The organism is Hoeflea sp. CAU 1731, assembly GCF_039888615.1.
GTDB lineage: Bacteria > Pseudomonadota > Alphaproteobacteria > Rhizobiales > Rhizobiaceae > Flavimaribacter.
Genome location: NZ_JBDQQS010000020.1, coordinates 1 through 57,401 on the forward strand (window position 1 = coordinate 1; position 57,401 = coordinate 57,401).

The following is a 57,401-nucleotide window of genomic DNA, read 5'->3' on the forward strand; positions in this document are numbered from 1 at the left end:
ATGATCTGGGCTTCTTCGACAACAAGGAGGACCGTGTCGAACCGGCACAAAACCCATTCGCACCGGAGAAAGTGTAAACCATCTCTCCGGTATCAAATGTAAACCATGTGACAAGAATGGACCTTGAAATAATGGTCGGAGCGGCGGGATTCGAACCCACGACCCCTTGACCCCCAGTCAAGTGCGCTACCGGGCTGCGCTACGCTCCGAGCCGCGGAAAGCCTTATATAGTCCAGACATCTGGCGCAACCCAAAAACACCAACAGGAACCAAATTCTGCCAGCCAGCGGTCTCTCCTCCCTCTTTCGTGGAACAAAAAACTCGTGCCTGCATTCTTGAGCCCAGGACTGCAAACCTCAATAGGAAAGGAAACACGGCATGGCTGTCAAGAACCTGGAAGACCTGTTCGAACACACGCTTCAGGATGTGTATTTCGCGGAGAATTTCATTCACAAGAAGCTGCCGACGATGATCGAGAAGAGTACCAACGCGACACTCGGAAAGCTGTTCAAGGACCACCGCGCGGAAACCGCGGGACAGATCGAACGGCTGAAAACGGTGTTCGAACTCATCGGCAAGAAGCCCTCGTCCGAGGAATGCCCGGCCATCGAAGGCATCGTCAAGGAAGCCGAGGAACTGATCGAGGAAATCAAGGACCCGGAAACGCTGGACGCCGCGCTGATCGCCGCCGCACAGGCGGTCGAACACTATGAGATCACGCGCTACGCCACCCTCCTGACTTGGGCCAAGCTTCTCGACTATGAAGACGCGATCAATCCGCTGCGCGACAATATCGAAGAAGAAAAGAGCGCCGACGCCAAGCTTACCCGGCTTGCCGAAGACAAGCTCAACAAGAAGGCCGCCTGACCCGGTCATATGAACAGCGCCGTCCGGCGATACGCCGGGCTGCGCTACCGGAACCGGATCCGATCCCCTCTTCCGGTTCCGGTCACCCAGCCGGCCGCAGATCCAGACATGCACCGATCATTCTTAGAGCATTGCGCATGAACGTCTCGTCGTCGATCGGCTGAAGCGCGGCCGGGCGTTGGGCGGGATCGACACGCGACCTGAGCATGGCGGATATCTGGTCGATCGCGAATGCAGCCGCCTCTTCGGCGTCGGCAACGCCGATCTCCTCTCGACGGGCAAGCACGAGTTTCAGCAGCGCACGGCGGGAATTGCCCTGTATTTCTGCATAGTGCGCGGCCAGTTCGGGATAGTCTGCGACAACTGCAGACACGGCGGCCTTCGCTGCTGGATCCTCTCTCGCGGCGTTCAGGGTTATCTCCATATAGCCGCGGAACAGGTCAAGCACGGTGGCCCCTCGCCATATCTCGGGATCCGAGGCTTTGGCGTTGAGCGCCTCGTAGGCGTCTGTCATTCGGTCGAAAAGCGCCAGGAACAGCGCTTTCTTGTCCTTGAAATGATGATAGACGGCGCCCACCGAAAATCCGGCCTTTGCGGCGATATCAGCGATCGATGTCGCTTCGGTGCCTTTCTCGAAAATCAGGGCTTCCGCCGCGTCCAGCAGCGCCGACTGCGTGCGTTCGCTGCGCGATTGCTGCCCTGCACGACGCCAGTGAAGTTCCGATATCCAGCGATTTTCGGTCATGACCACACCAAAACAGAATTCATGTTCGGTTTTATTGACAGCGAATGCGCGCCATGTCAAAACCGAATGGAAGTTCGCTTTCTACTCGATTCAAGGATCCCTGCAATGAAAAATACGGCACTGATCACCGGCGCATCCAGCGGCATTGGCGAGGAAATGGCCTGGCTGCATGCAAGCCGCGGCGGAGACCTCATTCTTGTCGCCCGTCGTGCGGACAAACTGAACGTCTTGAAGGAAGAACTCGAATCCCGGCATGGCGCGCAAGTGCTCGTTCTGGCCGAGGATCTCAATGACGAGTCCGCCCCGCAACGCATATTCGACAGGGTGACGGCCGAAAACATCGAACTTTCCTTTCTGGTCAACAATGCGGGGTTTGGCCATCGCGGCAAGTTCCATGAGCTCGACTGGGAAGACAATCGCTCCATGATACAGGTCAATGTCGTGGCGCTTGCGGCGCTGACCCGGTTTTTCCTGCCTGGCTTCGTCGCGCGCAATTCCGGACGCATTCTGAATGTCGCATCCACCGCGGCCCTGACGCCAGGCCCCCTGCAGGCGACCTATTTCGCGACCAAGGCCTTCGTCATGTATCTGGGCAACGCCATCGCCGAGGAAATCAGCGACACGTCCGTAACCGTGACGACCCTTTTGCCGGGTGCGACCGCAAGCGAGTTCGCGAAAACGGCCGGGATGGACAGGACATCTCTGTTCAACCAGACAACGCCGGCGGCCGACGTCGCGCTGACCGGTTACGAGGCCATGCTGCGCAGCGAACTCAACGTCTTTGCCGGCGTGACGCGCAAGCGCAAGATCATGATATGGATCGCGCCGCTTCTGCCCAGGCGCTACGTCCTCAAGAGTGTCCGCGAAATGCAAGAGGCGCAGCCGGCCTGAGCGCCGGCAGCCACAGCAAATATCCGCGGCCAAAATTGCGACAGCAATCTCACTATATTTAAGACGCATACCATAGGTGATCATACCAGGCATCAAATCGCCCCAGAATTGCGGAACCCTTCAGTCGTACGGAAGTTTCAAGTGCGTATAACCGAAAGGGTGATCCAATGAGAAATGTCGCAACAATTACTTTCGCGTCACTGCTGCTAGGACTGGCGGCTTGCTCGGACTCCGGCGAGACGGAGACGAGTTCAACCGAACTGCCCACAACAAGCGAGTCGACCTCAGCCATGGAAACGACCGAACCGGCGGCCGGCGCGTCCGACAGCACTGTGACGGGATCGATTTCCTCCGACGCCGCAATGGCCTCGAACGTTCCAGACGTCGCCGTGGACGCGTGTCTCGATGCAGTTCAGATGGAGGCCTCCACCAACGAAACCGATGTTGTCGGGGCTGAATATTCGGAAGCGAATTCCATCGTGACGGTCGGCGTTGGCTCTGAAAAGACGCCGTGGCGTTGCCTTGTCTCGAATGAAGGTCAGGTTGCGGAAGTAACCCGGGAGACCAACTGATACCGGCCGCAAGACCGATCAACCTGCGCCCGCCGGAGCCACCGGCGGGCGCACTTTTTTTGTTGGGATGATCAGACCGCTGCGAGAGCCTGCGCGATCACGGGCCGGAAGCGGCTCGCCACTTTCGCAAAGCCGGCGCTTGTTCCGTGTATTTCGTCGTTCCAGTCGGACACGTCCGGCATGGCGCCGCGACAATCCACAAGCCAGACCTGGGTCTGGCTCGAATCTCCGGCAAATTCCGCAAGCATTTCGTAAAGCCGGTCGATGAGATAGGCGCAGACGCCCCTGCGCAATGCGGGATGCATGATTCCACGAGCGTCCAGCGGCGCGCCAAGCCATTCATTGTTGTCCGCATAGGCCGGATTTCGCGGATCGCTGATTCCCCAAGGATAGGGGAAAACATAGTCATAACCGTGAATGAAGATCGGCAATCTGCTGAAACCAGGCTCCTTGCGGACGTTCTCGATCACCGTCGAATAGGCTCCCCTCAGAAAATCCAGCTTGTCGCGCAGCAGCGAGTGGTTGATATGGCCTTCCACGTCGTCCGGATCTCCGTTGAAGGGCGTCAGGATGTTCAGAAGCACTGCCTCGCCAGTAACCGTATCCTCGCCGATAATATCGTTGCCCGCCGCCGAGAAGATAAACCCCTTCACCACCTGCTTCTGTTGGCGCAGCGCAAGCATGTATTCCGTCCGGCCGGGTTGCTGCGGCCCGAAGACCATGTTCTGCGCCGTATCTCCTGCGGCGCCGACGGACCATACCAGATAGTCGTCGTAGAGCTGGTCGATGATCTCCTTTATAAGCAGCGGGAACTGGCCCCAGCTGTCGCATTCGGAAACCAGAACCGGCAGCGACGACCCCAGGGCCTTTCGGGTGCGGAAATGCGCCTGACGACGGTAACGCGCAAGGCCATTGCCCATCTGCATGGCGTTTTCGAGTTCCACGTCTTCCGCGGACATCTCGACCATCTCCGGGTCGGGCTCTACAACAATGCTGAAGGCGCCCTCTCCGCGCCTGACCGTGGAATAGCGAAGGAGCTCTTCGTCACTGACATCGGGATTGCGCGCTATCCGCAGGTAGTCGTCGTAGCTGATCTTGGGCATCGTCCACTCCGCCATTGCCGCCGGCTTGCCTGCGCTACGCCCGTTCACAGACCAGCCGTGTTCTTCGTTCTGATACGAGCGTATTGAAGAAGTATAATCCGATTTTTTCAGACTTATGTGTGATTTTACACGTAATCCTTGAAGGACCCGAGAGTGCAAGTCGTACAAAACGCCATTTTACTCAGCGTCAATATTGTAATAAATTGAAACATGACTTGAGTATCTCGACACTTTTTCGCCCCAAACCCTGCCTAACCGCAAGCCATCAGTAACGGCCGGGTGCGATCCCGCGCCTTCGTCCAACCACCGATTGCGGCCAGCAGGTTAGTATCCCCCACAATGAAGAAACATCGTTTTACCGGCGTCAGGGCCGCCGGTCTCGTCGTCGCGGCGCTTTGCGCGATCTCCACCGCCACACCAATGGTCCCGGCCGTTGCGAATGACGGCGCGTCGTCAGTCTTTCCGATCGCATTCAAGCCAAACCGGGTTCAGTTCAATACGCTGAAAGGCTACAACAAATCTCAGGTCTCGATCGCCAACAAGATCGCGGGCGGCTTCGCCAACGCGGGGTATGGCCGACAGCATCAGATCGCCGCCGTCTCTGTCGCCATTCGCGAATCCACGCTGAACCCGAAGGCGGTCAATCGGGGTTGTGGATGCTACGGTCTGTTTCAGCTCAATAAAAGGGGCGGCCTCGGCCGCGGCCACAGCGTCGGCACGCTGACCTCCGCTGACAGCAACATCGCTCTTATCATCGGTGAAGCCAACCGTTTTCCGCAGTTTCGCAACGCAAGGACAGTCGACCAGGCGGTCAACGCCTTCGTGCGCTACGTCACTCGGCCTGCGAACAAATCCAGCGTTGTCGGCAGGACCGTCAAGACCGCCAGAATGGTGGAGAAACACGCCCAGTAGATACGGAAAAGGCGCCGGACTTCTTGTCATCCGGCGCCGCTGGGGGCTATTCAACATTTTCCGTACTTCAGCTGATGTGCAGACCACGCATCATCAGCGGGTTGGGCCGCCTTTCGCCGCGTCGTTGGCTGTAGGCGTCCTTGCAAGATGCGAAGCTGCGTTTGAACCACCTCGCGCGATGATCGCGTGCGATCAGGGCGGCTTCGACGTGGTCTGCGCTGCGATTGCTCTTGAAGATATTCATCTGTCATCTCCCGTTTGATTGCTCGACAACCTGAATATGGGGGACCGCAGATGAACAGCGCCTGTCCGGAACATTAATTGCGTGACAGAAACAGCTAAATTTATGGTTGTATTTTTGATAATCTCGCAGGTTGAGAATTCGCACCTAAAGACAAACTATTCCGCTGCGGCCATCACCTCGATTTCAACCTTGAATTCCTCTCGCGTGAAGCCGCTGACGATGATCAGCGTTGAAGCCGGCGGAGGCTCAATCCCGGCCACATAGGCGTCGCGCGCCTGCATGTAACCCTGCATCCATGCGCGGTCGGTGACATAAGCTGTGATATGCAAAATGCAGCTTCGATCCATCCCTGCCTCGGCCAGAATGGCGTCGATATTTGCAAAGCATATCTCAGCCTGTGATCGCACATCGTCCGGAACGGCGCCATCGTCGCTCAGTCCAAGTTGCCCCGATGTTCGCACGATGCGACTGCCCGGCGGCGCCTCCACGCCGTGCGAGTAGTGCGCGAAAGGAGGAGCAATCTGTTTTGGCGTCAATGCTTTCATGGTCTTCAATCCCCGTTTCCGCCACTTAATGCAGCAACAATGAACAATAATTGCGCATGGTGAGTTGTTTTTGCACAGTAATTGATCTCAAAAATCTATTGAGTATATTTTAATCAAAAATTCGTTGACAATCCATATGCACATGCCAAGTCTGGCGTCAGATCGATACACCAACATGGAGAGTTTTCATGAAAACCGTATTCCTCGCGGCCGGCATCGCGGCGCTTACAGCATCGACTTCGGCTTTCGCGCTTGAAAAGGTCGCATTCGGAACGAACTGGCTGGCCCAGGCAGAGCACGGCGGCTTCTACCAGTCCGTCGCTGACGGCACCTATGAGGCATGCGGCCTGGAAGTCGAAATCGTTCCTGGCGGACCCCAGGTCAACAACCGGGCGTTGATGCTTGCCGGTAAGCTGCAGTTTCATATGGGCGGCGACATGCTGCAAGCATTCTCCGCCGTGGAGCAGAACATTCCGGTGGTCGCCGTCGCCGCAATCTTCCAGAAGCATCCGCAGGTTATCCTTGCGCATCCCGGCGAAGCCGAGAAATGGGAAGATCTGAAAAATCTGACGCTGCTGATCGGCGACAATGGGTTCCAGAGCTACTATCAGTGGATGATCGCGGCCTATGGCTTCACCGCAGAACAGCGCGAGCCGTACACGTTCAACCCGGCGCCTTTCATCGCCGATCCGAAGAAGGGCATGCAGGGCTATCTTTCGTCGGAACCCTACGTCGTTGAGAAGGAAGCCGGATTTACGCCGGGTGTGTTCCTGATCGCCGACGCCGGCTACTCGACCTACGCCACGACGATCGAAACCATGGCCGACACGATCAAGAACAAGCCGGAACTGGTCAAGTGTTTCGTCGACGGCTCGATCAAGGGCTGGTACACCTACCTCTATGGCGACCGCTCCGGCGCTGACGAGTTGATCAAGGCCGATAATCCGGAAATGACCGATGACAAGATCGCCTACGCCGTCGAAAAGATGAAAGAATACGGCATCGTCGACAGTGGCGACTCTCTGGAAATGGGCATCGGCGTCATCACTCCCGAGAAGGTCCAGGACTTCTATGACAAAATGGTTGAAGTCGGCGTCGTTGGCGGAGACATCGACTGGGAAGCGACGTTTGACGCCCAGTTTGTTGGCGTCGGCGTCGGCATGGACCTCAAGAAAGACTGACATTAGACTTACTCACATAAACTCTGGCCTCAACGGGCGGATCAAATCCGCCCGTTGTCCACTGGACAGAAATTATGGAAATTCAGGTTTCAGCGACCGACCACACCGCGTCGCGCGACAAGCTCCTCACACTTCATAAGGTCGATAAGGTTTTCGGGCGCGACATTGTCGCGCTCCAGAACCTGTCGCTTGATATCTGCGAGGGTGATTTCGTCAGTCTGCTCGGCCCCTCGGGCTGTGGAAAGTCGACGGCGCTCAGACTGATAGCGGGTCTGATGCAACCGACGAACGGCTTCATCCGTTGGGAAGACAGACGCCAGGGCGAATCCCTGAGCGTCGTGTTCCAGGAACCGACGCTGATGCCTTGGGCGACCGTCGAAAAGAATGTCTGGCTGCCGATGCGGCTCAAGGGTGTTTCTTTCGCGAGGGTCAGGGACGACATTCGCGAAGCCCTGGAGCTTGTCGGTCTTGCGGGCTTCGAACACGCCTATCCCCGCGAACTCTCCGGCGGCATGAAGATGCGCGTGTCCATTGCGCGCGCCATGGTGACCAAGCCAAAACTCGTGCTGATGGACGAACCCTTCGCCGCTCTCGACGAGATCACGCGTTTCAAGCTCAACAATGACCTGCTGCAGATGAAGGCGAAGATTGACTGTACGGTCGTCTTCGTTACGCATTCGGTATTCGAGAGCGTGTTCCTGTCCGACCGGATTGTCATCATGGCGGCGCGTCCCGGCCGGGTCATGCAGGAACTCAAGGTGGACAAGCCCTACCCGCGGGAAGAGGAATTCAGGACTTCCAACGACTACGCCGCCTATTGCCGCGCTGCGTCTCAGGCGCTGAAAGAAGCCCAGGAAGGAACCCGGCAATGAGCGACCTCGCCCAAGATCCCGCAGCCTCCTTCGTCGACGAGGAAGAACGCGCAAGCGCGCGCAAAGAATTGCGCAATCGCATAGGCAAATGGATACTCCCGGTCGTCGTCTTCGCGATTGGAATTCTCGCCTGGGAATGGACCATCAGGATCAACGAGATCCCGCACTACATTCTCCCCGGGCCAGGTCTCGTCTTCCAGACTCTCATTCAGGACAGGGCGATCCTGTTCGACGCCCTGATGGTCACGCTGCAGATCACACTGCTCGCCTTGCTGGTCGCCGTCATCGGCGGCGCCGGGCTCGCGATTCTATTCAATCAATCGCGCCTCGTGGAGATGTCGTTCTATCCATACGCCGTCGTTCTGCAGGTGACCCCAGTCGTAGCGATTGCGCCTCTGATCTTCATCTATGTCGAAAGCAAGCTCGTCGGCCTGCTGATCTGCGCATGGATCGTCGCGTTCTTTCCGGTGCTGTCGAATACGACACTGGGTCTCAGGAGCGCCGATCACAATCTGCGCGACCTTTTCAGCATTTACGGAGCCAGTCGCTGGCAGCGGCTGCTTTATTTACAGCTTCCTTCCTCCCTGCCCTATTTTCTTGGCGGCCTGCGGATTGCCGGCGGTCTGGCGTTGATCGGCGCAGTAGTCGCTGAGTTCGTTGCTGGCGCCGGCGGCATCGGCTCCGGGCTCGCCTTCCGTATTCTGGAGGCGGGCTACCGGCTAAACATGCCACGGATGTTCGCCGCACTGATCTTGATCGCCGGAACCGGCGTTCTGATCTATTCGGTTCTCAGCCTGGTGAGCCATCTCCTGCTGCGGAAATGGCATGAAAGCGCAATCAAGCGGGAAAGTTGAGATGGATTTCAGGACACTGCCCACTGGCGGCCCCTTTACGCTGACGAACTGCGTCGCGCCATCCGAGTTCAGCGGCGCCGATGGCGACTTTGTCCCGGTAGACCTCGCAATTGCCGACGGAAAGATCGGCGACGGGACGACCGGTCCGGAAATCGACATGGGCGGGTCGATCGTCCTGCCGGCTTTTACCGACATGCATACGCATCTCGACAAGGGGCATATCTGGCGCCGCGCAAGCAATCCCGACGGGACATTCATGGGGGCGCTGACGACTGTGGGCGCCGACAGAGAAGCGAACTGGTCGGCAGAGGACGTCCGCGCACGAATGGATTTCGCGCTGCGCTGCGCCTATGCCCACGGGACGCGCGCGGTTCGCACCCACATCGACAGCCTCGCGCCCCAGGACGCGATCTCCTGGCCGGTTTTCCGCGAGGTCAGAGAAGAATGGAAGGACCGAATCGAGCTTCAGGCAAGCTGCCTGCTCACCATCGAGGCGGTCGAGCCGGACAGCCCGTTCGTTGAGACGGCCGATCGGGTTGTGGACAGCGGCGGCGTGCTGGGCACGGTCACATTCCCTGTTCCCGTTCTCAAAGAGCGCCTGGAATTCTTCTTCCGAACCGCCGCCGACCGCAATCTGGCCGTCGATTTCCATGTCGACGAAACGGGTGATCCGGCCGTGCGGACGCTGCGCTCTATTGCGGAGACGGCAATCGAGATGAAGTTCGACGCTCCGATCGTCGTCGGACACTGCTGTTCGCTGGCTGTTCAGGAGGAAGACTACGCCGACCGGACCATGGACCTGATGGCCGAGGCCGGCATCGCTGTCGTGTCGCTTCCGATGTGCAATATGTATCTGCAGTCGCGCGAGCGCGGACGAACACCGCGCTGGCGCGGCGTTACGCTGGTGCACGAAATGAAATCCCGCGGAATTCCGGTTGCCTTCGCCTCCGACAATACGCGCGATCCGTTCTACGCCTATGGCGACCTGGACATGATGGAGGTGCTGCGCGAAGCAACCCGCATCGCCCAGCTCGACCATTCCGATCCGGACTGGATCCGCTCTTTCAGCGCCACGCCGTGCGATGTATGCGGGTTCTCGAGCCAAACGCTCAATCCTGGCGATCCGGCCGATCTTGTGATCTGCAATGCGAGAGACTGGACAGAGCTCTTCGCCCGCCCCCAGTCTGACCGCATTGTCGTGCGCAACGGAAAACCGATCGACAGAACATTGCCCGATTACCGGGAGCTCGACCACCTCATGGAGGATTCATGACGCCGAACGTAGCCGCAGCAAAGGAGAAGCTCTTCCATCTGGAAATCGACGACAACCCGGTGACGATCAAGAACAAGAGCCGGGATTTCTTCTGGTATTCCCCTGTCCTGAAAACACGGCTCGACCGTGTCGTTGGCGATTTCGTCGTCTCGCCGCGCAACGAGGCCGAAGTCATCGAGGTTCTCAAGGTCTGCTACGAACATGACTGCCCGGTAACAACGCGCGGCGCCGGAACCGGCAATTATGGCCAAGCGATGCCCTTCTCCGGCGGTTGCGTCATGCACATGAAGAATATGACCAGTGTCAAGGAAGTGCAGCCGGGCCGCGTGATCGTGGAGCCGGGCTGCCTGCTCAAGGACCTGGACGCCGCCTGCATCGCAGACTCGTGTCAGGAAATCCGAATGTTTTCATCGACCTGGGCGACCGCCACCATCGGCGGATTCATCGCCGGCGGATCCGGCGGCGTCGGTTCGGTGCGCTGGGGATCGCTGCGCGATCTCGGCAACATCATCCGACTGCGCGTGGTTACGATGGAGGAAGAGCCACATGTTCATGAATTCACCGGCGAGGAACTCGCCCGCGTCTCCCACGCCTATGGCACCAACGGCATCATCACCGAGCTCGAAATGCCGCTTGCTCCGGCCTATGAATGGGTCGACGTCGCCGTCGCTTTCGACGACTTCATGGACGCCGCAAAATACGCCGACGACCTCGCCAACGAGGACGGCGTATTGCTGAAACTGGCGACGCCCATCGAAGCGCCAATCCCCTACGATTACTTCCAACGCTTTAAGCCCTACATGCGGCGCGAGCAGAACCTCATCATGCTGATGGTCGCTCCTCAGTCGATAGACGCATTCGAAACCTTCACCAAACGCGTCCAGAGCGCAGAGATCATCTACCGCTCGGACGACAATGACTGGGCGCGTAATCCTGGTCATATTTTCGAGTACGCCTGGAACCATACGACCCTGCGCGGTCTCAAATTCGATCCGACCATCACCTATCTGCAGGTCCGCTACGGCTTTCCCGATCACCTGGAAAAGGTTGCGGAAATCAGGAAGATCTTCGGCGACGAGGTGCCGCAGCATCTTGAAGCCATTCGCGGCGACGGCAAGATCCATTTCGCCGGACTGCCCATCGTGCGCTTCACCACCGAGGAGCGTCTGGACGAGATCATCCGCATTCACGAAGACCTGGGCTGCATGATCTTCAATCCGCATCGCTACACGCTCGAGGAAGGCGGCCGGCAGATGACCGATGCCCGCCAGCTCGACTTCAAGCGCGAAGCCGATCCGAAGGGCTTGCTCAATCCGGGAAAGATGATCGCCTGGGACAAGCCCGACTGGAGCTACGAGACGATGTACGACTATTCCGGAATGCGGAAGGCCGGCTGAATGCGCGCACTGGTCTTGTTCGCACACCCCGTGCCCGAAAGCTTCTCGTCCTCGCTGCACACCACAGTAGTTGAAACACTGTCGGCGCGTGGATGGGAAATCGATGATTGCGACTTGAACGCCGAAGGCTTTTCACCGGTTCTGACCACCGAAGAGCGGCGCAACTACCATGAAGAAGACATCAACACCGGTCCGGTGGCCGACTATGTCGAACGGCTACAGGCGGCGGAAGCGCTCGTGCTCGTCTTTCCCGTCTGGAACTTCGGTTACCCCGCCATTCTCAAGGGATTCTTCGACCGGGTGTTCCTGCCCGGGATTTCCTTCAAGCTCGTGAACGAGAAGGTGGCGCCCAATCTGACCAATATTCGCAAGCTTGCGGCCGTCACCACCTATGGCGGCAGCAGGATGCGCGCCTTCCTTTCCGGCGACCCGCCGCGAAAGGTCGTAACCCGGCCATTGCGCTTTGTCATGCACCCGCAAGTCAAGACGCGTTATCTTGCTCTCTATGACATGAACCGCGCCGACGAGAAGAAGCGGGCCGGCTTCGTGGAGCGCGTGAAGACCGAAATGGAGCGGTTTTAGTTCGATGAACGCACTGGTGGTCTATTGCCACCCGCACGAGGGTAGTTTCACGTCCGCCGTGCGCGATGTCGTGACCGGCCATCTCCGGACGATCGGCGCAGAATTGCGGGTGATCGACCTTTATGGGGAAGACTTCCAGCCGGTGCTGTCTGAAAGCGAGTGGTCCAGCTACGAAGCAACGCAAGGCAGAAGCGAGGATATCGCTCGGCACGCCGAAGCGCTCGCATGGTGCGACACGCTCATCTTTGTCTATCCGACGTGGTGGTACGGACATCCTGCCATGCTAAAGGGCTGGATGGAGCGAATTCTGCTTCCCGGGGTAGCTTTCGAAATGCCGGATGGCGGAGACATCAAGCCTCTGCTGCGCAACGTTCGGCGGCTCGGCGTCTACACGACCTGCGGCGCTTCATGGTGGCTGACATTTATCATCGGGGCGCCGGGCCGGAAGACGATATTGCGCGGTATCGGCCTGCTCTGCCATCCACGCGCCTGCAAATCTTTCGCAGCCCATTACAGCATGGACAGGTCGACTTCAGAAAGCCGCGCACGGCATCTTGAGAAAGTTGAAAAAGCAATTGCAAAACTGACGGCAAACCGGAGAGGCCAGGCATGAAAGATCAGCACCTTTGGGCCGCCTACAAGACAACCGAATACAGGTACATCGATCCTCAAAAAACGATCGCGATTCTGCCGACGGCGGCGATCGAGCAGCATGGTCCGCACCTTCCTGTCGGCGTCGACATGATGATCAACCAGGGCATGCTGGAGACGATGAGCGAACGCGCTCCGGAAGCGCTCGACATCCGCATTCTGCCGGTTCAGGCGGTCGGTAAATCGAACGAGCATCTGCACGCGCCTGGAACGCTGACTCTGCCAGCTGAGCTTGTGATTGGCATGTGGACCGAGATAGGCCTCTCCGTTGCGCGGGCCGGCGTGCGCAAGATGGTGATCGTCAATTCCCACGGCGGCAATCTCGACATCATCGGCATCGTCGCGCGCGAATTGCGTGTGCGCGCCGGCATGCTGGTCCCAAAGTGCCAGTGGGGCGGCCTGGGTCATCCGGAAGGCATGTATTCGGACCACGAGCGCGCCTACGGTATTCACGGCGGCGACGTCGAAACATCGCTGATGCTCCATTTCCAGCCCGACCTCGTCGACATGACGAAGGCGGAAAACTTTCGCTCGACGGCCGAAGACATATCGTCCGATGACCGGCTGATGCCGACAGGCCCGACCTCCTATGGATGGATCGCATCGGACCTGAGTTCCGCTGGCGTCGTCGGCGACGCGTCGGCCGCCACCGCCGAAAAGGGCAAGGCCACCGCCATACACCAGGCAGACGGCTTCATCGAATATCTCAAGGAAATCGAACGGTTCGACATCAACCGTTTTCCGCTTTCCTCTGAAAACAATCAGTGACGCAGCCACGGTAACGCCCTGTTCATCTGAACGGGACAAAATCGCCATATGTGATAGTCTTGCGGGACTTTCGGGAGTGAGCCGACGCAATGCTGAATCTTCTGGTCGATTTTCTTTCGGGTATCATCCGCATTCTGGCGGCGGCCTGTATCGTCGCCGGCACAGTCTACGGCTATGCGCAGGCGCCGGTCATGCAGGTGGAGCCTTGGGTCGGCGGCCTGATCGGCTTCTCCGCCGGCTTCCTGGCTGCATCGCTGGGGGGCGGTCTCCTCGCCTGCCTTATCCTTATTGAAAACCATCTTCGCGTACTGGCGGACGCCCAGCGCCGCATCGACAGGGCAAAGCCGGCCTCAAGGGCGCGCCGCGTGGAGGAAAAGCCGGCTGAAAAACCGGAGCCGGATCCGGAGCCTGAATCTGAGCCCAAGACGATGGACTACGCCGCCTATCGCAAACAATACGCTTTCCAGCCACGGCTGCCGGACGAGGCGGCGTCAGATGCGGCAAAGGCGGAATCCGGGAAAACCGGGAAAACTGACACGGAATAGGGATCGCCCGTCTGGTCGCGCATTTCATCTTGCGCGGCGCATGACGCAACTCCGGCCCTACCGCGCCTGATCCAATATGCGCTTGCATTCCAACAATTCGTAGAGCGTTTCCTGCAGCAACGCCTTGTCATCCGCCGCGAGATCGGGCTCGCCGTTGCTCTCGCCTTCCTTGCCGCCGCCGAAGCCGAACAGTCTCTTGCCCTTCGGAACCTTGGCCTGGCCAACCAGCCGGTCATCCTCGAAGCCCGTATCCTCGCGCATCTTCGGCGTTTGTTCGGGTTCGGTCGCCTGCGTCTTATCAAAGGCTGACAGAGCTTCAGCGGCAGTAACCTCTCCAGCGCCGATGGAAATCGCAAAGCGAGATCCGTTCTGCTTGAGCAGTTTCTGCACGCCCTTGATTGTGAAGCCCTGATCATAGAGGAGATGGCGGATGCCCTTCAGAAGCTCCACGTCGTCCGGCCGATAGTATCGACGACCGCCGCCGCGTTTCATGGGCTTTATCTGGTTGAAACGGGTCTCCCAAAAACGGAGAACATGCTGCGGCAGATCCAGTTCGTCAGCGACTTCGCTGATAGTTCGGAAAGCGTCAGGGCTCTTGTCCATTTCACCGACCTCCTGTTGGGTCACAGTCGCCGGTCGGAGCATTGCGGAAAGCGAAATGACGCCCGGAGCGCAGGCCGACTCGGCTTGCGCTGATTGCATCGCTAAATTGTGGATTTTTCAAGTAAAAAGAACGTACTCGGCTGCGGGCCCTAGCCCTATCCGCTCTTCTTGCGTTTCAGGTGCGCATCGAGAACGCGCTGCTTGAGCACGTTGGATGCCTTGAAAGTCATGACCCGTCGCGGCGAAATCGGCACTTCCTCGCCCGTCTTCGGATTGCGACCGATCCGCTCGTTTTTGTCCCGAATCTGGAACGTGGCGAAGGAAGAGAGCTTGACGCTTTCGCCCCTGACGATGGCGTTGCAGATCTCGTCGATTACCATTTCGACGAGAGACGCGGATTCTGTACGCGACAGTCCAACCTTTCGGAACACTGCTTCCGCAAGATCCGCCCTGGTGACCGTTTTCCCGCTCATTTATGTTTCGCCGTCCCCGAATTCTTATCAAATAGTTATTTTGCAGCGCTTAGACACTATTGACGTATTCTAGACCGGTCAAGCCGTGATTTTTCCCGCCAGCAACCAAAAAAGGTTGCAAAACATCAAATTACGGTGGTCGCCTACCAGCGAACCAACACGGCCCCCCAGGTGAATCCGCCGCCCATCGCTTCTAGGAGCACGACGTCGCCCTGCTTGATCCGACCCGCGTCCAGCGCATCGCAAAGCGCTAGCGGAATGGACGCCGCGGACGTGTTTCCATAGCTATCGACGGTTATGACGACCTTGCCGGGGTCGATACCGAGCTTGCGCGCAGACGCGTCGATAATTCGCTTGTTGGCCTGATGCGGCACGAACCAGTCGATATCGTCTGCGTTCATGCCTGTTGCGTCGAAGACGGATTCGATCACATCGGTTATCATTCCGACAGCATGTTTGAAGACTTCACGCCCCTGCATCCGCAGATGCCCGACCGTCTGTGTCGAGGATGGACCGCCATCGACATAGAGCTTGTTCTTGTGACATCCGTCGGACCGCAACTTGCTTGCAAGCACGCCCCTGTCGTCAAGCGTTCCGGCGGATTCGACCGCCTCTACGACCAGGGCCCCTGCGCCGTCTCCGAACAACACGCAGGTTGTGCGATCCGTCCAGTCGAGAAGCCGCGAGAACGTTTCGGCGCCGATCACGAGCGCGCGTTTGGCGAGCCCGGTGCGCAGATAGGCGTCGGCTGTCGTCAAGGCAAAAACGAAGCCAGAGCACACGGCCTGGACGTCGAAGGCTGCGCCCTGCGTAATCCCGAGGCGATGCTGAATATCGACGGCTGCGGCCGGGAAGGTATTGTCAGGCGTCGACGTCGCCACAATGATCAGGTCGATGTCCTGCGGCTCGAAACCGGCGTTTTCCAAAGCGGCTCGCGCTGCGCCGGCGCCCAGAGAACAGGTCGTCTCGCCCTCGCCTGCAACATAACGCTGGCGGATGCCCGTGCGCTGGACAATCCATTCGTCCGACGTCTCAACGAGGCTTTCCAGATCCTTGTTGGTCACTGTCTTTTTGGGAAGGCACGACCCGTAACCCCGCACTACTGTTCGGATCATCGTTACCCCTGACTCACTGCCGCCTGCACGCTGCCAATCGTCTGTTTCGCGTGGTAGAGTTTTAGATCGTTTTCGATCTTCGATATCAGATCGTTTCGCGCCATATCGTGCGCAACATCGACAGCGGCGGCGAACCCGTCCGCGTCCGTCCCGCCGTGACTCTTGATGACGATGCCGTTCAAGCCCAGAAAGACGCCGCCATTGACCCGGCGCGGGTCCATCTTCTCTCGAAGCCTGTCGAAGGCGCTTTTCGCCAGAATATAGCCGAGACGGGCAAGGATTGTGCGGCCCATGGCGGCGCGCAGATATTCTGCGATCTGCCGCGCCGTGCCTTCCGCGGTCTTCAGAGCAATATTGCCAGCAAAGCCCTCGGTGACGACGACATCGACCGTTCCCTTGCCAAGATCGTCGCCTTCGACGAAACCGTGATAATTCATGCCCGGAAGCTCGCTCGCCTTTAGGATGCGGCCCGCTTCCTTTACCTCTTCCAACCCCTTGACCTCCTCGACGCCGACGTTGAGCAGCCCTACGGACGGCCGGTCGATCTCGAAGAGCGCGCGCGCCATGGCGGCGCCCATCATCGAATAGTCGGTCAGTTGCTGGGCGTCCGCGCCCACCGTCGCGCCGACGTCGAGCACGATGCTCTCGCCGCGCAGGGTTGGCCAGATGGCCGCGATTGCGGGACGTTCGATATTTGCCATGGTTCTGAGGCAAAACCGCGACATCGCCATAAGCGCGCCGGTGTTTCCCGCAGACACGCAGACATTCGCCTCGCCGTTCTTGACTGCCTCAATGCTGCGCCACATGGAGGAACGCCAACGACCCTGGCGCAACGCCTTGCTGGGCTTGTCATCCATGCGCACAGAAATATCGCAGTGATGAAACGTGCTCGCCGCCGCCAGCTTCGGATGTTCGGCGATCAGAGCCGCGCACTTGTCCTCCTCACCGTAGAGAAGGAATTTCAGTTCGGGATGCCGGTCCAGTGACTTCGCCAGACCCGGTATGGCTACCTCCGGCCCGAAATCACCGCCCATCACGTCCACGGAAATGGTGATCAAACTAGATTTTCCCTCTTATTCTTTTTCTGGTTGCGGCAATCCAGTTCTGACGCCATATCCGGACAATATTGGGGTCTTGATACGCATGATCTGTTACTGAAGCTTTTCACAGGGCGCCATAAATAGACTCTTTCCAAGTTGATACAACCGGTTTGTCGTGTTTTTCCGGCATTTCCGCCGCCTGTCGCGGGGAAATTACACTGAGACCAAACGCTCTACTGTTTCGTTCCGCTCCAGCCCTTTAATCCAGCAAAGGGAGAAGCTTTCTCACTCTCATCGGGGGCGTCATGAGAAGGAGGCATGAAAGCCGCGCCCTCTTTACGCGGATAAGGATTGATTGCCAACACTATAAACTCCTCGCATATGGCGGCGATGTCTATGCTGTCGCCAGTGAAAGTCTCAGGTATGTCCGGCCCTTCCGCATCGACCACCATCTCTCCCGTCTCATCCATGTCCACGCGGGCGAGCCTTGAGCCCTCCGGCACGAACAGCGCCTCCACCTCTTCGTCTACGGTCTCATGCACCGGCTCCAGCGTCACGATGCAATTCTGAATCAGCGACGCCTTCACCCGGCCCTTCACGCGCACGCCGTCGCGCTTCCAGCGCGACAGGTCGAAGTCACCTTCGACCAATTCCACCGCCGGAATGTTCCAGCGCCGCGCCAGCGCCTCACGCTGACGTTCATCGGCCTCGACGTGAACCCTCACCGGATTTTTGGAGATATGGCCGACATTGACCAGCCAAGAGAATGTTTCGGACTTCTTCTCAGACATTTGCGACCGTTTCCTGTTACACCGATTCAGCCGGGCGCTGCAGAATATCCCCGGACAGGATGCCCGCCTCCTCGCGACCGGAGAACTCTTCGTCGAGACGCAGCACCGCTTTCGCGAGCGCGCTCATGTCTGCGCCCGCCGCCGCGGCGCCGTCCGCGAGACCGGGATGAATATTGCGCCTTAACGCCTCAGCCAGCGCGGCGGCGTCTCCTGCATCGAGAGCCGCGCGATAGGCTTCCGCGCGTCCGTAGAACATGCGGGCGAGCTTCTTCATGCGTTTCGGCACGCTGTTGTCGCCAACGCCAAGTTCCCGGATCGAATGGTCAACCTCGGCGAAGAAGCTGTCGACAACATCCTGCGCAAGCTCCTGAACGGGCGCCGACGCCTGACCCGTGCGGCGCAGAAAGAGAATCATCATTATGCTGATCATCTCGTAGCGACCCATCACGGTATCCGGGACATTCATGTGAATGTAGTAGGACGGTTCGCGCGCTGCTGCGGTCAGTTGACCGTAAATTGAACGAATGATTTCCCGATTTTTCCGGTTTCTGCTAAAATAGCCGAATATCATGTGTTTGCCTTTTCGCGCCATAATTTCGGCGCTGGATTGCTGCAAAGCATGAGGCGCGTTCATATTGGCCTGTTGCATCGCTTGCGATCGTGGTTTACCGAAGCATTCGGGAAAAGCAACTCAGCCAGACTGTCAGATGGAGATGCTGTTGACACGGCGTGTTTTCAACCGAACGAAAAAATATTTTTACTGCACGACCGTCGCCGTCGGACTTTCGGCCGTGGCCGTTTCGGGCTGCTCGATGACCGAAGAACTGACGCATGGTTACGTTCTGGAGCAACAGACGCTGGAACTCGTCCCTCCCGGCTCCAGCAAGGAGCAGGTTCTTCTGTCGCTGGGCACCCCGACCGTTGAGGGCGACTACGGCGGCGAGGCCTACTACTATATCTCACAGAAGAAGGTCAAACGGGCCGAATTCCTCAAGCCACGGCTGGTGGACCAGTCTATTCTCGCTGTTTATTTCAACGAGGAAGACGGGACCGTGACCCGGCTTGCCAACTATACGCTTGAAGACGGCAAAGTTTTCGACACGATCAGCCGCACGACGCCGACGGGCGGTAAGGAAGAAACCTTCCTGACGCGCGTCCTGTCTTCTGTCAGCGGCGGCGGCAAGGAGGCCGCGACAAGAGGGCTGTTCGGCGGATAAGACCAACAGCATTTCTCAACAGTCGGTTCGGCGATCGCCGGACCGTTAGACCAAACAAAACCCGCGGCTCTTTTGAACCGCGGGTTTTTCGTTGATGCGAAGTGGTTGCGTTCGATCACATGCCCGAATGGGCGAGGATCGCAAGCAGCAGCAGAGCCATTATGTTGGTGATCTTGATCGCCGGATTGACGGCGGGACCGGCGGTGTCCTTGTAGGGGTCGCCAACAGTATCACCCGTCACCGACGCCTTGTGGGCCTCACTGCCCTTCTCGTGCCTGACGCCGTCGGCGTCGACGAAGCCGTCCTCGAAGGACTTCTTGGCGTTGTCCCAGGCGCCGCCGCCGGACGTCATCGAGATAGCGACGAACAGGCCGTTGACGATCACACCGAGAAGCGAAGCGCCGAGTGCGGCGAAGGCGGAAGCTTTCGAGCCCGAAATCAGCAATACGCCAAAATAGACCACGAGCGGCGCAAGCACCGGCAGCAGCGAAGGTACGATCATTTCCTTGATTGCCGCCTTGGTCAGTATGTCGACCGCGCGCGCATAGTCGGGCCGTTCGGTGCCTTCGAGGATGCCAGGCTTTTCTCGGAACTGACGACGCACTTCCTGCACCACGGTGCCGCCGGCGCGACCCACCGCCGTCATGGCGATGCCGCCGAACAGATACGGAATCATACCACCGAATATCAGACCGGCCACAACATAAGGATTGGACAGGCTGAAGGAGATAGTACCGACATCCGCGAAGTACGGGAACGACTCTGAATTATTCACGAAGAATTCGAGGTCGTTCGAATAGGCTGCGAACAGCACCAGCGCGCCAAGTCCGGCTGAACCGATGGCATAGCCCTTGGTCACGGCTTTCGTCGTGTTTCCGACCGCATCGAGCGCGTCCGTCGATTTGCGGACTTCAGACGGCAACCCCGCCATTTCCGCGATACCACCGGCATTGTCCGTCACCGGACCGAAAGCGTCGAGCGCAACGATCATGCCGGCGATGCCGAGCATGGCGGTGACCGCGATGCCGGTGCCGAAAAGCCCGCCAAGCTGATAGGTGGCGATGATGCCGGCGATAATCACGATGGCCGGAAGCGCCGTCGCTTCCAGCGAGACCGCGAGGCCCTGGATAACGTTCGTGCCATGACCGGTGACCGAGGCTTGCGAGATCGAATTCACAGGACGCTTGTTCGTTCCGGTATAATATTCGGTGATCCAGACAATCAGACCGGTCACGATGAGGCCCACGATACCGCAGACGAAAAGATCGAACCCGGTGAACGCTGCATCGCCAACCTGACCCCAGCCGATGGTGAGTTGGGTTGCGATAGCAAGTCCAACGATCGATAGGACGCCCGTGACAAACAGCCCCTTGTAAAGAGCTCCCATGATCGAACCGTTCGATCCCAGACGAACGAAGAAAACGCCGACGATCGACGTAATGATACAAGTCCCGCAGATGGCGAGCGGATATATCATGATGTCAGCGAGCACCGTCGTGCCGGTGAAGAAGATCGCGCCGAGCACCATGGTCGCCACCACCGAAACCGCATAGGTTTCGAAGAGGTCGGCGGCCATACCCGCGCAGTCTCCGACATTGTCGCCGACATTGTCGGCGATCGTGGCCGGATTGCGTGGGTCGTCTTCCGGAATTCCAGCTTCGACCTTGCCGACGAGATCGCCGCCGACATCAGCGCCCTTTGTGAAGATGCCGCCGCCGAGACGCGCGAAGATCGAAATCAGGGACGCGCCGAAACCAAGCGCCACCAGCGCATCGATCACCGTGCGGTCGCCAATCGCGAATCCTGCAATGTAGGTCAGATAATAATAGTAGATCGCCACGCCCAGCAGGGCGAGACCAGCTACGAGCATGCCCGTGATGGCGCCCGACTTGAAGGCGATATCAAGACCTTCAGCAAGGCTGTTGGACGCCGCCTGCGCCGTGCGAACATTGGCGCGGACCGAGACATGCATGCCGATGAAGCCCGCGGCTCCGGACAGAACGGCGCCGATCAGGAAGCCAATCGCCGCGTATCCCGACAGCAGGATCCACACTATGATGAAGACGACGACCCCCACGATCGCAATCGTTGTATACTGACGGGCGAGATAGGCTTGCGCGCCTTCCCTGATTGCGCCGGCAATTTCCTGCATGCGCGCGTTGCCTTGATCCGCAGCCAAAACCGACCGCGTCGCCCAAATGGCGAATACGATCGAAAGCAGGCCACAGGCGATGACGGCCAATAATAGTGTCAATGCCAATTCCTCCAGTTTGCCGGCTCACACTCCCTCCGGCAGTTGAAACAGACGGCCGACAATTGGTCGCGGCCGCTCTATCGGGCGGATGTTTGGCGACAGCGCGGGCGGTCGTCAAGCTTTCAGTGGAGAATCTCTCGTGCTTTCCGACGAAAGACACATATATCAGCCCGCAATCTCGCGGTTTTTTCGATCGCTTCTAACCTGCCAGGCCAGCAGTAGCAGGCAGAGAAGCGCCGCTGGCCACAGGACCTGGCTGATTGCATCCCAGCCGAAGGAGTTCAGGACGCGGCCCGACATCAGCGAGGCGAATGCGACAGTTCCGAAAAGAATGACGTCATGGACGCCTTGCACCTTGTTCTTCTCCGCAGGCCGGTATGTGGTGCTGACCATGGTCGTTGCACCAATGAAGCCGAAGTTCCAGCCGACACCCAGCAGGACGAGCGCGCCCCAGAAATTCCAGAGTTCGATGCCCATGCCCGCGATGACGGCGCAGGCAATCAGGATCACGAGGCCGCTGGCGATGATCGGCGCATATCCGAAGCGGGCGATAAGCTTTCCGGTGAAGAAGCTTGGCGCGAACATGGCGAGCACATGCCACTGGATGCCAAGCGCCGCCATGTCCGTCGAGAACCCGCAACCGACCATGGCGAGAGGCGCGCCGGTCATCATGAAGGACATCAGCGCATAGGAGCAGACGCCGCAGGCGAGCGCCGTCAGGAACTTTTGCTGGAGCAGGATCTGCATAAGCGGTCGCTCAGGGGTCTCCGAGCGGTGTTCGAGCAGGACCGGATTCTCCTTGATCCGAAGCATTGAGAGGATAACGACGCCAATCGCTGCAAGTCCCAAAATGGAAGCATAGGCGCCTGCAAACATTACCGGAGCGAAGAAATCGCGGGTGAAAATCACCAGTTGCGGCCCGATGACGGCGGAAATCACGCCGCCCATGAGAACCCAGGAAATCGCCTGCCCCTTGAAATTGTCCGGCGCATTGTCGGTCGCAGCAAATCGGTACTGCTGGATGAAGGAGTTGCCCATCCCGATAATCAGGAGACCGAAGGCGAACATCCAGAAACTGGACTGAAACAGCGCAATAGTGGCGACAGCGCCGCCAAGGCCGTTGAGACAGGCCCCGCCCATGAAACCCAGCCGACGCCCGATCAACCGCATCAGCCAAGCCGCCGGCAGTGCGCCGACCGCCACACCAAGTGTAAAGCCGGTGACCGGAGCGGTCGCCAGCGACTTGTCTTCGCCCAGCATATAGTCGCCGGCCAGACCTCCGAGCGATACGGCGATGGGCGCGCCAGCGCCGAGAAAGGCGTTCGAGGCGGCGAGAATCAGTGCATTGCGTTTTGCCAGAGCTAGATCGACGCTCGACCCCGGCACGGTATGATTGACATTCATGAATGTTTCCCGGCCGCCGTATGTCGGTTCAGCGCGCCTTGCTCATAATCAATGGTCCGCCGCAAACGGCAAATTTACCGGGCGATGAATATATCAGCGATTGGTAATAGGCAATCGCGCCGTGGTGCGGTCTGGCTTCACTTACCCGCGCATGCGTTCGCCCCGCGGGTCAAAAGGCGGCTCGGTCAGGATCCGGGCGGGGCGGCGCTTGCCAAGTATCTCGATCTCGAACACGCCTTCGTCCTCGTTCCCGGCCATCGCGGCGGGCACATAGCCCTGTGCAAGAGACATGTCGACATAGTGACCATAGCCGCCCGAGGTGACCCAGCCTACGACGCGCCATTCCCCGTCCCTTTGGGGATGGATTTTCGGCATCTCAGCGCCAGACGCATCGAATCGGGGCGCGCCATAGCCGTGCGGCGGACTGACCAGACCATGATCGACGTCGCCGACCCTGGCCCAGACGGGTTCGTCGCCCATCACATCCGTGTCGTCCGCCTGGATTGCAAAACTGACGCGTCGCGCCTTCGGGCCGTTTTCGTGTTCTTCCGCCGCCCTGCTCAAGCCAATAAAGTCGTTCTTTGACAGTTTCACAAAGCGCTCCATCGCGCCTTCATACGGGCCATAGATCGGCCTGAGTTCTGCGAACCATGTCGGGAAATTCTTCTCCAACCGCATGGACAACAACGCCCGCATGCCGAAATCGGAGATGTCGAATTTCGCGCCGGCGCCCTTGATCGCCAGGTAAACCGTCCGTTCATAGGCCGGTTCCATCCAGATCTCATAGCCGAGATCGCCGGTATAGCTGATCCGGTTGACCTTACAGGGACAGCCTGCGACGTCCATTTCGCGATAATCCATAAATCGAAACGATTCGTTCGAGACATTGATGTCGGCCAGTTTTTCAAGCACGGCGCGCGACTGAGGTCCGGCGATGGACAGACCGACAAGTTCCTGCCCGAAGCGCCGCAGACGCACGGTTCCGTCAGAAGGCAGATGGCGCTCGAACCAGCGCATGTGATAAATTTGCGCGGCCGTGGATCCCCAGACCATGAAACGTTCGTCGCCGGCGTTGACGATCGTGAAGTCCCCGATCAACTTGCCTTCATGATTGAGCATCGGCGTCAGCACGATGCGGCCGGGCTTCGGCATCGTGTTGGTCATCAGCCTGGACAGCCACCCGCCCGCCCCCGGGCCCGATACTTCGTATTTGGCGAAATTGGCGATCTCCGTGACGCCGACGCGTTCCCTGACAGCGCGCACCTCGTTTCCGACGTGGGCGAAATCATTGGACCGATGGAAGGACAGGTCGTCTTTTGCTTCCGCGGCGCTCGGCGCAAACCATAGAGGCGTTTCCAGACCCCAGCTGTCTCCCATGACTGCGTGGTTGTCCCGCACCATGATATCGTATAGCGGCGTCGTCTGCTGCGGTCTCGCCGCCGGCAGCTCCTCGTTGGGAAAACGGATCGAGAATCTTCGGGAATAGTTTTCCCGGACCTTGGCGTTGGTGTAGCGCAGCGACGTGAAATCCCCGAATCGGGCGACATCCATGCCGAAAATGTCGTGGCCCGGATCGCCGTCGGTCATCCAGTTCGCCAAAGCAAGACCGACGCCGCCGCCCTGCGAGAAGCCGGCCATCACGGCGCAGGCGCACCAGAAATTCGTCAGCCCCTGAACCGGCCCGACAAGCGGATTGCCATCCGGCGCGAACGTGAATGGTCCATTGACTATCTGCTTTATCCCCGCCCTTCCAAAGGCCGGGAAATGCTGGAACCCAACCTCCAGAGACGGTGTGATACGATCAAGATCCGGCTGCAGCAATTCGTGCCCGAAATCCCATGGCGTCTCCTTCGCAGACCATGGCACGCAGGCCTTCTCGTAGGTGCCGAGCAGCAGACCCTCGCGCTCCTGCCTGGTGTAGATCTCACCCTTGAAGTCGATAACCCCGACGAGTTCACGGCCTGAAGCCTCGTTGAATTCACGGACTTCCGGCATCGATTCTGTCAGCAGATACATATGCTCCATGGCGAGCAATGGCAGTTCGAGGCCGACCATGCGTCCGACCTCGCGCGCCCACAGGCCGCCAGCATTGACAACATGTTCCGCCCTGACGGTTCCCTTTTCCGTCGCCACGGTCCAGGTCCCATCCGGGCTCTGGGAGAGATCGGTCACGCGGTTGCGCAATTCTATCTTCGCGCCAAGTTTGCGCGCCGCCATGGCGTAGGCATGCGTCGTTCCGGACGGATCGAGATGGCCTTCCACCGGATCCCACAAAGCGCCGACAAAACGGCTTTCATCCATCAGCGGGAACATCGCCTTGGCCTCGGAAGGCGTGATAATCTCGGTATCCATCCCGAGCGCCCTGCCCGTCGCCTGCGTATAGCGCAGGAAATTCAGTCGTTCCTCGCTGTCGGCCAACATCACGCCGCCAGTCAGGTGGAGCCCGCAGGACTGGCCAGACAACTCCTCCAATTCGCTGTAGAGGGAGACGGTATAGGCCTGCAGGCGCGCGACGTTCGGATCACCGTTGAGCGTATGAAAGCCGCCGGCTGCGTGCCACGATGAACCCGACGTCAGTTCCGACCGCTCGACCAGAAGCACATCCTTCCAGCCGGCCTTCGCCAGATGGTAAAGCACCGAACACCCGACGACCCCGCCGCCTATCACCACCGCGCTTGCATGTTCCTGCATCAAATCCGCCCTCTGTTCCGCAATCAGGTGAAGCCAGTCTAATGGTTGTAGCGCCAATGGACTAGCGGCAGGATACACACTAACAATCAAAGTGGACCAGTCAGATTAGGTTGTGCAATGGGCAAGACTCCTACAGGGTTGAACGAAAGCATTCCGCGCGATGCGACGTCAGGCAGGCGCCGGCGGTTTTCCGTGCCGCTGAAGGCGACCATCCTCCTCGTCTTCGTTCTGACCACAGTGCCGGTGCTCCTCGCCATCATCGAGATCGACCAGCGCACCGGCAGCAAAGTCGTACGCACTCACGCGGCGGAGATGGTGGAACGCTTCCGGAACGAGACAATTCGTGAGATCGTGACCGAGTTCAACGCCCTCAAGGTGCTGATTTCGACCGCAGCCGAACTCGGCCGTCAAGCGCCTGACGTCTTCGAAGACGACCGCGCGCTCCGGTATCTCTTCAGCCTGCTACAACACGGCGAAACAATGCTGAACGTCTATGTCGGGCTTGAGGACGGGTCCTTCCGACAAGCACGGCGGATCCATGATCCGAACATGGATATCCACGGCGCCCGCCCGCCCGCAGGCACGGAATATGCCTATCGCCTGCTGGATCCCGATCTCGGACCATCGACACTCGACCGCTACATCTTCCTCGACAATGAACAGAATTTTCTTGGCGAGGTCTCGGCGGAAAGCGGCTACGACCCACGCCAGCGCGCCTGGTACAAAGTGGCGGTGGATGCCGGTGCGAAGACGATTACGGATCCGGAATTGTTCTGGGCCTTCGGACTGGTCGGTTTCACGGTGGCCGAACCCTACGAGGTCGACGGCAAGCTCGCCGGTGTGGTCGCGGCGGATGTGACTCTCGACAGCTTTTCGTCCTATCTCGCCCAGAAGCCAGTGAGTCCGAACAGCCTCAGCTACCTGCTGGACGACCACGGGATGGTCCTGGCAGCCTCGGACGGCGCCACGACCTATGGTAGCGACAACGATCAGGTGTCCCTGCCGCATGTCGCGGACGTCGAGAACCGGCTCGTCTCGCTGGCCTATTCGCAGCGGCCCGAGACTGCTGGCGCGGAAGTCTACAGGTTCAGCCACGAGGAAAGTGACTACATTGTCGGACTGTCTTCCCTGGAAGAGGATCTGGACAAGCCCTGGCGTCTGATGGTGCTGACGCCACTGAGCGATTTCACAGCCGAGTTTACGCGCAACAGCCAGCGGATGCTGGTCATCGGCCTCGTGGCCATTGCCGTTCAGCTGACGATCATCTACGTGATCGCCGGCCTGATCGCCTCGCCGCTGCAGCGGCTGACCCGCAAGGTGGCGCGGATCCAGTCGTTGGAAAGCAGCGTCGACCTTCCGATGAAGCGGTCACGGATCCGCGAGGTGGACGTGCTGTCCCAGGCCATCGACACGCTCGATACCGTGGTCCAGGCCTTTGCCCGCTTTGTACCTGTAGGCCTGGTGCGCGAGTTGCTGAAATCGGACCGCCAGCTGGAACTAGGCGGGCAGAGCCGGTTTCTGACGATTCTCTTCTGCGATGTCGAGGCGTTCTCTACCCTCGCCGAACGGATCGCTGCGCGCGACCTGCTGGCCCGGGTCTCTGTGCTTCTGGGAGATATCACGAAAAGGGTTCACGACCAGAAGGGAACGATCGACAAGTTCATGGGCGACGGCGTGATGGCCTTTTGGGGCGCCCCGGTGGCGCTTGACGACCATGCCTGGCGCGGCTGTGTTGCGGCGCTGGCAATCCAGCGCGATCTCGAACGGCTAAACGCTGAATGGCGCGGCAACGATGCGCCCGAGATGCGGCTCAGGGTCGGCATCCATTCCGACGTGGTGCTGGTCGGCAATATCGGCTCGAAGGATCGGATGAGCTACACTGTCCTGGGCGACGGTGTGAACATCGCGTCGCGACTGGAAGGCTGCAACAAGATGTACGGCACGCTCGTCTGTATCAGCCACGACACGTTTAGCGAGGCGGGCGACCGGATTTGCGTGCGTCCTATCGACGAAGTGCAGGTCAAGGGTCGGCGGGCCACGATCACCATTTACGAACTGCTCGGGGCCTATGGCGCAGGCGAGATCTTCGAGCCCGACACAGAGACGCAGGAAATCGCACGGATCACCCGCACCGCCTTTGATGCGCTCGTCGGCGGCGACCGGCCCGCTGCGCTAGCCGCCTATCGCGAGGTGCTGGCGATCCGCCCGGACGATCCTGTGGCAAAGCTGCACGTCAGCCGGCTGGAAGCGGACGAAGCTCTTCCGCGCGCGCAGGTCAAAATGATGGAGAGCCATGATGGCAAGTTCTCCTGAAGTTTCCGCCACCGACAAATTTCGCCCGAGTGATTACTCGGCGGCGCTGGTCTACTGCCTCCTGCAACACGGAACCTGGGCGCACGGTGCGCGAGTGCTCGATGTCGGCTGCGGCAGCGGCGTTCTCCTTGCGGCGGCCGGCTCGGCCGGAGCGGTTCATCTTTGCGGAGTCGATATCGAGGCCGACGCCGTCGCCGCGACGAGCGCGCTACTGGACAGGCTCGGCCACTCGGGCGCGCGCGAAGTCCACCTCGGCGAAATGTTCGAGCCAGTCGCGGGACTCCGCTTTGACCTTGTACTGGCCAATCTACCCCACTTTCCCATGGATGGGGCGCCGGTCGACGGACGACATATGTCGTGGAGCAACGGCGGCGCAGACGGGCGCAGACTGATAGATCGCTTCCTCGACGGCCTTGCCGCGCATCTGGAGCCAGACGGACATGCGCTGGTCATGCACAACGATTTCATCGGTCTCGACCGTACGCGGGAGTTGGCCGGGCAGCACGGACTGGCAGTCGAGATCGCCGACAAGATCATGGTTCCGATTCCGGACGCCAAGCTTGCCGTAATGTCCGATGACGTCCTGGAGCGCGAGACGGGGCTGTCGATTCGCCGCTTTGGCGACTATACATTCGGCGCGATCTCGGTCCTGGTGATCAAACATGCGACAAAGGGGAAGGAGCCGTCATGATCGGTGCGCTACGGGGCACTTTGGCAGTGCTTGTACTCGTCCTTCTGGCGGCGCTCTCACCTGCGCGCGCCGAAACACCGGACGAGGCGCTGGACGACCTGCTTGCCAAGGTCCGGTCCGAGATGCCCGAGGCCTGCGACAAGGAGGACGCCGACACACTGGTCCGCATCCTGTGTACGGGCACGATGCGGGTTGGGGTCCGCTGGAACTATCCGATGTTCTCGACCCTGGTCGGAGAAACCGACGAGCGGATCGGCTACGACACCGCCGTGGCCAGCGCCATTGCGGCGCGGCTGGGGGTGAAGACGGAATGGATCCATGTCCGCGCGGCCACCCGGATCTCGACCCTGGCCGAGGGCGGAGCCGATGTCGTCATCGCCACCATGGGGCATACCAAGCAACGCGACGGGCAGACCCGGTACATCCGCCCGCACTACTACAGCTCGGAGACCATCGTCGTGGGTGCGCGCGAACTGGACATCTCCAGCTGGGACGAAATCAAAGGCTGGCGCGTCTGCAGCACGATCGGCAACCACGCGAACAGCTATCTCGTCACCCAGGACGTCCGACTGATGTTGTTCGAGAGCGCCGTCCGCCTGCCGGAGGCGCTCGAAGACGGGACCTGCAGGCTCGCCTCCCAGGACGACAGCTTTTTCGCTTCCTTTATCGCCGTGCCGGAGTTCGGGGACCGGTTCGAGCGCAAGTTCGGCTTCCACGCGGTGCCTTGGGGCATGGCGGTGGCGCAAACCGGCAGCGACGAATTCGCCACCGCGCTGGAGCTCATCAGCGCGATCATGCATCGCGATGGCGAATTCCTCAAAATCGGCATCGAGAACAGCGTCTTCACAGGGTTTCTCGAAGAGCAGCACGACAAGTGGCAAACACCGGCCTGCGTTGATTCCTCGGCCGTCACCGATGCGAGCTGTGTCCTGCCTGCACTCGACAACACTCCGTTGCCGACCCGCTTCGCGGACGAGGTGAACGCGACCGTGGACTGGATAAAAGCCAATCTCGGCCTCGCCCTGGAACTGCCGATGCTGACCAGCGTACCGGCCTTCGAACTCTTCACCGCCGGAATCGTCAATTCCTTGATCCTGGTGATGGGCGCACTCGGTGCGACGCTTGGTTTCTCCCTCGTTTTCGGGTTCTTCGCGATGATTCCCCTGCGGGTGTCTCGTTTCGTGACCTGGGGCATCGTCACGACGATCCAGTCCTCGCCCGTTATCCTGACGCTGGTGGTCGCAGGAACGGTGGCAACTACAATCTTCACCTATTCGCCCGCCGTGGCGCTCGGCTCGGCCATCGTTGCGCTCGGGCTCATGAACGGGGCCAACGCGGGCCAGGCGATCGGCGAGGCCGCAGAGAGCCTGCAGCGGGACGGCCGGTACGGATCCGGTTTCAATGGAGCTCTCTACGGGGCTGCGGTCAGGCGGTCGTTAACGCAGATCCTGTCCTTCCTGACCAACGCTGCAAAAGGCACGCCAATCGCGAGCTTCACCGGCGCCCCGGAATTGCTGAGCGCACTGACCGACATCACCTCCTTTTCCGCGGGCCGCGGGACCATGTACACGATGGTGCTGATATTCTACATCGCCGTCGTCTTCCTCGTCGTCTGGGCCTGCGAACGGGTCCGGACCCAACTGAACAAGCGGGAGGAGGCGCAGGCATGACCAGTCTGACCGATCTTCTCGCAAGCAACTATCCCCGGGACCTGGCGACCGGGATGGTCGTCAATTTCCAGATCGCAGCCATCGCGCTGGGGCTGGGTCTCGCACTCGGGGCGCCCTTCGTTCTCCTGCTGCTCGGAGGCAAGCTGACGCGCCGGCTGGCGAGCCCGCTGATCGGGCTGATGCGGGCGGCTCCGACCTTCGTGGTGATGTTCTTCCTTCTCAACATCATTCCCCGTCCCTTCCTCTTCTTCGGGACCGAAGTGTATTTGCCCCCTTCGCTGATCGTCGCCCTGTCGCTGACGCCCTATGCAGCAGCCTATGTCGCTGACAACGGCCGCGCCGCGCTTTTAGGGTTGCGTGCCGGATCGCAGACCGAGGCGCTGTTGTTCCTGCCGAATCTGATCCGGGCCTTCACCGTTCTGGTCATGTCATCGAGCGCGGGCGTCGCAATCGGTGTGAACGAAGGCGTCGCCGTCGTTCTGCGCGAGGCCGAGCGCTTGCCGACACTGGGCGAGCAGATGCTGTGTTTCGCCTTCGGTGTCTTCGCCTTCGGCGCTGTGTTCCAGATCGGCTTTGCCATTGTCCGCGTGATGATGCACCACCTGTCCCGGCGCAAGGACGCCGACGCGATACGTGCTGTTGAATAGCCGCTAACGCGAATTAACAGGCCAATGTATTTCAGGTCACACGCAAATGCCTTGTCGCTAAAGCAGCGAGTCATGGATCAGATGCATATCCTGCCTCATTGCAGTAGTTCTAGCATTCCGTCCTGTTGAACAGATCGCAGATACTCCCAACTGCCTGCCTTGGCAGATCATGGAACCGAACATATTTTTGTCGGACGGGATAAGGATTATCTCTCGGCAGAGCCAATTTTCGCGACCATCACCGCTAATCGGAGACCTTTTTTGGGGGTCGCAATTTCTTCGCCAGACGATCGAGAACGGCGTTGACCATCTTCGGTTCGTCTTCGTCGAAGAATGCGCCGGCGACATCGACATATTCCGTCACGATGACGGCGACAGGCACGTCGCGTCGATTGACAAGCTCGTATGTCCCGGCCCTGAGGATCGCGCGAAGAGTGGAGTCGATCCGCGACAGCGGCCAGTCTTCAAGAAGCGCCGAACGGATCAGGGGATCAAGTTGTTTCTGCTGCTCGACCACGCCCGAGACAATGGCGCGAAACCATGCGGCGTCGGCCTCGCGATACTGGTCGCCGTCGATCTCCTTGCCCAGCCGGTGAAGTTCGTATTCCCTGACCACCTCAAGGACGCCGGTTCCGCCAACATCCATCTGGTACAGAGCCTGGACTGCAGAAAGACGCGCGGCGCCGCGTTTGTTGGCCGGCCGAAAAGGCCGGTTTCGTCCGTCTTCGGTCACGCGCCGAGCCTTCTCTTGATATCGATCATCGTCAAAGCCGCCCTGGCCGCAAAGCCGCCCTTGTCTTTCTCGCCGACGCCGTCGTGCTGACTGGCGCGTTTCCACGCCTGCTCCCAGTTCTCGACTGTGAGTATGCCGTTGCCGATCGCCAGCGATTCGCTGACAGCAAGATCCATCAGAGCCCGGCTGGACTCGTTCGAGACGATGTCGAAATGGTAGGTTTCGCCGCGGATGACGGTTCCCAAGGCGACGAAGCCGTCATACGCCTTGCCGCCCTCGTCCGCACCGTCCAGAGCCATGGCGATCACGGCTGGAATTTCCAGCGCGCCCGGAACGGTCATGATATCATAGGTCGCATTCGCTTCCTTGAGAGCGGCGGTTGCGCCTTCCAGCAGCGTGTCGGCGAGATCATCATAGAATCGGGCTTCGACGATCAGAAGATGCGGGTTTGATTTCGCGCCCATGGGTTCTGTCCTTTGGAAAAGTGTGCCGCGGTAATTACAGCAACGCGGCCCGGAGGCAAGCACAATCCGACCAATCGAATCACAATTGCATCGTGGCTGAAATCAATCGGCAGCCGTACGGAATCCGATCAGGCGGTCAGCGTATCGCGCCATCTGGTCAATTTCGAGATTAACCGTGTCTCCGGCGCTGCGCTCCGACCACGTGGTCACTTCTAGCGAATGCCGAATCAAAAGCACATCGAATATCTCCGCCTCGACGCTGTTGACGGTAAGGGACGTTCCGTCGAGCGCGACCGAGCCTTTGGGCGCTATGTATTTCGCCAGATGCGATGGCGCGCGCAGCCGAAAACGGCGGGCCTCGCCCTCATCGGCGATCGAAACAATGTCCGCCTGCCCGTCGACATGGCCCGAAACAAGATGCCCGCCGAGTTCGTCGCCCATGCGCAGCGACCGTTCGAGATTGATCCTTGCACCCTCTTTCCAGCCGCCGATAGTCGTCAACCGAAGCGCCTCTTCCCAGGCTTCGACCTCAAACCATTTCGCATTGTCTTGCGGCCCGGGAAGCCCGGTAACAGTAAGACAGACGCCGGCGCAGGCAATCGATGCGCCCATATCGATCGTCGCCGGATCATATTGTGTGGCGATGCGAAGCCGCACGCCTTCATCCATCTCCGAAATCTTGTCGATCCTGCCGATATCTGTAACGATCCCGGTGAACACGATCATACCCTCTCGTAAATTCGGCACACGTCCCGGCCGTAGGAAAGCGTGTCCGCAAGCCTGAAACCATCCGGACTGACGTCAGCGTCAAGCGGCGCATCCACCCCGTCCGGGCCGATTTCGTCCGGACCGGTGTAGAGTACGATACGATCGACGAGCCCCGCTTTCAAAAAGGATTGCGCAACACGCGCGCCACCCTCGACCATTACAGTAAAATAGCCCCGCCCGGCCAGATCATCGAGCAGTTCTGCGAGAGCAACGCCGCCATCGGCCATTTCACACGCCATCAATTGGCATCCGGCGTCCGACAGGGCGCGATAATCGACAGAGTCCGGCGACGCTGTGGTGGCCACGATCACCGGCGTGGTGGCGGCGGATTGCACCAGCCTGGACGAAAGAGGCAACCGCAGGTGACTGTCGAGTACGAGCCTGAGGGGAGAACGGGACTCCAGCCCCGGCAGCCTGCATGTCAGTTCGGGATCGTCTGCAAGCGCGGTCTCGACGCCGATCAGGATGACATCGCTGACGGCGCGCAAAATATGGGTCGCCGCACGGCTCTCTTCCCCGGTGATGGCAACCTGCCCCGCCCCTTTCCTGCCGATTTTGCCATCGGCGGAAAGCGCCATCTTCAGAGTCACATGCGCGCGATTCTTGTTGCGTTGCATGAGGTATCCCGCCATCGCGAAGTCGGCGTCCGCCTTGAGAACGTCCGTCAGCACTTCTACGCCGGCGTCTCTCAGGATCGCGTAGCCCTTGCCGGAAACCCTGTGGTCGGGATCGGTGGTGGCGGCCACAACCCTCTTTATGCCGGCTGCGACCAGCGCGTTGGCGCAGGGCGGCGTGCTACCATGGTGGGCGCATGGCTCCAGCGTGACGTATGCGGTGGCGCCTCGCGCCAGTTCTCCCGCTTCTGCAAGCGCCTCGGTTTCGGCGTGCGGCCGACCACCAATCGCCGTCACGCCCCTGCCGACGATTACCGGGCCGGCTTCCGTATCGCGGACGATCAGCGTGGCGACCGACGGGTTTGTGCCGGTGCGACCAAGATGCCGGAACGAATAGCGGATCGCAGCCGCCATCATTCGACGGTCAAAATCGCTTGCCTCTGACGATGCGACTGACATTTTCATGAACTTCTTTTAAACGTCCGGATCGACTTCGCCGTCGATCTTGGCGGTCAGTTCATTGATGACGTTTTCGAAATCCTTCGGATCGCTGAAATCCCGATAGACGGACGCGTATCGCACAAAGGCGACGTCGTCGATCGCCCGCAACGCCTCGATAACCATCAGTCCAATCTTGTCGGACGGAATGTCGGTTTCACCTGAGCTTTCAAGGCGCCGCACGATGCCAGAAACAGCCCGCTCAACCCGGTCTCGCTCGACCGGGCGTTTTCTCAACGCAATCTCGAAGGAGCGTATCAGCTTGTCCCGGTCGAACGGCACTCGCCTTCCCGTTTTCTTGATGACCTGCAGGTCGCGAAGTTGCACGCGTTCGAAGGTGGTGAAACGACCACCGCAATCCGGGCACACCCTGCGCCTGCGAATGGCGGTCCCGTCTTCCGCGGGCCGCGAGTCCTTGACCTGGGTGTCTTCCGAGCCGCAAAAGGGACAGCGCATGGCCTAGACCGCGATCTGGTTGGATTGAAATATTTGAACGAGGCTATTCCGCTTGCCTGCAGAGCGAAACGCGCTTCTTTGCGCATCCCAGGCACAACCATGGCTCAACGCAGTCTGGAGCCGGAGCCGCCCGGTCCGTTCGCAGATTTTTCCAATCATCTTGCTCTATGCTTTGCCTGTAAGCCTTCGTGCTCGCTCGACGACCCCGCCGGCGAATCTGCGAACGTACTTAACAGAACTGCTCCATGCATGGAAATAGGCGCCGGGAAAGCTGCCCGCAGCGTCGGACCAGACGCCGGCGACCGTAAACTCCCCGCGATGGCGATTAATGTCGAACAGGCGATAAAGCAGAACGCAAATCAGAGTGCAGAACAGAATTGCAAAGATGGTGTCGCTGGTGAAGTGCCGTCCAAGCATGATCCGCAGCATGGCCGCAACGCCCGCCGCCGCGATGATAAGCCAGGACAGCGGTTTCCAGGCGAAGACCCTGTCGCTCTTTCCCATGAGGATTATGAGAACAGCTGCAAACGTGGCCGCCGCCGATCCTTCGCCGGAGACGAACGAACAATTCTGCATACACTGGTCGCTTATCGAAAAGGCGGACGAGAAATTCGCGTTGCCGCCGAATTCCAGCACCTGTTGCGGTCGCGCCCTGCCCCAATATTCCTTCAGGATCCCGTTGACCAGGAGCCCCGGTCCGAGCAGGAAGGACGAGCAGACAAAGGCCCAGACGTTTCTGTGAACTTTCAGCCGTCCGGGCTCATAGAAGCTCGTGAGATACATCAGCAGACTGAAGATAATGCCGGCTGTGATAATCCAGATGAAGGCGGAGCGAAGAAAGCGGACATAGGGATTCCAAGTCAGGAAAAACCGTCCGCTGTCATTAGTAAACAGCGAGCTGATCCAGATGTCGATTCCAGGCAAACCGACGAACAGGACAGTCGTGAACAGGCAGACGGAGAGCAAGACAGCCAGTGTTTTCCAGAACTCCAGCTCGCTGTTCATCCCCACCAGTTCCCGTGCATTATCCGAATGAAGCGACGCCCGCGACCGTCAGAGGTCCTGATAGATCGGGAAACGGTCCGTCAGGGCAATGACCTTTTGCTTGACGGCCTGTTCAACGGATGCGTTGCCTTCTTCCGAGTTCGCCGTGCGCAGTCCGTCCATCACCTCGAGAATCAGCATGCCGATTTCACGGAATTCGGCAGGTCCGAACCCACGGGTCGTGCCGGCTGGCGTTCCGAGCCGTATACCGGACGTGATCGTCGGCTTTTCCGGATCGTTTGGCACACCGTTCTTGTTGCAGGTGATGAAGGCTCGGCCGAGCGCCTGTTCGGACGCCTTGCCGGTCAGGTTCTTCGGTCGCAGATCAACAAGCATCAGATGCGTGTCGGTTCCGCCCGAAACGATGTCGAGGCCGCCCTCGACCAGCGTTGACGCCAGCACCTTGGCGTTTTCAACGACCTGTCTCGCATAGTTGGAAAATTCCGGCGTCAAAGCCTCGCCGAAAGCGACCGCCTTGGCGGCGATAACATGCATCAACGGGCCGCCCTGCAGGCCAGGGAAAACCGCTGAATTGATTTTCTTTGCGATGTCCTCGTCATTTGTCAGCACGAGGCCGCCGCGCGGTCCGCGAAGGGTCTTGTGGGTGGTCGAGGTTGCGACATGGGCGTGCGGAAACGGGCTGGGATGAACACCGCCGGCGACAAGGCCCGCGAAATGCGCCATGTCGACCCAGAACCACGCGCCGACACTGTCGGCGATGGCCCGGAAACGCGCAAAGTCGATTTTACGGGAATAGGCTGAGCCACCGGCGATAATGATCGCTGGACGGTGTTCGCGCGCCAGCGCTTCAACCTGGTCGAAATCGATCAGGCCTGTCTCCGGCTTGACGCCGTACTGGACGGCGTTGAACCACTTTCCGGACATATTGGGACGCGCGCCGTGCGTCAGGTGTCCGCCGGCGTCCAGACTCAAGCCGAGGATCGTGTCGCCCGGCTTCGCCAGAGCCATCATGACCGCCTGGTTCGCCTGACTGCCGGAATTCGGCTGGACATTGGCGAAAGCGCAGTCGAACAGCTTGGTAACCCGCTCGATTGCAAGGTTTTCCGCGATGTCGACATATTGGCAGCCGCCATAGTAACGCCTGCCCGGATACCCTTCCGCGTATTTGTTGGTCATCACCGAACCCTGCGCCTCCAGCACGGCGCGGGAGACGATGTTCTCGGAAGCAATCAATTCGATTTCGTGACGCTGACGATCGAGTTCATCCTCGATCGCCCCGAACAGAGCCGGATCAGCCTCCTGCAGGGTCCGCGTGAAAAACGTGTCGGTGGAAGTTGCCGGAGATCTGGCTACGTCTGACATTCGGAAGTTTTCCTTCAGCTGTTCGGTTCGATCTTGCTGATTCAGCAGGTCCGCGCGGGCCGGATATCCGGCCATCGCTTGCGCTCGTCTGGCGACTCAATAATGCGATGCGGCAAAATACTCAAGAACGACGGCGCAATCCTGTGCCGCAAGCGAATTGCAGCGACGGATTTTGCGACATGGGAAATGTTTTCGATGCTTCTGACCCGGAGCTCGAATGGCGCGAGACTCTATAAAGAAGCCCGCTCCTACTGGAGAGCAAGTTCTTCCACGCCGTCACGGTGGTAGATATCGTCGCGGAACTGGACGACGCCATCGGACGTCGACCAGGCGGTGATGTAGGTGAAATATACCGGAACCGGATTGGCAAGCGCAATTTCCGTGCTCTCGCCGGTAGCGATGACCGTTTCCATTGTCTGGCGATCCCAACCCGCGGTGTTTTCCAGCAGCCAAGTCGTCAGGTCCCGAACGTTCTGGACGCGAACACATCCAGAAGACTCGAAACGCATCAATTGGCCGAATTTCGACTGCTGCGGCGTGTCGTGCATGTAAACGGCATGCGGATTGTGGAAATTGATCTTGGTCGACGCCATTGCGTTGATCTTGCCGGGATCCTGCCGAAACATCAGCTTGGGCGCCTCATCGACGTTCCAGTCGATCGTCTGCGGGGAAACCTCGTTTCCGCGATAGTCGAAGAGCCGGATGTTGTTGCGGGTCAGATAGGTCGGATCCTCCCGCATCAGCGGCATGATATCTTTCTCGATGATCGAACGCGGCGCTGTCCAGTACGGGTTGAGAATAATCTCGTGTATCTTGGAGTTCAGGATCGGCGTCTGGCGACTGATCTTGCCTACGATGGCTGTATGGCGCTGCACCACGCGGTTGCCTTCGACCGCCTCGATCTGGGCCGCGGGAATATTGACGACCACGTAACGATCTCCAAGAAAACCGGACATCGACTTCAACCGAACCAGATTGGTTTCAAGCTGGCCAAGACGGATATTGGCGGGAACGTTCAGCGCCGCGAAGCTGTATTGACCGAGAACGCCGTCCGCAGGCAAGCCGTGACGCGCCTGGAAGCGCTTGACGGCTCCCTCGACATAGGTGTCGAAGGCGTTGGAGGCTCCTGCTGCGCGCGGCAGATCGCCGGAAATGAAAAGACGTTGACGCAACACCGACACCGCAGGATCGTTGTCGCCAAGCTGAAGCTTGCTCGAGGCGGGCACCGTCGGCCAACCACCCTGCATCACGATATTGTTGTAGGTGCGAATTGCGTCTTCGACGTAAAGCACCGTCTCGGGGCTCAACATAGGCACGCGCGAACTGACTTCCTGGCCGCCGCGAGACCCTTGCGCGTCGAACTGGTCGTCCCACGAACCGCGCTGGGGCGCATTGATAATGCTCTGGATCGCGGACTGCGACAGTGTCTGGGCGGACGCGCCGGAGGCTGCCAGCCCGAGTCCAGTCATCGCCGCGCCTCTGATGAAAGCGCGTCGCGACAGATGTTTACCGATCTTCATTTTCGACATTTGCATTTACCGTCCGGCGAAGAAAACTGTCATCCAACGTTCATAACAGCCATATGCTTAACAAAACGCGATCATTGGCGCTACCATCCGCCTGCGCTCTTCACGATATTGCGAGTGCGCGGCTATGGATCACAGGATCGCGGCGCCAACCAGAAGCAACGATCGGGTCTCGAGTTTCACAGCAATATGGCCAATTCAAGGACTACTACTAACCGATCTCCTGCAAGGTCGCAAATCCGGTCAGGCCGAATATGTTTGCTCCCCCGTGATCAATTTGTCAGATAGGTCGATGCCACTCATTTTGCCAGGAGGCCACCGTGAAATTTCACCTGAGGGACGAGGATCGGCCTACCGAGCGCCGTGCGCCGGTGACCCCGCAGCATGCGCAGACACTGATCGAGGCCGGATGGGAAGTCGACATTGAAAACAGCGCCAAGCGGATCTTCTCCGATGCTGACTATGCTGCGGCCGGTTGTCATATCAAGCCCGCCGGAAGCTGGATCGATGCGCCCTGCGATACGGTGATCCTCGGCCTGAAGGAATTGCCTCCCCTTCCAGAAACATTGCCTCACCGGATGATCCACTTCGCCCATATCTACAAGGATCAGCATGGCTGGCGGGACGAACTGCGCCGCTTCGCGCGCGGAGGCGGCCGACTTTATGACCTGGAGTTTCTGGTTGATTCGGAAGGCCGCAGGAAAGCCGCTTTCGGATACTGGGCTGGCTGGGTCGGAGCCGCCCTTGCGCTTTGGCGTCACATCGCGCGCGATCATGGCGTCGCTGGCCCTTTGCAAGGCTTGAGCAACTTCGAAAACAGAGACGCGCTGCGCTCGGAAATAGAAACGCTTGCGCAAGGTGGAAAGCGCCTTCCCCGCGCGATCGTCATCGGGGCGAAGGGTCGTTCCGGACAGGGCGCGGTCGATGCGCTCAGCATCGCCTGCGACGAGATTACCGAGTGGGACAAGGAAGAGACCGCCGATCTCGACCGGAAGGCACTGACCAATCATGACATTCTGGTGAATTGTGTGCTGGTGTCCGGCCCCGGATTGCTGCTGCTTACTTCGGAAGACGTTGAAGGGCCAGACCAGAAAATCAGAACGATTTCAGATGTATCGTGCGACCCCTTAAGCGACTACAACCCGCTGCCCATCTACCGCGAGCCGACAAGCTGGGAGCGACCGTTCATCACGGTTGGCAGGAACGGCGACGGGGAAGAAATTGAACTGACTGCTGTCGACAACTTGCCGTCTTTGCTGCCGAAAGAAGCCTCCGAGGACTTCTCCCGGCAACTGCTTCCCTCTCTTCTTGCCTTCGACCACGGTCAGGAATGGCGGGCGGCGCTCGATCTTTTCGAAAGCAAGATCAGGGAACTGGAGACGATCGGATAACCGGGTAAGCAGTATTGCCATTGGTAGCAGCATCACCTTAAGGACTTCATCAATCTTTAAAATACTGGAACCGGAGAGTGACGATGACGAAATTTCGCAACGAATCAGACAGTCTCGGAACGGTTCAGGTGCCCGCCGACAGGCTTTGGGGCGCCCAGACCCAGCGATCGCTGCACTATTTCAGCATTGGCGACGACATCATGCCCGATGACATGATCACCGCCTATGCGACGTTGAAACGGGCAGCGGCGACCGTCAATCACCGTGGCGGCAGGCTGGAAAAACAGCAATGCGATCTCATCGTGCAGGTGTGTGATGAAATTGTTGCCGGCGAACATCGCACCGAGTTTCCGCTTCACGTCTGGATGACCGGCAGCGGCACCCAGTTCAACATGAATGTAAACGAGGTCATTTCCAATCGCGCCTGCCAGATTGCAGGCACGGAAGTTGGCGGTAAATCCCCGGTTCACCCCAACGACCACGTCAATATGGGCCAGTCGACGAACGATTCATTTCCAACCGCGATGTGCATCGCCGCCGCCGAAGGTTCCGTCAAGCGGCTCCTGCCGGCCGTTCGCGCGCTGCGGGATTCGCTGGACGCCAAGGCGAAGGCGTGGGATGACATCGTCAAGATCGGCCGCACCCACATGCAGGACGCGACACCGTTGACGCTTGGCCAGGAGTTTTCCGGCTATGTCGGGATGCTGGACGACGCTGCCCGGCATGTGGAGCAGTCGCTCGAGAGTGTGTACCGACTGGCGCTTGGCGGCACCGCGGTCGGCACGGGAATCAACACAGCGGCCGGTTTCGACGTAGAAACCGCAGGCGAGATCGCGTTTCTTACCGGTCTGCCCTTTGTGACCGCACCCAACAAGTTCGCGGTGCAGGGTTCGCATGACGCGCTGGTGCATCTACATGGCGCGCTGAAGGTGCTCGCCACAGCGCTATTCAAGATCGCCAACGATATTCGTCTTCTGTCCTGCGGACCGCGCTGTGGATTTCAGGAACTGATCATTCCCGAAAACGAACCGGGTTCTTCAATCATGCCTGGCAAGGTCAATCCGACGCAGTGCGAAGCGCTAGCCATGCTGGCGGCGCAGGTGATGGGCAACGATGTTGCGGTGACAATCGGGGGCGGCGCAGGATACCTGGAAATGAACGTCTACAAACCGCTGATCATATTCAACCTGTCGAAGTCCATTCGGTTGATGACTGATGGCTGCGACAATTTTCGTCAGTTCCTGGTTGAGGGTATGGAGCCCAACCGCAAACAGATCAACGCCTATGTCGAGCGCTCGCTGATGCTTGTCACTGCTCTCAGCCCCGTCATCGGCTACGACAAGGCCTCGAAGGTGGCGCATCACGCGCATCACCACGACCTGTCGCTGCGCGAGGCGGCGCTTGCTCTCGGCTTTGTCGATGCGGCGGAATTCGACCGTATCGTCGACCCGGCCGCCATGGTGCGACCGGCCAAGGCCGAATAGGTCTCCGCCTACAGCCGGTAGAGGATCTGGTCGTTCCAGAAACGATCCAGACGTTGCAACGCCTTGTTCATTGTCTGGAATTCTTCGGCGCTGATGCCTCCGACCTGTTCGATTGAACCGATATGGCGGTCATAAAGGGCGGCCACGACGTCGGCGACTTCCCTGCCCTTGTCAGTCAGACTGATGCGGACGGAACGACGATCGACGCGCGAACGGCTGTGATTAACGAAATCGAGATCGACCAGCTTTTTCAGATTGTATGAAACGTTCGATCCGAGATAATAGCCGCGGCTACGCAGTTCGCCGGCCGTCAATTCCGAATTGCCGATATTGAACAGCAGAAGCGCCTGAATGGCGTTGATGTCATTGCGGCCATTGCGGTCGAACTCGTCCTTGATTACGTCGAGCAACCGGCGATGCAGGCGCTCAACGAGCTGAAGGGATTCCATGTAAAGCGAACGCAAAGCATCGCGTTCGGCCTTCGGCGGAGACTGCTCCGCGCGCTGTCTGTTTTCCATTGTCATGCCTCACTGTTATTTGCCGGTTGTTTTTTCCGGCTTGAGGCAACACTATCGAATACGTCTAAAATTCACCTTAAAATGCAGCATTAACGGGAGGTTACCTGAACGAATGCAAATTGAGGGTGAATCAAATATTACTTCCGCCCATTTCGCTGCGCGGATTGAAGTAGATGATAAGCCGCAAAATCACATAGGTAATGACGACCACGCAGTGGATGGCGAGCAGGTACCAATAGTTTCCGTAAAGGGACGAAAACCCGCCATACATCAGAGACTCCGCCGCCGCCGCCACGATCCATACGACCGGTCCCCAGGACACCAGCATCCACAGACCGATGCCGGCGACTGGCCACAGTACGGCGAGGATGGCCACCGCGGCTTTCCAGTGCGATGGCAGAACGTCGAACCGCCATGCGCCGCCGCCATAGACGCCTATAAGCAGCGACCAGTACCACAGGCCGGCCCCAAGACAGTAAAAGGCCACGATCCTCTGGAAGATATCGAAAGCTGTTTCGGCCGCAGTGGGACGCGGCGGCATCGGCTCCTGGACATCGGTCATGCTTAGGGCACTCCCTCAAGGTCGCCGGTTTCCAATGGCGTGAAATAGGCGTCCACCATGTTTTTTGTAACCTTGTCGAGACTGTCTGGATCCCATTGCGGCGCCGCATCCTTGTCGATGATGACGGCGCGTATGCCCTCGTAGAAATCATGTCCCTGCAACATCCGCACGAGGATCCGATACTCCATACGCATGCATTTCGCCAGACTGCGTCCGCGGCCTTCGGCCAGCTGTCGGAACGTCACGGCCATGCTCACCGGACATTTGGAAGATATCTTTTCCAAACAGACAGTAGCAACCGGATCGGACTCCGTCCGAGATTGGAGATTGTCCATAACATCCGTAAGCGTGTTGCCCGCAAAAATATGCCTGATATGTTTGTGATCGTGGCTGGCCGGCGCCGCCTTCGCAGGATCGCACAGATCTGACAGAACCTTCTTCGGATTTCCGGTCTCCACAAGCGCGCGTAGAATTTCATCCAGATCAACAGACTGGGCGGTATGGGTGGCGACCCCGCATTTGAGCGCATCGCCGGATTTGACGCGGTCGCCCGTCAACGCAAGATAGAGGCCAAAATTTTCCTCCAGGCGCGGCAGGAAATGACTTCCGCCAACATCCGGGAAAAAGCCGATGCCAACTTCCGGCATGGCGAAAACCGCATTCTCGGTCATGACGCGATATTGGCCATGGACCGATATGCCGACGCCGCCGCCCATGACGATGCCGTCTATCAGAGACACGATTGGCTTGGGATAGGCGCCCAGCCATGCATTGAGACGATACTCGTCAGCAAAGAAGCCATAAGGCGGATCGCTCGCCACGCCGCGCGCATAAACCTCCAGCAGATCTCCACCGGCGCTGAAGGCACGACCTCTGGCCGTGATCACGATGACCTGGACCTGCTTATCTGCCTGCCATTCGCCGAGCGCGGCTGACATGGCTTTGATCATGAGATGGCTAAGCGCGTTCAGCGCCTTTTCACGAACAAGCGTGATGACGCCAGCCCGTCCGCTGATTTCAAACTCGATCTGGCCGGCTATGTTGAACTGCATTGCAGGCCCTCCACGTCAGAAATTACCCTTCGTCTATGCAAAGCCTTGCGCATGCCGTCAATGGCCGCAATGGAAATGTTGTCGCATGGTTCCGGTTATGGGTTTGGCGCAACAGCAACGACATGATAAGGAAGCGGCAAGGCAAATACTGGACATCAGCGGAGCACACATGAACCGCCAATTCTCCCGGAACACTCTCGGCCGCGGCGTTGACGACATTACCGGCAGCCGGCGCATGCGCCGCAACAGAAAGGCTGACTGGACCCGTCGGCTGGTGCAGGAAAACCGGCTCACCGCCGACGACCTGATCCTGCCGATCTTTGTCGTCGTCGGCGAAAACCGCAGCGAACCGATCGAAGCGATGCCTGGTCTGTTCCGGTTATCGCCGGATCTTGCGGCGCGCAAAGCGGAAAGAGCGGCCGAACTCGGCATCCCGGCTATCGCCACCTTCCCGGCCATCGACGCCGAACTGAAGGACAATTCCGGTTCGCATATCCTGAATCCGGACAACGTCATCAATCAGGCGTCGGCGGCTATAAAGAAGGCGGTTCCCGAAATCGGAGTAATCACCGATGTCGCTCTCGACCCGTTCACCGACCATGGCCATGACGGCGTCCTGCGGGACGGCGAGATCCTGAACGACGAAACCGTCGCGCAATTAACGGAAGCCGCGCTCCTGCAAGTGGAAGCCGGCGCCGATATCATCGCACCTTCCGACATGATGGACGGCCGCATCGGCGCGATCCGCGAGGCGCTGGACCGAAACGGTCACCAGAATGTCGGCATCATGTCCTACGCGACGAAATTCGCGTCCTCATTCTACGGGCCCTATCGCGAGGCGATCGGCACACAAGGCCTTCTGAAGGGCGACAAGCGCACCTACTATGTCGATCCAGCCAATAGCGACGAGGCTGTGCGCGAGGCGGCGCTCGACGTCGAGGAAGGCGCGGACATGATCATGGTCAAGCCGGGCCTGCCCTATCTCGACATCATCTTTCGACTGAAGCAGACTTTCGAAATGCCGACCTTCGCCTATCAGGTGTCAGGCGAATATTCGATGATCAAGGCCGCCGCGCAAAACGGCTGGATCGACGGCGAAAAGGTGATGATGGAAAGTCTGCTCGCCTTCAAGCGCGCCGGTTGCGACGGAATACTCAGCTATTTTGCAGAGGAAGCGGCGGAACTTCTCCAGAAGACCTGACAGCGCGCGCGCCCTGCGCCAACTTGATATCACAGGTCGCAATACCCACTTGCTGAGTGTTCGCGCGCGGCCATGCAACCGTGCGAGAGAGCAAAAAGCACTGGAGACGAAGTTATGTCGCTTGCGGAAGCAGATGTCGTTGTGGACAGAAACTCCGATCTGGACAGCTGGAAAAGTTTCAGCGGCGTGCGGTCGCGACGGGTTTTCGCGTTCCTGATCGACTACGCTTTAATCTTGGCGCTTTGTGTGCCGGCCGCGGTGCTGGTTTTCTTTATAGGCGTTTTCAGTCTTGGCCTTGGCTGGATGCTCTATTCCATCCTCTTCTTCCTGGTCGCTGTGCCCTATATCGGCCTGACGCTGGGCGGCTTGAACCAGGCAACGCCCGGAATGCGCCTCAATGGCATCAAGATGGTGCGGCTTGACGGCGCGCCGGTCGACTCCATGCTCGCGATCGCGCATGGCGCGCTGTTCTGGATCGGCAATGCTGTGCTGACGCCGCTGATTTTGCTCGTCAGCTTGTTTACCGGCAAAAAACGCCTGCTGCACGACATGCTTCTGGGCGTTGTCGTCATCCGCGACGAAGCTGCGTAGGCGGCAAAACAACCTATACGGTCATATTGAGGCCTTGGTTCCCATAAAGATGGCGTGGCGGTTTGTTTCAGTCGCTTCAAATCTCCCGAGGGATATCCCAAGTGTCATTTCTGAACGGCATTGTGACCCGCGCGCCTTCGATTTCAAAGACATTCGCACGATTTCCGATGCCCGTGCTGGCAAGTGTGATTGCGGCGGTGATCGCCAATCTCGACATTGCCGAACTCTACAAGCTCGCTGACTACGATAATGAAATTCCTGGCTACAGCCAGTTTTCTCCCACTCAGATATATGCGGCGCTGACAGCCGCCTTCTTCGCATCCGGCGCGGCCCACCTGTTCGCGGAAAGCGTGCGTTGGAAAACAGGCGCGAATTATGCTTTTGCCGGGAATTCTTTTGCTTCTGATGGTTTCCGGCTTTCTACGCGGGCGCAACGACGATCTAGCTCTGTGGACTTTCAACTACGGTCTTGGCCTTGCTGTCATCCTCGCCGGGCTCGCTGCGCTTGCGTTCATTCTTGGAGCCTACGCAGTTCTTGCAAGTATCGACTATCTTTTTGAACTCGATCTCAAATACGACATCTATGACCATGTCTATATGACTGGGTTGCTACTTGTCGCGCCGCTCTTCGGATTGGAGATGGTCCCGTCAGATTTGCATGGTTCAGGCGAAATAGAGAAGAAGGGGCTCACATATCGGGTTCCTCTTCTCCTTCTTAACTATCTCCTGCTCCCACTTCTGCTCATCTACACAATTGTTATATACGCCTACGCCGCGAAGACCGCCCTTGCATGGGAACTCCCGCGTGGACAGGTGGGAGTAATGGTTCTGTCCTTTGCCGCCGGTTGCATCTCGACCTGGATGCTGGCGATCCCCTATCGCGACAGCAGTTCCTTCTTGCTGCGGCTGTTTCGGAAAAGCTGGCACTGCCTGCTGATCGTCCCGCTTGTTCTCTTCGTCATAGGAACCTACCGACGCGTGTCCGAATACGGGATAACCCCGGAACGTTACGGACTTATCCTCGTTGGAATCTGGATCGTCGGCATGATCTGCCTCTTTGCGATACGCAGACAAAAGGTCCAGCTGCGTGTTGTCATCGCCACACTCGCCATCATGCTGATGTTGGCGTCCTTCGGACCGTGGGGCGCGGCTGACGTTTCCGTTCGCGACCAGTTCGGGCGACTGGTCGCATTGCTGGAAGAAAATCAGATTCTGGTAGACGGCAGGCTGACGCTTCCGAATACAACAGGAAAGTCGGCCCGACAGGAAATTCGGTCTATCGTAAAATTCCTGTCAAAGGCTGGACGATTGGACGAACTCGTCTCCCTGAATAATCAGCCATTGCGACACCGAATCGCCAACAATGCAGACAGGCAATCGATCGCAAACATGTTGTCAGGGAACGAAGAGAAACGAGACATATTCCTGACTGTCATATTCCGTGCGAGTGAGGCTGCAAACCTCGAACTCCGTGGGCCAGGTATTGTTTCCGGTCCGTATTTCCTTTCCGATTCCGACAGGCGCTATTCCAGTTCGGATCCAAACAAACTGACTAGGGAGCTCGATGCGGGCAAGGTTTTAGTCGATTATAAAGATAAGCACTGGGAAATTGCCTACCGAGTGCTCTTGGATAAAGTGCAAAATCGTCACCCTACAACAATGAACGAGGCGATGCCGTTCGCACTTGACGGATCGCAAGGACAGGCTTGGCTTGTTGTCCAGCGTCTGACTGGTGACTTGGACGTGGCGCCTGGTGACGGAGCGGATGCATCCGTAATAGATCGGCTGACGGCAATGGTCGTTATTCTTCCCGACTAAATCTCGTCGCTCCAAAACGGAATTCTGAAAACATCCCCTTCCCGGCAATGAAATCCTGAATCGGGACTGATATTCGCAACAAGCCGCTTTGATGGCGCCAATTCCATCGCTAAGATCGCGCACCGTGCAATAATATATTCAGGGCGGCGCATGCACGAATTTCATCTCTACGCGACATACGCGATCATCTTCTGGACGATTGTGGCCTTTGTCAGCGAGCGGTTCTCCATCGAAACTGTTTCTCTGGGCTGCCTGTCGGCCGTCCTTCTGCTGTTCGGCGTGTTTCCTTATGAACAGGCCAACGGCCAAATTCTGGATATGCGAAGCATTCTTGCGGGCTTCTCCGATCCGGCGCTTGCAACCGTGATTGCACTGCTGATCGTCGGACAGGGTCTGTTCGCCACGGACGCAATCGACGGACCGGCAAGGTTCATCAGCAGGCTCGGCGGATCGAGCAAGAACCTGACAATCTTCATCGTCATCATCGCCGCCGGTCTTCTGAGCGCCTTTCTCAACAATACGCCGGTGGTGGTGATCTTCATCCCCATTCTCACCGTGATCGCGGCGCAGCGGCGATACCCCGGATACAAGGTGTTCATGCCGCTGTCCTTCATGAGCATCCTCGGCGGGATGACAACGCTGATCGGTTCGTCCACCAACCTGATCGCAGCGGGCGTCGCTGACGATTTCGGCGTCTTCATATCGTTCTTCGACCTGACCGGCATGGGGTTGATGCTCGCTGTCGTTGGCGGCCTCTACGTCATCTTTCTGATGCCCCGCATGCTTACCGAGCGAACTTCGACAATAGATCGCGCCAAGACCGACCGCGGAACCCAGTTCATCGGTGAAATTCCCATCACTACAGGGCACCCCTTTGCAGGCATTGCATCCAAGTCCGGGATATTTCCGGGCATCAAGGATCTGACGCCGCGGCTGCTTTTGCGTCGCGATGTTCCGTTTCTCCCGCCTTTCGAGGACATCACATTGTCGCCGGGAGACACGCTGGTAGTGACCGGCACGCGCAAGGCGTTCTCTCGCTCGCTCGCTCATGGCAATGCGATCGCCGATACGGATGAAAAGAACGAGAATGGCGAAGCAGCAGAAGACGCGCAGGAGTCGGCGCGGCCGGGGCCGGGCTATCACCTGGCGGAGGCGGTCGTTGCGCCGGGCTCGCGTTTTGCCGGCCGCACAATCCAGCTATCCGGCATCCGCGCCCGTTTCGGTATCTCCGTGCTCGGCGTGCAACGAAAGAGTCGCATGGCGCGCACGCCATTGTCCGAGATCCGGCTTGAGCCCGGAGACACCCTGCTTCTCGGCGGCAATTATGAGCAGATCACGCAATTGCGCGGCGACCACGACCTTTTGCTGCTTGAACATTCCGCCGAGGCGGTGCCGCAGAGCCGAAAGGCCAAGATCGCCTTTGCCATTTTCGCCGCAATTGTAGTGCTGGCGGCCTTTGAGGTGGTCCCGATCGTTGTCAGCGCCATCACCGGTGCGGCGCTGATGATGGCAACCGGGTGCCTAACCATGTACCAGGCGGTGCGCGCGTTCGACCGTCAGATCTATCTGCTTGTCGGCTCGTCCATCGCGATGGCGACGGCGCTCGACAGCACCGGAGGCGCAGCGCTGATCGCCCAGGGCTCGGTCGACCTCCTGCAAGGCGCGCCGGTGCCAGTCATCCTGTCTGTCCTGTATCTGGTCATGGCAGGCGTCACCAATGTGTTGAGCAACAATGCAACGGCGGTTCTGTTCATGCCGATCGCACTGAATATGGCGCACGGACTTGGCGCTTCTCCGGTCGCGTTCGCCTCGGCCGTCATCTTCGCGGCGAACACCTGTTTCGCCACCCCGATCGCCTATCAGACCAACCTGCTGATCATGGGACCTGGTCATTACAGCTTCAGAGACTATCTTAAAGCTGGCCTTCCTCTGGTTTTTATTGTCTGGTTGGCCTTTTCACTTCTTGCACCGTGGTATTATGCGTTGTAATTTTTTTGTGGTCGATATCAGGTGAAATAATTTACGATCGATGACCAACCAACCCGTCCATTCTCCCCAGTTCTTTCTTACGGCGCCGTCTCCGTGCCCGTATCTCGACGGGCAATTTGAACGCAAGGTGTTCACGCATCTCGTTGGCGAGAAGGCGGCGGAACTTAATGACCTGCTGACGCAGGGAGGGTTCAGACGATCGCAGAACATCGCCTACCGGCCGGCCTGCGAATCCTGCAGAGCCTGCGTTTCAGTGCGCATCGTGGCCAGCGACTTCGAACCAAACAAATCCATGCGGCGCAATCTGGCGCGCAATTCGGACATAGCGGCGCGCGAATTCCAGGCGGAGCCTTCAAGCGAGCAGTACGCCTTGTTTAGGGATTATCTCGACGCCCGCCACCAGCGAGGCGGCATGTCGGATATGACGGTTCTCGACTACGCTATGATGGTGGAAGACACCTATGTGCCGACCAAAATCATCGAGTATCGCATCGAGGGCGAGCCGGATCCCGACGGGAGCATTGCCGAACAAGGTCGGCTCATCGCCGTCGCGCTGAGCGACATCATGGGCGACGGCCTGTCGATGGTTTATTCATTCTTCGATCCCGATTACGCTTCGCGTTCACTCGGCACCTACATGATCCTCGACCATATCCAGCGCGCCAAGGATCGAGGTCTGCCGCATGTCTATCTCGGCTACTGGGTCGAAGGATCGCGCAAAATGGAATACAAAACCCGGTTTCGCCCGCAGGATCACCTGGGCCCAAGCGGCTGGGAACGCTACGAAGACTAAACGCTATTTTCCGCCCGGTGGTGCATGATCCGGCCAATTGCATTCATCAATATCTGCGCCGCCAATATTGAAGTGGAGCCGGTCGGGTCATAGTCGGGCGCAACCTCCACACAGTCTATGCCGATGATGTCGCCTTGCCGGGCGAGACCGTCAATCAGTTCCAGAACTTCGTAATAGAGAAAGCCGCCATGGCTGGGCGTTCCGGTGCCTGCGGCGATCGACGGATCGAAACCGTCGATGTCGATCGAAACGTAGTAGCGTCGCCCGGCCGGAATTCTGGCCAGGACGCCGTCGACGCCGAGCTTGCGGAACTGCCTCACCGACAGGATATCCGAGCCCATTTTGCGAGCATCCTCATAGCCTTCCCGCGCAGTGGAGGAGACGTTGCGGATTCCGATCTGCGAAAGTCCCGTCACGTAATCCTTTTCCGCCGCGCGACGCATCGGATTGCCATGGCCGTAGCGCACGCCATGCCGTTCATCGACGAAATCCAGATGCGCGTCGATCTGGACCAGGTGAAAGGGCTTCTGGTCATCAAAGGCGTTGATGCAGGGAATATTGACTGAATGATCACCGCCCAGCACGACGGGAACAGCGCCGCTCTTCAGGATCTTGCGCAAGCCGAATTCGATGTTGCCGTGGCTGGCCATCATGTCGGTGTGGACGATATCCGCGTCGCCAATATCGACGATCCGAACTTTTTCCGGATCAAGATAGGTGACATCGTCCTCGTGATCGTATGCGCCGGCGTGACCAAAGGAGAATAGCGTGGAGGCCTCTCGAATGCTCCGGGGGCCGAAGCGCGCGCCGGCGCGCCACTGTGTGCCCATATCAAGCGGCGCGCCAAGCACTGCGACGTCGGCGTTTATCGCGTCCCAGTCCTCGACATAAGGATTTTTGCCGAAGGTGCAAAGACCGACGAAGGGCAGGTTCAACCGGCCGCTGTCATAACTGTTCGCTGTGCTCATAGCGCGTCTATGGCTCCTGCATTCGTGCGTCCGGAGACAATGATTCAGGATCCGCGACAGGCCTCTGATATTCTTCACTATCCGGAGAATCTGCCGGAGCGTGGAAAGCCTTTCGGGACGGTGCGGCCGGCCTGTGCACGGTCGCCGAACCACTCGCGTAATTCCTCCATCGTCTTGGTATGGGTGCGGCCGGCGGAATCCTGCCAGCTCAGTCCATCGGCCTGCTTGAATGTCCTGACGTCGGCGACTCCGCCATCCTTGTAGCGTTGCAGGCGCACGCCCTTGCCGCGGCTCATCTCGGCCAATTGCTCGAGCGGGAAGATCAGCATCTTGCGGTTCTCGCCCAGCACCGCCACCGTGTCTCCCTCGACCGGAATGCACAGCTTCGCCTCGTCAGGCATCTTCACATTCATGACCTGTTTGCCCTTGCGGGTATTGGCCGTGATGTCGGACTGCGGGACGACGAAACCGTTGCCAACGGTCGACGCCAGAAGCAGCTTTCCTTCCGGGTTGTGCACGAAGGCGGAAACGATGTCCTGATCATTGTCCATGTCGATCATGATGCGAACCGGCTCGCCATGCCCACGACCGCCCGGCAGACGGTCGCTGCCGACAGTGTAGAACTTGCCGCCGGTGGTAAATAGCATGATCCGATCGGTCGTATAGGCCGGAAACGCCAGCTTGAGGCCATCGCTTTCCTTGAAGGTAAGACCGGACGTGTCGGACATGTGGCCGCGCATCGCACGGATCCAGCCTTTCCGCGAGAGAACGACCGTAACCGGCTCTTTTTCGATCATCGCCTGCTGAATGGCTTCGAGGTCGGCCTCCGGAGCCTCGGCGAACCCTGTGCGCCGGCGTCCGAGTTCGGTGTCCTTGCCGAACTTCTTCTTCACCCGGGAGATTTCCCAGGATATCGTCGACCACTGCTTTTCGTCCGACGCAAGCAGCGCTTCGATTTCCGCCTTTTCTACGGTCAGCCCGTCGAACTCCTTGCGGATCTCGAACTCTTCCAGCTTGCGCAGAGAGCGCAGCCGCATGTTCAGGATCGATTCCGCCTGCAGATCGGTCAGTTCGAACCGCTGCATCAGCTCGGCTTTCGGATCATCCTCTTCACGGATAATCCGGATCACCTCATCGATATTCAGATAGGCGATCAGATAGCCACCAAGGATTTCGAGACGCCGCTCGATCGCCGCCAACCGATGCCGCGACCGCCTCTGGAGCACCTCGCGCCGGTGATCGAGCCACTCCAGGAGCACATCGCGAAGCGACATGACCTTGGGCACCCGCCCCTTCGAAAGCACATTGAGATTGAGCGGAAAGCGGGATTCGAGATCGGTCAGGCGGAACAGCGATTCCATGAGCAGATCCGGATCGACGGACCGGCTCTTGGGAACCAGGACAAGACGCACATCCTCGGCCGACTCGTCCCGAACATCCTCCAGCAGTGGCAGTTTGCGGGCGATCAGCAGTTCAGCAATCTTTTCGATCAGCCGCGATTTCTGCACCTGATAAGGAATTTCGGTGACGACAATGATGTAACTGCCGCGGCCGGTGTCTTCCTTCTCCCAGCGCGCGCGAGTGCGAAATCCGCCGCGACCAATCTTGTAGGCCTCGACGATCGAATCACGGCTGTCGACGATCACGCCTCCAGTGGGCATGTCGGGGCCGGGCACGTAATCGACCAGTTTTTCAATCGTCGCATTTGGATGCTTGATCAGATGCAGGGCGGCGTCACAAAGCTCCGCGGCGTTGTGCGGCGGGATCGACGTCGCCATGCCGACCGCAATGCCGGTCGCGCCATTGGCGAGAAGGTTTGGAAAGGCGCCGGGAAGAACCACCGGCTCCTGGTTTTCCTCGTCATAGGTGGTGCGAAAGTCGACGGCGTCCTGGTCAATGCCTTCCAGCAGCAATTCCGCAACCGGCGTCATTTTCGACTCGGTGTAACGCATCGCAGCTGCGTTATCGCCGTCAATGTTACCGAAATTGCCCTGCCCGTTCACCAACGGGTATCGCACGGCGAAGTCCTGGGCGAGACGAACCAGAGCGTCATAAATCGCCTGGTCGCCGTGCGGATGGAAATTACCCATCACTTCGCCGACGATCTTGGCGGATTTCTTGAAGCCGCCGTTCGCGCGCAGCCCCATATCGCTCATCGAATAGACAATGCGGCGGTGGACCGGCTTCAAGCCGTCGCGAACGTCGGGCAGCGCCCGGTGCATAATCGTCGACAGCGCGTAAGCGAGGTAGCGTTCTTCAAGAGCGGTTTTCAGATCAACGGGTTCTGACCCGCCGTCTCCGCCGCCCGGCGGAATAAGGCTTTTTCCCATGGTTCGGGATTAAACGAAGCGCCGATTCGCGGCAAGTCACGATTGGTTCGATCCACGCCTATGCGTCTGAGACGGCGTTCTCCTCCTCATCGTCAGACAAAGCGAGAGAAACCGTTTCCGGCGTCGTCGTCCTCGTCGGAGCGGAAGGAACGAATTCGACCTTATGTTCCGGCTCGACGGGCGCGCGGCGGCTGATGCGCCAGAGCGTGTAGATGACGATCAGGATATGCACGACGATGGTCGTCATGAACAAAGCCGACGTTCCGACCGCCGACATGCCGAAACCGGCGAATAGCGGCCCCACGATGCACCCGACACCGAACACAAGCAGCAATCCGCCGGATGTCTGGATGTAGCTGTCTGGCTCGGCGTGGTCGTTCGCATGGGCGACGATCACCGGATACATGGCGTAGGCGGCTGCGCCGAAAATAAAGACCAGGATGAAGTTCATCCACGCCAATTCCGGCTGCAGTATGATGAACGCCAGGTCGCCGATAATCCCGACGATCGTAATGCCTATCAGCACCTTGCGGCGATCCATCCGGTCAGACAACTGCCCGACCGGGAACTGCGCCAGCGCGCCGGCGAGTATCGGAATACTTGTAAACAAGGCGATCGCCGAGAGCTGAAGGCCGATCTGATCGGCGTAGACGGCGGCAAGCGTTCCGAAAGCGCTGTTGGAAATGCCTACCATCAACACGGCGTAGACGGCGATCGGCGAATTGCGCCAGAGAGCGCCAAGATCGAGCCGCACCTTGACGAGCGGCTTTGGTGTTGCAGTGGACGAAATCGCTGTCGGTATCAGCGCCAGCGAATAGAACATCGCGCCGATCACAAAGAAGGTGTATCCACCGGTTTCGCCAAGCGTCAGAGTCAGCTGACCTGTCGTGGTCGCCATCAGATTGACCATGGTGTAGACGCCGAAGACGCGGCCTCTGGAACTCGCATCCACCCGCTCGGACAACCAGCTTTCGACGATCATGGCGGCCCCGGCGAAGCAAAAGCCGGAAATGGCGCGCAGCGGTATCCACGCCCAGGGCGTGATGAACAGCAACGATGCGAGAATGGCGAGCGCTGCAAGCGAGGCCATGACGCTGAACGAGCGAATGTGGCCGACCCGTCCAACGAGACCCGGCGTCATGATGCAACCGAGCACGTAGCCGATCGCCCAGCCGGTGCCGAGAAGACCGAGAGAAAAGGCGGAAAACCCTTCCTGCGATCCCCTGACCGGCAGGATCAGACCATTCATGCCGCCGGCGTAAAGCAAAAAGGCCGAGCCCAGCAACAGCGCGCTGATGGGAATTAAATAACGTACCATACCCGCTAGCGACCCCGCGCTATCCCTGCGTATAATTCTTCCATGATATCCAAGCCGAAACCGGCTCGAATTCCGGCGCTCAACCACCCTCTCGCTCGAAACGATAGCGAGATCAGGCGTGGCTTTCAATTCTCGATGATTGTGGAAATTCCATGGTCAGATCGCGCGAAAGCGACGCCGGTTTGACTGGACCTATTCCGGTAATATCTTCGAAACCCTGTAGAAACTCTTATGTGAAGTCCGGTTGCAATCGCATCCCTGCGTAAATACTGACATAAAACCGGCTTATTCGGGTGAGACCAAAACGACTGGCAGTTGTAAAACGCCCAAAGATGGAAGGATTTTCTATGCTTGCTCAACATCTTCGTACAGGACTTCTTGCGGGACTGGTCGTCTTCGCGCCAATCACAGTCGCTGGCGCCGTCGAAGCAGACCAGTTCGCCGAGAAGCTGTTCGGATATTATGATCAGAACGGCTACGAGATCACTTACTCCGGCGCGGAAAGCACGGGCGACAGCGTTACGATCAGCGACATCGCGTTCAAGCTGCCCGAGACGGACGAGACCATCGACCTCGGAGACCTGACATTCAGGGGTGTCTCCGAAGACGGCAAGGGCGGATATAACGTGTCGGAAGTCGAGCCGTTCGACTTTTCCTTCAGCATCAAGGAAGCCGGCGAAAATCCGATAGATATCGAAGTATCGATCGCCGACATGAAAACCACCGGCCTGCATGTTCCGGCAAACCCCGAAATGACGTCGGCCGAAAACCTGATGACATACGACAAGTCGTCGACAGGCGCGATCGATGTCAAAGCAGCTGGCGCCACGGTGTTTTCTGCGGCGAGCTCCAGCGCCTCCTCACCAACGCCCGGATCGGACAACACTCTCAATTTCGCGTTCAACCTCGACGGCATGATGATCGACCTCAGCGGCCTTCCGGATCAGAATGCGCGACAGACGCTGGACGCGCTTGGATATGCCAAATTGACAGGCGGTCTCTCCGCGAACGGCTCCTGGAACCTTGACGACGGAACGCTGAACATCGACCAGTACGTCACGGATGTCGACGGGGCCGGCAAGCTGGAAATAATGGCGTCTGTTTCGGGCGTGACGCTGGAATTCATGCAGGGTCTGCAGGAAATGCAGATGCAAATGGCCGAAATGGGCGACGACCCGAAGGCTGAGCAGGCCATGGGCCTTGCAATGATGGGCATGATGCAGCAGCTCACATTCAACGACCTGACGCTGCGCTTCGATGACCAGTCCCTGACCGGCAAGATGCTCGAAATAGCCGCCGCACAGCAGGGCATGAGCGCCGACCAGCTTGTCCAGAGCATCAGCGGCATGCTGCCGATCATGCTGGCGCAAATCAAAAATCCGGATTTTCAACAGAACGTCAGCACTGCGGTCAGCGCCTATCTCGCCAATCCGGAGAACATCGAGGTTAGCGCCACGCCGCCGAGCCCGCTGCCTTTCGCCTCCATCATGGGCGCCGGCATCGGCTCCCCGGAGTCGCTGCCGACGCTCTTGAATGTGCAGGTAAAGGCGAACCAGTAAGATACAGCTCTGGGCCCGCAGTCAGCGGGCCCAAACTTTTCCCGAATCAGTTTGTCTTTGCGGCCGGTGCGATGCGCAGGCTCAGTTCCTTGAGCTGCGTCTGATCGGCGATGCTCGGCGCACCCATCAACAGGTCTTCGGCTTGCTGGTTCATCGGGAACATGGTCACTTCGCGCAAGTTCTTCGCGCCGACCAGCAACATGACGATGCGGTCGATTCCGGCCGCCATGCCGCCATGCGGCGGCGCGCCATAGTGGAAAGCCCGGTAGAGGCCACCGAACCGCTCTTCCACCACCTTCGCGTCAAGCCCGACCTTGCCGAACGCCTCGACCATAACTTCGGGTATGTGATTGCGGATGCCGCCGGAGGCGATCTCGTAGCCATTACAGACCATGTCGTACTGCCAAGCCTTGATTGCAAGTGGATCCGCACCTGACAACGCCTCCTTGCCGCCCTGCGGCATGGTGAAGGGGTTGTGCGAGAAATCCAGCCGGTTTTCCGTCTCGTCCCATTCGTAATAGGGAAAGTCGACGATCCAGCACAGGGCGAACCGGTCGGTGTCGATCAGATCCAGTTCCTCACCGACGCGCGTTCGGGCGTCCCCGGCGAAGGCGGCGAATTTCGCCGGAACACCGGCCACGAAGAAGCAGGCGTCGCCGGATTTCAGACCAAGCTGGTTGCGGATCGCCTCCGTGCGCTCAGGACCGATATTCTTGGCAAGCGGCCCCGCTCCGGCAACGGCGTCATTTTCCTCGCGCCAGAAAATATAGCCGAGACCTGGCTGGCCTTCGCTCTGCGCCCAGGAATTCATCCGGTCGCAGAAGGCCCGGCTTCCACCGGTCTTTGCAGGAATGGCCCAGACCTCAACTTTCGGATCACGCTCGATCATACCGGTGAAAACCTTAAAGCCGGAGCCGGCAAAATGTTCGGTTACCGCTTCCATGACGATCGGGTTGCGCAGGTCCGGCTTGTCGGACCCATATTTGCGGATCGCCTCGTCATATGGAATGCGCGGGAATTCCTCTGTCACGGCCTTGCCGTCGGCGAATTCCTCGAAGACATTTCGCACCACCGGCTCCATCGTCTGGAAGACATCTTCCTGTTCGACGAAGCTCATTTCCATGTCGAGCTGGTAAAATTCGCCCGGCAGCCGATCGGCGCGCGGATCCTCATCGCGGAAACACGGCGCGATCTGGAAGTAGCGGTCAAAGCCCGATGCCATGATGAGCTGCTTGTATTGCTGCGGCGCCTGGGGCAGCGCATAGAAATTGCCCGGATGGATGCGGCTCGGCACCAGAAAGTCGCGTGCGCCTTCCGGCGATGACGCAGTCAGGATCGGCGTCGAATATTCCGCGAAGCCCGCCTCGCCCATCAGCCTCCGCATGGCGGCGATGATCTGCGTACGGCGGACGATGTTGGCGTGCAGCGTCTCGCGGCGCAGATCGAGGAAACGGTATTTCAGACGCACGTCTTCCGGATAGTCCGGCTCG

At 58.9% G+C, this 57,401-nt stretch carries 54 protein-coding genes and 1 tRNA gene (1 of these 55 running past the window's edge); 26 read left to right on the forward strand and 29 right to left on the reverse strand.

The window, feature by feature from the left end; all coding sequences use genetic code 11:
- Window positions 1-132: 132 nt before the first annotated feature.
- Window positions 133-209: transfer RNA gene (locus AAFN47_RS23935), tRNA-Pro, on the reverse strand.
- A 169-nt stretch (window positions 210-378) separates the two neighbouring features.
- Between AAFN47_RS23935 and AAFN47_RS23940 the strand changes: the two genes are divergently transcribed.
- Window positions 379-867, forward strand: coding sequence for a YciE/YciF ferroxidase family protein (locus AAFN47_RS23940; protein ID WP_499811792.1), 489 nt, complete (start codon window positions 379-381; stop codon window positions 865-867).
- Between the two features lie 82 nt (window positions 868-949).
- Here the strand turns inward: AAFN47_RS23940 and AAFN47_RS23945 are convergent, their stop codons facing one another.
- A complete protein-coding gene (locus tag AAFN47_RS23945; RefSeq protein ID WP_499811793.1) occupies window positions 950-1,612 on the reverse strand; it encodes a TetR/AcrR family transcriptional regulator in 663 nt (220 codons plus the stop codon).
- A gap of 105 nt (window positions 1,613-1,717) precedes the next feature.
- Here AAFN47_RS23945 and AAFN47_RS23950 point away from each other — a divergent pair, with 105 nt between their 5' ends.
- Together AAFN47_RS23950 and AAFN47_RS23955 are read left to right on the forward strand one after the other, a co-directional pair.
- Entirely contained in the window at window positions 1,718-2,503 is a 786-nt protein-coding gene (locus AAFN47_RS23950; RefSeq protein ID WP_499811794.1) for an SDR family NAD(P)-dependent oxidoreductase, read from the forward strand.
- A 167-nt stretch (window positions 2,504-2,670) separates the two neighbouring features.
- A complete protein-coding gene (locus tag AAFN47_RS23955; RefSeq protein ID WP_499811795.1) occupies window positions 2,671-3,075 on the forward strand; it encodes a hypothetical protein in 405 nt (134 codons plus the stop codon).
- 71 nt (window positions 3,076-3,146) lie between these two features.
- Here AAFN47_RS23955 and AAFN47_RS23960 read toward each other — a convergent pair whose 3' ends face one another.
- On the reverse strand, window positions 3,147-4,178 hold the full coding sequence (locus AAFN47_RS23960) for a hypothetical protein (RefSeq protein ID WP_499811796.1): 1,032 nt from the start codon (window positions 4,176-4,178) through the stop codon (window positions 3,147-3,149).
- 339 nt (window positions 4,179-4,517) lie between these two features.
- On the opposite strand from AAFN47_RS23960, the gene AAFN47_RS23965 reads away from it, so the two are divergent.
- Window positions 4,518-5,090, forward strand: a complete 573-nt coding sequence (locus AAFN47_RS23965) for a phage tail tip lysozyme (protein ID WP_499811797.1) — start codon at window positions 4,518-4,520, stop codon at window positions 5,088-5,090.
- A 67-nt stretch (window positions 5,091-5,157) separates the two neighbouring features.
- Here AAFN47_RS23965 and AAFN47_RS23970 read toward each other — a convergent pair whose 3' ends face one another.
- On the reverse strand, window positions 5,158-5,334 hold the full coding sequence (locus AAFN47_RS23970) for a hypothetical protein (protein WP_499811798.1): 177 nt from the start codon (window positions 5,332-5,334) through the stop codon (window positions 5,158-5,160).
- A gap of 155 nt (window positions 5,335-5,489) precedes the next feature.
- Complete coding sequence (locus AAFN47_RS23975; RefSeq protein ID WP_499811799.1) at window positions 5,490-5,879, reverse strand: RidA family protein; 390 nt, start codon at window positions 5,877-5,879, stop codon at window positions 5,490-5,492.
- 188 nt (window positions 5,880-6,067) lie between these two features.
- Between AAFN47_RS23975 and AAFN47_RS23980 the strand changes: the two genes are divergently transcribed.
- The 9 genes from AAFN47_RS23980 (at window position 6,068) to AAFN47_RS24020 (ending at window position 14,002) form a co-directional block, all read left to right on the forward strand.
- Window positions 6,068-7,060 (forward strand): ABC transporter substrate-binding protein, encoded by a 993-nt coding sequence (locus AAFN47_RS23980; protein WP_499811800.1) that lies wholly within the window; start codon window positions 6,068-6,070, stop codon window positions 7,058-7,060.
- Window positions 7,061-7,134: 74 nt separating this feature from the next.
- Window positions 7,135-7,932 carry an ABC transporter ATP-binding protein gene (locus tag AAFN47_RS23985; protein ID WP_499811801.1) on the forward strand — a complete coding sequence of 266 codons (798 nt, stop codon included), beginning with the start codon at window positions 7,135-7,137 and terminating at the stop codon, window positions 7,930-7,932.
- Entirely contained in the window at window positions 7,929-8,786 is an 858-nt protein-coding gene (locus AAFN47_RS23990; protein ID WP_499811802.1) for an ABC transporter permease, read from the forward strand. The genes AAFN47_RS23985 and AAFN47_RS23990 overlap by 4 nt, the downstream gene beginning before the upstream one ends.
- Before the next feature lies 1 nt (window position 8,787).
- Entirely contained in the window at window positions 8,788-10,059 is a 1,272-nt protein-coding gene (locus AAFN47_RS23995) for a cytosine deaminase (RefSeq protein ID WP_499811803.1), read from the forward strand.
- The gene (locus tag AAFN47_RS24000; protein WP_499811804.1) at window positions 10,056-11,456 is read left to right on the forward strand and encodes an FAD-binding oxidoreductase; all 1,401 of its coding nucleotides are present in this window, start codon (window positions 10,056-10,058) and stop codon (window positions 11,454-11,456) included. Before AAFN47_RS23995 ends, AAFN47_RS24000 begins: the two co-directional genes overlap by 4 nt.
- Entirely contained in the window at window positions 11,457-12,038 is a 582-nt protein-coding gene (locus tag AAFN47_RS24005) for an NAD(P)H-dependent oxidoreductase (protein WP_499811805.1), read from the forward strand. It begins immediately after the preceding gene.
- A 4-nt stretch (window positions 12,039-12,042) separates the two neighbouring features.
- Window positions 12,043-12,651: an NAD(P)H-dependent oxidoreductase gene (locus AAFN47_RS24010; protein ID WP_499811806.1), complete on the forward strand. Its 609-nt coding sequence runs from the start codon at window positions 12,043-12,045 to the stop codon at window positions 12,649-12,651.
- On the forward strand, window positions 12,648-13,457 hold the full coding sequence (locus AAFN47_RS24015) for a creatininase family protein (RefSeq protein WP_499811807.1): 810 nt from the start codon (window positions 12,648-12,650) through the stop codon (window positions 13,455-13,457). Before AAFN47_RS24010 ends, AAFN47_RS24015 begins: the two co-directional genes overlap by 4 nt.
- Before the next feature lie 89 nt (window positions 13,458-13,546).
- Window positions 13,547-14,002, forward strand: a complete 456-nt coding sequence (locus AAFN47_RS24020; RefSeq protein WP_499811808.1) for a hypothetical protein — start codon at window positions 13,547-13,549, stop codon at window positions 14,000-14,002.
- Between the two features lie 57 nt (window positions 14,003-14,059).
- Here the strand turns inward: AAFN47_RS24020 and AAFN47_RS24025 are convergent, their stop codons facing one another.
- From AAFN47_RS24025 to AAFN47_RS24050, 6 genes are all read right to left on the reverse strand, one after another.
- Window positions 14,060-14,605, reverse strand: a complete 546-nt coding sequence (locus AAFN47_RS24025) for a MerR family transcriptional regulator (RefSeq protein WP_499811809.1) — start codon at window positions 14,603-14,605, stop codon at window positions 14,060-14,062.
- 155 nt (window positions 14,606-14,760) lie between these two features.
- Window positions 14,761-15,078 carry an integration host factor subunit alpha gene (locus tag AAFN47_RS24030; protein ID WP_499811810.1) on the reverse strand — a complete coding sequence of 106 codons (318 nt, stop codon included), beginning with the start codon at window positions 15,076-15,078 and terminating at the stop codon, window positions 14,761-14,763.
- 143 nt (window positions 15,079-15,221) lie between these two features.
- Complete coding sequence (locus tag AAFN47_RS24035; RefSeq protein ID WP_499811811.1) at window positions 15,222-16,193, reverse strand: beta-ketoacyl-ACP synthase III; 972 nt, start codon at window positions 16,191-16,193, stop codon at window positions 15,222-15,224.
- A 2-nt stretch (window positions 16,194-16,195) separates the two neighbouring features.
- Window positions 16,196-17,251 carry a phosphate acyltransferase PlsX gene (gene plsX, locus AAFN47_RS24040; RefSeq protein ID WP_499811812.1) on the reverse strand — a complete coding sequence of 352 codons (1,056 nt, stop codon included), beginning with the start codon at window positions 17,249-17,251 and terminating at the stop codon, window positions 16,196-16,198.
- A 215-nt stretch (window positions 17,252-17,466) separates the two neighbouring features.
- Window positions 17,467-18,024 carry a YceD family protein gene (locus tag AAFN47_RS24045; protein ID WP_499811813.1) on the reverse strand — a complete coding sequence of 186 codons (558 nt, stop codon included), beginning with the start codon at window positions 18,022-18,024 and terminating at the stop codon, window positions 17,467-17,469.
- A 16-nt stretch (window positions 18,025-18,040) separates the two neighbouring features.
- Window positions 18,041-18,673: a ubiquinol-cytochrome C chaperone family protein gene (locus tag AAFN47_RS24050; RefSeq protein WP_499811814.1), complete on the reverse strand. Its 633-nt coding sequence runs from the start codon at window positions 18,671-18,673 to the stop codon at window positions 18,041-18,043.
- Window positions 18,674-18,737: 64 nt separating this feature from the next.
- On the opposite strand from AAFN47_RS24050, the gene AAFN47_RS24055 reads away from it, so the two are divergent.
- The gene (locus tag AAFN47_RS24055; protein WP_499811869.1) at window positions 18,738-19,241 is read left to right on the forward strand and encodes an outer membrane protein assembly factor BamE; all 504 of its coding nucleotides are present in this window, start codon (window positions 18,738-18,740) and stop codon (window positions 19,239-19,241) included.
- 115 nt (window positions 19,242-19,356) lie between these two features.
- Here AAFN47_RS24055 and AAFN47_RS24060 read toward each other — a convergent pair whose 3' ends face one another.
- From AAFN47_RS24060 to AAFN47_RS24070, 3 genes are all read right to left on the reverse strand, one after another.
- Complete coding sequence (locus AAFN47_RS24060) at window positions 19,357-21,495, reverse strand: sodium-translocating pyrophosphatase (RefSeq protein ID WP_499811815.1); 2,139 nt, start codon at window positions 21,493-21,495, stop codon at window positions 19,357-19,359.
- A gap of 165 nt (window positions 21,496-21,660) precedes the next feature.
- Window positions 21,661-22,899: an MFS transporter gene (locus tag AAFN47_RS24065; protein WP_499811816.1), complete on the reverse strand. Its 1,239-nt coding sequence runs from the start codon at window positions 22,897-22,899 to the stop codon at window positions 21,661-21,663.
- A gap of 141 nt (window positions 22,900-23,040) precedes the next feature.
- Window positions 23,041-25,590, reverse strand: coding sequence for a GcvT family protein (locus AAFN47_RS24070; protein WP_499811817.1), 2,550 nt, complete (start codon window positions 25,588-25,590; stop codon window positions 23,041-23,043).
- A gap of 117 nt (window positions 25,591-25,707) precedes the next feature.
- Here AAFN47_RS24070 and AAFN47_RS24075 point away from each other — a divergent pair, with 117 nt between their 5' ends.
- The 4 genes from AAFN47_RS24075 to AAFN47_RS24090 are packed head-to-tail and all read left to right on the forward strand — an operon-like array spanning window position 25,708 to window position 30,911.
- Window positions 25,708-27,903, forward strand: a complete 2,196-nt coding sequence (locus AAFN47_RS24075; protein ID WP_499811818.1) for an adenylate/guanylate cyclase domain-containing protein — start codon at window positions 25,708-25,710, stop codon at window positions 27,901-27,903.
- Complete coding sequence (locus AAFN47_RS24080; protein WP_499811819.1) at window positions 27,887-28,594, forward strand: methyltransferase; 708 nt, start codon at window positions 27,887-27,889, stop codon at window positions 28,592-28,594. The genes AAFN47_RS24075 and AAFN47_RS24080 overlap by 17 nt, the downstream gene beginning before the upstream one ends.
- Before the next feature lie 26 nt (window positions 28,595-28,620).
- On the forward strand, window positions 28,621-30,264 hold the full coding sequence (locus tag AAFN47_RS24085) for a transporter substrate-binding domain-containing protein (RefSeq protein WP_499811870.1): 1,644 nt from the start codon (window positions 28,621-28,623) through the stop codon (window positions 30,262-30,264).
- On the forward strand, window positions 30,261-30,911 hold the full coding sequence (locus tag AAFN47_RS24090) for an ABC transporter permease family protein (RefSeq protein WP_499811820.1): 651 nt from the start codon (window positions 30,261-30,263) through the stop codon (window positions 30,909-30,911). Before AAFN47_RS24085 ends, AAFN47_RS24090 begins: the two co-directional genes overlap by 4 nt.
- Window positions 30,912-31,155: 244 nt before the next feature.
- Here AAFN47_RS24090 and nusB read toward each other — a convergent pair whose 3' ends face one another.
- From nusB to AAFN47_RS24130, 8 genes are all read right to left on the reverse strand, one after another.
- Complete coding sequence (gene nusB / locus AAFN47_RS24095; RefSeq protein ID WP_499811821.1) at window positions 31,156-31,644, reverse strand: transcription antitermination factor NusB; 489 nt, start codon at window positions 31,642-31,644, stop codon at window positions 31,156-31,158.
- Window positions 31,641-32,108: a 6,7-dimethyl-8-ribityllumazine synthase gene (gene ribH / locus AAFN47_RS24100; protein WP_499811822.1), complete on the reverse strand. Its 468-nt coding sequence runs from the start codon at window positions 32,106-32,108 to the stop codon at window positions 31,641-31,643. The genes nusB and ribH overlap by 4 nt, the downstream gene beginning before the upstream one ends.
- 102 nt (window positions 32,109-32,210) lie before the next feature.
- Entirely contained in the window at window positions 32,211-32,828 is a 618-nt protein-coding gene (locus AAFN47_RS24105) for a riboflavin synthase (RefSeq protein ID WP_499811871.1), read from the reverse strand.
- 2 nt (window positions 32,829-32,830) lie between these two features.
- Window positions 32,831-33,949, reverse strand: coding sequence for a bifunctional diaminohydroxyphosphoribosylaminopyrimidine deaminase/5-amino-6-(5-phosphoribosylamino)uracil reductase RibD (gene ribD / locus AAFN47_RS24110; RefSeq protein ID WP_499811872.1), 1,119 nt, complete (start codon window positions 33,947-33,949; stop codon window positions 32,831-32,833).
- Between the two features lie 15 nt (window positions 33,950-33,964).
- The gene (nrdR, locus tag AAFN47_RS24115; protein WP_499811823.1) at window positions 33,965-34,444 is read right to left on the reverse strand and encodes a transcriptional regulator NrdR; all 480 of its coding nucleotides are present in this window, start codon (window positions 34,442-34,444) and stop codon (window positions 33,965-33,967) included.
- 165 nt (window positions 34,445-34,609) lie between these two features.
- Window positions 34,610-35,449, reverse strand: coding sequence for a phosphatase PAP2 family protein (locus AAFN47_RS24120; RefSeq protein WP_499811824.1), 840 nt, complete (start codon window positions 35,447-35,449; stop codon window positions 34,610-34,612).
- Window positions 35,450-35,497: 48 nt separating this feature from the next.
- A complete protein-coding gene (gene glyA, locus AAFN47_RS24125) occupies window positions 35,498-36,811 on the reverse strand; it encodes a serine hydroxymethyltransferase (RefSeq protein ID WP_499811825.1) in 1,314 nt (437 codons plus the stop codon).
- Window positions 36,812-37,059: 248 nt separating this feature from the next.
- A complete protein-coding gene (locus AAFN47_RS24130) occupies window positions 37,060-38,340 on the reverse strand; it encodes a L,D-transpeptidase family protein (RefSeq protein ID WP_499811873.1) in 1,281 nt (426 codons plus the stop codon).
- 317 nt (window positions 38,341-38,657) lie between these two features.
- Between AAFN47_RS24130 and AAFN47_RS24135 the strand changes: the two genes are divergently transcribed.
- Window positions 38,658-39,728: a saccharopine dehydrogenase gene (locus AAFN47_RS24135; protein WP_499811826.1), complete on the forward strand. Its 1,071-nt coding sequence runs from the start codon at window positions 38,658-38,660 to the stop codon at window positions 39,726-39,728.
- An 83-nt stretch (window positions 39,729-39,811) separates the two neighbouring features.
- On the forward strand, window positions 39,812-41,212 hold the full coding sequence (gene fumC / locus AAFN47_RS24140) for a class II fumarate hydratase (RefSeq protein WP_499811827.1): 1,401 nt from the start codon (window positions 39,812-39,814) through the stop codon (window positions 41,210-41,212).
- A gap of 8 nt (window positions 41,213-41,220) precedes the next feature.
- On the opposite strand, the gene ldtR is transcribed toward fumC, so the two are convergent.
- From ldtR to AAFN47_RS24155, 3 genes are all read right to left on the reverse strand, one after another.
- Window positions 41,221-41,730 carry a transcriptional regulator LdtR gene (gene ldtR, locus AAFN47_RS24145; protein ID WP_499811828.1) on the reverse strand — a complete coding sequence of 170 codons (510 nt, stop codon included), beginning with the start codon at window positions 41,728-41,730 and terminating at the stop codon, window positions 41,221-41,223.
- 130 nt (window positions 41,731-41,860) lie between these two features.
- Window positions 41,861-42,292, reverse strand: coding sequence for a DUF6163 family protein (locus AAFN47_RS24150; RefSeq protein WP_499811829.1), 432 nt, complete (start codon window positions 42,290-42,292; stop codon window positions 41,861-41,863).
- Window positions 42,293-42,294: 2 nt separating this feature from the next.
- Window positions 42,295-43,344, reverse strand: a complete 1,050-nt coding sequence (locus AAFN47_RS24155; protein ID WP_499811830.1) for an enoyl-CoA hydratase/isomerase family protein — start codon at window positions 43,342-43,344, stop codon at window positions 42,295-42,297.
- A 169-nt stretch (window positions 43,345-43,513) separates the two neighbouring features.
- Between AAFN47_RS24155 and hemB the strand changes: the two genes are divergently transcribed.
- The 5 genes from hemB to AAFN47_RS24180 all read left to right on the forward strand — a co-directional run bounded on the left by hemB (window position 43,514) and on the right by AAFN47_RS24180 (window position 49,736).
- On the forward strand, window positions 43,514-44,545 hold the full coding sequence (gene hemB / locus AAFN47_RS24160) for a porphobilinogen synthase (protein ID WP_499811831.1): 1,032 nt from the start codon (window positions 43,514-43,516) through the stop codon (window positions 44,543-44,545).
- Between the two features lie 114 nt (window positions 44,546-44,659).
- A complete protein-coding gene (locus tag AAFN47_RS24165) occupies window positions 44,660-45,136 on the forward strand; it encodes an RDD family protein (protein ID WP_499811832.1) in 477 nt (158 codons plus the stop codon).
- 375 nt (window positions 45,137-45,511) lie between these two features.
- Entirely contained in the window at window positions 45,512-46,954 is a 1,443-nt protein-coding gene (locus tag AAFN47_RS24170; protein WP_499811833.1) for a DUF4153 domain-containing protein, read from the forward strand.
- Between the two features lie 150 nt (window positions 46,955-47,104).
- A complete protein-coding gene (locus AAFN47_RS24175) occupies window positions 47,105-48,943 on the forward strand; it encodes an SLC13 family permease (RefSeq protein WP_499811834.1) in 1,839 nt (612 codons plus the stop codon).
- A gap of 40 nt (window positions 48,944-48,983) precedes the next feature.
- Complete coding sequence (locus AAFN47_RS24180; protein ID WP_499811835.1) at window positions 48,984-49,736, forward strand: arginyltransferase; 753 nt, start codon at window positions 48,984-48,986, stop codon at window positions 49,734-49,736.
- Here AAFN47_RS24180 and AAFN47_RS24185 read toward each other — a convergent pair.
- From AAFN47_RS24185 to AAFN47_RS24195, 3 genes are all read right to left on the reverse strand, one after another.
- Entirely contained in the window at window positions 49,733-50,704 is a 972-nt protein-coding gene (locus AAFN47_RS24185; protein ID WP_499811836.1) for an agmatinase, read from the reverse strand. The genes AAFN47_RS24180 and AAFN47_RS24185 overlap by 4 nt on opposite strands.
- A 77-nt stretch (window positions 50,705-50,781) precedes the next feature.
- Entirely contained in the window at window positions 50,782-53,034 is a 2,253-nt protein-coding gene (gene parC, locus AAFN47_RS24190; protein ID WP_499811837.1) for a DNA topoisomerase IV subunit A, read from the reverse strand.
- Between the two features lie 58 nt (window positions 53,035-53,092).
- Window positions 53,093-54,352: an MFS transporter gene (locus AAFN47_RS24195; RefSeq protein WP_499811838.1), complete on the reverse strand. Its 1,260-nt coding sequence runs from the start codon at window positions 54,350-54,352 to the stop codon at window positions 53,093-53,095.
- 347 nt (window positions 54,353-54,699) lie between these two features.
- Here AAFN47_RS24195 and AAFN47_RS24200 point away from each other — a divergent pair, with 347 nt between their 5' ends.
- Window positions 54,700-55,911, forward strand: coding sequence for an aq_1923 C-terminal domain (locus AAFN47_RS24200; RefSeq protein ID WP_499811839.1), 1,212 nt, complete (start codon window positions 54,700-54,702; stop codon window positions 55,909-55,911).
- Window positions 55,912-55,957: 46 nt separating this feature from the next.
- On the opposite strand, the gene aspS is transcribed toward AAFN47_RS24200, so the two are convergent.
- On the reverse strand, window positions 55,958-57,401 hold the 3' portion of the coding sequence (aspS, locus tag AAFN47_RS24205) for an aspartate--tRNA ligase (RefSeq protein ID WP_499811840.1). Its footprint extends 347 nt past the window's final position; 1,444 of the gene's 1,791 nt are visible here — the last part of the coding sequence; the start codon falls outside the window, past its right edge; the stop codon is at window positions 55,958-55,960.

Bases quoted from the DNA above. Each gene is read 5' to 3' on its own strand.
- ribH (WP_499811822.1), bottom strand. From the start codon at position 32,108: ATGGGCGCGAAATCAAACCCGCATCTTCTGATCGTCGAAGCCCGATTC.
- AAFN47_RS24065 (WP_499811816.1), bottom strand. From the start codon at position 22,899: ATGAATGTCAATCATACCGTGCCGGGGTCGAGCGTCGATCTAGCTCTG.
- AAFN47_RS23945 (WP_499811793.1), bottom strand. From the start codon at position 1,612: ATGACCGAAAATCGCTGGATATCGGAACTTCACTGGCGTCGTGCAGGG.
- ribD (WP_499811872.1), bottom strand. From the start codon at position 33,949: ATGTCAGTCGCATCGTCAGAGGCAAGCGATTTTGACCGTCGAATGATG.
- AAFN47_RS24050 (WP_499811814.1), bottom strand. From the start codon at position 18,673: ATGCAACAGGCCAATATGAACGCGCCTCATGCTTTGCAGCAATCCAGC.
- AAFN47_RS24165 (WP_499811832.1), top strand. From the start codon at position 44,660: ATGTCGCTTGCGGAAGCAGATGTCGTTGTGGACAGAAACTCCGATCTG.
- AAFN47_RS24055 (WP_499811869.1), top strand. From the start codon at position 18,738: ATGCTGTTGACACGGCGTGTTTTCAACCGAACGAAAAAATATTTTTAC.
- fumC (WP_499811827.1), top strand. From the start codon at position 39,812: ATGACGAAATTTCGCAACGAATCAGACAGTCTCGGAACGGTTCAGGTG.
- AAFN47_RS23960 (WP_499811796.1), bottom strand. From the start codon at position 4,178: ATGCCCAAGATCAGCTACGACGACTACCTGCGGATAGCGCGCAATCCC.
- nrdR (WP_499811823.1), bottom strand. From the start codon at position 34,444: ATGCGCTGTCCCTTTTGCGGCTCGGAAGACACCCAGGTCAAGGACTCG.
- AAFN47_RS24075 (WP_499811818.1), top strand. From the start codon at position 25,708: ATGGGCAAGACTCCTACAGGGTTGAACGAAAGCATTCCGCGCGATGCG.
- AAFN47_RS24020 (WP_499811808.1), top strand. From the start codon at position 13,547: ATGCTGAATCTTCTGGTCGATTTTCTTTCGGGTATCATCCGCATTCTG.
- AAFN47_RS24155 (WP_499811830.1), bottom strand. From the start codon at position 43,344: ATGCAGTTCAACATAGCCGGCCAGATCGAGTTTGAAATCAGCGGACGG.
- AAFN47_RS24015 (WP_499811807.1), top strand. From the start codon at position 12,648: ATGAAAGATCAGCACCTTTGGGCCGCCTACAAGACAACCGAATACAGG.
- glyA (WP_499811825.1), bottom strand. From the start codon at position 36,811: ATGTCAGACGTAGCCAGATCTCCGGCAACTTCCACCGACACGTTTTTC.
- AAFN47_RS24000 (WP_499811804.1), top strand. From the start codon at position 10,056: ATGACGCCGAACGTAGCCGCAGCAAAGGAGAAGCTCTTCCATCTGGAA.
- AAFN47_RS24045 (WP_499811813.1), bottom strand. From the start codon at position 18,024: ATGTCTGAGAAGAAGTCCGAAACATTCTCTTGGCTGGTCAATGTCGGC.
- AAFN47_RS24090 (WP_499811820.1), top strand. From the start codon at position 30,261: ATGACCAGTCTGACCGATCTTCTCGCAAGCAACTATCCCCGGGACCTG.
- AAFN47_RS23955 (WP_499811795.1), top strand. From the start codon at position 2,671: ATGAGAAATGTCGCAACAATTACTTTCGCGTCACTGCTGCTAGGACTG.
- AAFN47_RS23990 (WP_499811802.1), top strand. From the start codon at position 7,929: ATGAGCGACCTCGCCCAAGATCCCGCAGCCTCCTTCGTCGACGAGGAA.
- AAFN47_RS23970 (WP_499811798.1), bottom strand. From the start codon at position 5,334: ATGAATATCTTCAAGAGCAATCGCAGCGCAGACCACGTCGAAGCCGCC.
- AAFN47_RS24005 (WP_499811805.1), top strand. From the start codon at position 11,457: ATGCGCGCACTGGTCTTGTTCGCACACCCCGTGCCCGAAAGCTTCTCG.
- AAFN47_RS23940 (WP_499811792.1), top strand. From the start codon at position 379: ATGGCTGTCAAGAACCTGGAAGACCTGTTCGAACACACGCTTCAGGAT.
- AAFN47_RS24010 (WP_499811806.1), top strand. From the start codon at position 12,043: ATGAACGCACTGGTGGTCTATTGCCACCCGCACGAGGGTAGTTTCACG.
- AAFN47_RS24200 (WP_499811839.1), top strand. From the start codon at position 54,700: ATGCTTGCTCAACATCTTCGTACAGGACTTCTTGCGGGACTGGTCGTC.
- AAFN47_RS24025 (WP_499811809.1), bottom strand. From the start codon at position 14,605: ATGGACAAGAGCCCTGACGCTTTCCGAACTATCAGCGAAGTCGCTGAC.
- parC (WP_499811837.1), bottom strand. From the start codon at position 53,034: ATGGGAAAAAGCCTTATTCCGCCGGGCGGCGGAGACGGCGGGTCAGAA.
- AAFN47_RS23980 (WP_499811800.1), top strand. From the start codon at position 6,068: ATGAAAACCGTATTCCTCGCGGCCGGCATCGCGGCGCTTACAGCATCG.
- AAFN47_RS23950 (WP_499811794.1), top strand. From the start codon at position 1,718: ATGAAAAATACGGCACTGATCACCGGCGCATCCAGCGGCATTGGCGAG.
- AAFN47_RS24170 (WP_499811833.1), top strand. From the start codon at position 45,512: ATGCTTTTGCCGGGAATTCTTTTGCTTCTGATGGTTTCCGGCTTTCTA.
- AAFN47_RS24070 (WP_499811817.1), bottom strand. From the start codon at position 25,590: ATGCAGGAACATGCAAGCGCGGTGGTGATAGGCGGCGGGGTCGTCGGG.
- AAFN47_RS24175 (WP_499811834.1), top strand. From the start codon at position 47,105: ATGCACGAATTTCATCTCTACGCGACATACGCGATCATCTTCTGGACG.
- AAFN47_RS24185 (WP_499811836.1), bottom strand. From the start codon at position 50,704: ATGAGCACAGCGAACAGTTATGACAGCGGCCGGTTGAACCTGCCCTTC.
- AAFN47_RS24030 (WP_499811810.1), bottom strand. From the start codon at position 15,078: ATGAGCGGGAAAACGGTCACCAGGGCGGATCTTGCGGAAGCAGTGTTC.
- ldtR (WP_499811828.1), bottom strand. From the start codon at position 41,730: ATGGAAAACAGACAGCGCGCGGAGCAGTCTCCGCCGAAGGCCGAACGC.
- AAFN47_RS23985 (WP_499811801.1), top strand. From the start codon at position 7,135: ATGGAAATTCAGGTTTCAGCGACCGACCACACCGCGTCGCGCGACAAG.
- AAFN47_RS24195 (WP_499811838.1), bottom strand. From the start codon at position 54,352: ATGGTACGTTATTTAATTCCCATCAGCGCGCTGTTGCTGGGCTCGGCC.
- AAFN47_RS24120 (WP_499811824.1), bottom strand. From the start codon at position 35,449: ATGAACAGCGAGCTGGAGTTCTGGAAAACACTGGCTGTCTTGCTCTCC.
- AAFN47_RS23995 (WP_499811803.1), top strand. From the start codon at position 8,788: ATGGATTTCAGGACACTGCCCACTGGCGGCCCCTTTACGCTGACGAAC.
- hemB (WP_499811831.1), top strand. From the start codon at position 43,514: ATGAACCGCCAATTCTCCCGGAACACTCTCGGCCGCGGCGTTGACGAC.
- AAFN47_RS23965 (WP_499811797.1), top strand. From the start codon at position 4,518: ATGAAGAAACATCGTTTTACCGGCGTCAGGGCCGCCGGTCTCGTCGTC.
- AAFN47_RS24180 (WP_499811835.1), top strand. From the start codon at position 48,984: ATGACCAACCAACCCGTCCATTCTCCCCAGTTCTTTCTTACGGCGCCG.
- AAFN47_RS23975 (WP_499811799.1), bottom strand. From the start codon at position 5,879: ATGAAAGCATTGACGCCAAAACAGATTGCTCCTCCTTTCGCGCACTAC.
- AAFN47_RS24080 (WP_499811819.1), top strand. From the start codon at position 27,887: ATGGCAAGTTCTCCTGAAGTTTCCGCCACCGACAAATTTCGCCCGAGT.
- AAFN47_RS24130 (WP_499811873.1), bottom strand. From the start codon at position 38,340: ATGTCGAAAATGAAGATCGGTAAACATCTGTCGCGACGCGCTTTCATC.
- AAFN47_RS24150 (WP_499811829.1), bottom strand. From the start codon at position 42,292: ATGACCGATGTCCAGGAGCCGATGCCGCCGCGTCCCACTGCGGCCGAA.
- AAFN47_RS24035 (WP_499811811.1), bottom strand. From the start codon at position 16,193: ATGATCCGAACAGTAGTGCGGGGTTACGGGTCGTGCCTTCCCAAAAAG.